This window comes from Castellaniella sp., assembly GCF_049650445.1.
Lineage (GTDB): Bacteria > Pseudomonadota > Gammaproteobacteria > Burkholderiales > Burkholderiaceae_B > Castellaniella.
In genome coordinates this window covers 1-57671 of record NZ_JBASAD010000021.1, presented here as the reverse complement: position 1 = coordinate 57671, position 57671 = coordinate 1, and the positions used below count along the sequence as shown (strand labels likewise).

Below are 57671 nucleotides of genomic sequence, written 5' to 3'. Positions count from 1 at the left end.
TGCTGCGCAAAGTCCCCACCTGATACCGGGGGCGGGCGATGGCGTTCTCAGGCTTGCGCGGCGCGTCCTCCGGACTGCTCGCTGTCCTGCGTAAAGGCCCCCGCCTGCGGCGGCGCAAGCCGCACACTGCGCCTGCCCCGCAATCCGAACCCGCACCCAGCCCGATCGCCTCGCTGGCCGGGCTCAACCAGATCGTCTCCGGGTATCTGGGTCCGCGCGACATCGAACGCATCCGCGAAGCCTACCGCTTCGCCGACAACGCTCACCTGGGGCAGTTCCGCGCCAGCGGCGAACCGTATATTTCCCACCCCATCGCGGTCACCGAGATCTGTGCCGGCTGGAAGCTCGACGCCGACTCTCTGATGGCCGCCCTGCTGCACGACGTGATCGAGGATCAGGACGTCAGCAAACAGGAACTGGCCGAGAAATTCGGCGTCGAAGTCGCCGAGATCGTCGACGGCCTGACGAAACTCGAGCGCCTGGAATACGCCACCAAGGCCGAGCAGCAGGCTGAATCCTTCCGCAAGATGCTGCTGGCCATGGCGCGCGACGTGCGCGTGATCCTGATCAAGCTTGCCGACCGGCTGCACAATATGCGCACGCTGGATGCGGTCAGCCCGGACAAGCGGCGCCGCGTGGCGCGCGAAACTCTGGACATCTACACGCCGATCGCGCACCGGCTGGGACTGAACGCGCTGTTCCGCGAACTGCAGGACCGCTGCTTCAAGGCCATCCACCCGAACCGCTACGATGTCCTGTACAAGGCCATGATGGCGGCGCGCGGCAACCGCCGCGAAGTCATCTCCAAGATCGCCGAGGCCGTGCGCGCCGCGCTGCCCGCCGCCGGCCTGGATGCCGAGGTCAACGGCCGGGAAAAATCCCTCTACGGCATCTACAACAAGATGGTCGAGCAGAAGAAGTCGTTTTCCGACGTGCTCGACATCTACGGTTTCCGCATCATCGTCCACACGCTGCCGGAATGCTATCTGGCCCTGGGCACGCTGCACCAGCTTTACCGGCCGGTGCCCGGCAAGTTCAAGGACTACATCGCCATTCCGAAGATCAATGGCTACCAGTCCCTGCACACGACGCTGATCGGCCCCTACGGCACGCCGGTGGAATTCCAGTTCCGCACCCGCGACATGGACCACGTCGCCGAAGAAGGCGTGGCATCCCACTGGCTGTACAAGGAACAGGGCACCTCGCTCAACGACCTGCAGAAGCGCACCCACCAGTGGCTGCAATCGCTGCTGGACATCCAGAGCCAGACCGGTGATTCAGGCGAATTCCTGGAACACGTCAAGGTCGATCTGTTTCCCGACGCGGTCTACGTGTTCACCCCCCAGGGAAAGATCCTGTCGCTGCCGCGCGGCGCCACGCCGGTGGATTTCGCCTACGCAATCCATACGGACGTGGGCAACCACGCCGTGGCCTGCAAGATCAACGGCGAATTCTCGCCTCTGCGCACGGAACTGCATAGCGGCGACGCCGTGGAAATCGTCACCTCGGCCGCTTCGCGGCCCAGCGCCCAGTGGCTGAACTACGTGCGCACGGGCCGCGCCCGCTCGGAAATCCGCCACTACCTGCGCACCGAACGCTACGAGGAATCCGTAGCCTTCGGCCGCCGGTTGCTGAACCAGGCCTTTGACCAGCTTTCCATCCCCTACCCCAAGGACGACGACCCGCAGTGGGAACGGCTGGCCCGAGGCTCCGGCGGAGCCTCGCGCACCGAAATCCTGGCCGACATCGGCCTGGGCAAGCGCCTGGCTGCCGTGGTGGCGCGCCGATTCGCCCCGGAAAACGCCATGCTGGAAACCACCGCGATGGCGGTGGACGAATTCACGTCCGTCACCAGCGCGCCCATCGTGATCCACGGCAACGAGGGCCAGGCGGTCCAGTTGGCCCCCTGCTGCGGCCCGCTGCCGGGCGACGCGATCATCGGCGGCATCCGCCTGGGCCACGGACTGGTGGTGCACATGAGCGACTGTCCGGTGGCGATGCGCCAGCAGGCACGCGAACCGGAGCGCTGGATTCCGGTGATCTGGGATACCACCACCGCCCGGCACCTGACCACGCGCCTGGAACTGACGGTACTGAACGAACGCGGCGTGCTGGGCCGTCTGGCGGCGGAAATCACCGAGGCCGACTCCAACATCATCCAGCTCTCCATGCCCGACGAGGCCGCCGCGACGGCCCTGCTCAGCATCATGGTCCAGGTCGACAGCCGCAAACACCTGGCGCAGGTGATTCGGGCGATCCGGCACGTGCCGCAGGTCCAGAAGATCGTCAGAGCGAAAGGATGAGGCAGGACACGGAACAGTCCCTGCGGACTGTTCCGTGCCTGCCGAATCGGAGCGCCCTGCAAGGCGCGACGTGGAGGGATGCCACAATTCTAAGTTCTGTCCTGTGCCTGCCGAAAACAAAGGCCCCGGATCACCGGGGCCTCGGGTACTGCATGCTGCGTCAGCGTATCAGCAATCAATTCGACCCGCCGTCTCCGTGCTCGACCAGCTTGCGGCCATCGTCCGTGACCTTGACGCCCAGTTGCTGACGCAGTTCGGTCAGCACGGCCTGCTGCTCGACCCCCCCCCAGACGCGGGCCATCTGCTGGCCCAGGCCCGCGAGCGCGGGAGTATCCGTCGTGCCGGGCTGGACCTTGTCGATCTGGACGATCGCATAGGCACGTGCCAGCGCCACGCCACCGAAAGCCGGCAAGGCCTTGTCCGCCTCGACCGAGAACGCCGTATCCAGCACGTCCTTGGACAGGCCGGCGGTATCCAGACGGCTGATGGTGACCACTTCGTCGAAGCCGTCTGCAGAAGGCCGGGTCCGCAATTCGGCCAAGGCCTTCTCGCCTTCGGCCACAGCGGCGGCCAGCGCGCGTTCGTTCGTCAGTTGGGCGTGTATCTGCTTGCGGACCTGATCCAGCGGCGGCACGTGCGCCGGGGTGACTTCCCCAACGCGCACCACAGCCATGGTATCGGGCGAGATTTCGATCACACCGGAATTCTGCTTGTCGGTCATGACCTGGGAGCTGAACAGGGCCTGGCGCACACGCACGTCGCCCAGGATGGCGGAATCGTCGGAAGCAGAGGCCGCGTTCGCGCCGGCTTCGTCGGCGCTCAGCAGACGATCACGCGCGATTCCACCGGCATGGCGGACCTGCAGACCGAGATCCTTGGCGGCGGGGTCCAGGCTGGACGGATTGTCATAGACCAGACTGGTCAGCTTGGTCGCCATGTCGGCAAAACGGTCAGCAGCCAGTTGGCGGCGCACCTCGTCCTCGACCTTGGCACGGGCCTGCTCGAAAGATTCGCCCTGCTCGGGCTGAACCTGATCGGCCATGAAGACGTGATAGCCGTCCGGCCCCTTCACGGGATCGGATATTTCACCCTGCTTGAGCGCGAACACGGCCTGCTCCATGGGCAGAGGCAGCGTGCCACGCTGGATCCAGCCCAGGCGGCCACCGTCGCGCGCCGTGCCGGCGTCCTGGGATTCCTTGCGAGCCAGGTCGGCGAATCCGGACGGCTCCGCGCGAGCGCGGGTGACGATGCCTTCGGCCTTGGTCAGCGCGGTCTTGGCGACCTCGTCGGAGGCGCCGGCCGGCAGCTTGATCAGGATGTGGCTGACGTTGACACGCGCCGGCACCACGTAGCGCGTCTTGTTCTGTTCGTAATAATCCTTCAGTTGGGCTTCCTCGATCGTCGGCACGCTGGCCAGGGCGGCAGCCTCATCCAGCACCAGATAGTCGACGGACACCTGCTCGGGCAGGCGCAGCGCGTCCTGGTGACCTTCGTACCAGGTCTGGATGTCCTGATCGGACACCTGGACGTCCTTGGCGTGGTCCTCGGCCTTGAAGACCCGCAGGCGGATGGTGCGCTCTTCAGTCAAGGCGCGCTTCAGGCCATCGAGCACCGGGGCCGGCAAGCCGGCCGTGTCGCGCACCGGGCCCAGCACACGGTCCAGCGCCAGTTCGGAACGCTGACCGGCCTCGAAGTCGCGCGGTGTCAGACCATAGGACGTCAGCACCTCGTTGTAACGGTCGGGAGAGAACTGACCGTCGACCTGCAATTGCGGCATGGCGGCAATGGCGCGGCGCAAGGCCCCGTCAGACACGCTGAAATGGTCCTGCGTCGCCACGGCGATCTGCAGCTTGCGGTCGACGAGCTGGTCCAGCAAGGCCTGGCGCGCCTGGGGATTGTCCAGCAGGACGGGGTCAAAACGGCCCTGGCTGCTTTCCTGCATCTGCTGCAGCTGGTTGCGCTGAGCCTGGATGAACTCGTCACGGGTCACCGAAGCCCGGCCGATTTCAACGAGGGCCGGATCGGCCGTGACGACGGAATAGCCGCTGACCCCGAGGAACACGAAGGACGGGACCACGAGGACCAGGAGAAGAAACTGCATCAGACGCTGATGCGTACGGATGAAATCGAACATGAACGGCCCACCTGCTGGAGACTGACGGCCCCAGGGCCGCGCGCACGAAATGTTCCGCAGTTTACCACCGCAGAACACCCCTTCGCCAAGATACCGAGCGCCCCGGCCGATCAAAGGCTGGCTAAAATGCGGGCTGTACCCTTTCAGCAGCCCCCTCATGCCCACACTTCATTCCGCCTGGCCCTGGCCGGCCTTCATCGCCCACCGCGGCGGCGGCCGCCTGGCCCCCGAAAACACCCTGGCGGCGATGCGCACAGGCGCCGCCGCCGGATTCGGGATGGTGGAATTCGACGTCAAGCTCAGCGGCGACGGCATGCCCTTCCTGCTGCATGACGACACGGTGGACCGGACCTCGGATGGTCACGGCCTGGCCAGCGAACTGGACTGGCGCGCCCTGAGCGGCCTGGATTTCGGCCGCTGGCATGGACCGGATTTCGCCGGGGAACCCGCCCCGTCCCTACTGTCCGTGGCCCGCTATACCCGTGCCCAGGGTATCCACAGCAATGTCGAGATCAAGCCGACCACGGGACACGAGGCCGAGACCGGTACCGACGTGGCCCGCGCGGTCGCGCGCCTGTGGGCGGGCACCGATCTGCCGCCGTTGCTGTCCTCGTTTTCCGAAACCGCCCTGGAAGCCGCCCGCACGGCCGCCCCCGAACTGCCTCGCGCGCTGCTCATCGAAGGCCCGGTCCCGGCCGACTGGCGTGCCCGCCAGCAAGGCCTGGGCTGCATCGGCCTGAATATCGACACCCTGCACGCCGACGAAGCCACGGTGCGCGACATTCTGGACCAGGGCGCCACCCTGGCTGTCTGGACGGTCAACGACCCCGCCCGTGCCCACACACTGTTCGACTGGGGCTGCCACGCGGTCTTTACAGACGAACTGCACCTGGTCCGAGCAAACGCGCCGGGCCTGTCCCGATAGGCCGCCCCCATGTTCAGCTATCGCCACGCCTTTCACGCCGGCAACCACGCCGACGTCCTCAAACACGCCATCCTGGTCCAGATCCTGGACTACTTCAATCGCAAGGACGCGCCCTATTGGGTGATCGATACCCATGCCGGCGCAGGCCTGTACGCCCTGGACGGCGAATGGGCCGGCCAGAGCGGCGAGGTCGTCGACGGGCTGGACCGGCTGCTGGGCACGCCCCAACCGCCCGAACTGATCATGCGCTATCTGCGCGCGATCCAGGACTTCAATCCCGACGGCGTCGCCAACCGCTACCCCGGGTCGCCCGCGCTGACCCTGCACGCCCTGCGCGCGCAGGACAAGCTGCGCCTGTTCGAACTGCACCCCACCGAAATCGAGGTGCTGGAGAGCACCCTGCGGCACCTGGGCACCTCACGCCGTCAGGTCGCCATCGCCCGCGAGGACGGCTTTACCGGCATGAAGCGTCTGCTGCCGCCGCCGACCCGGCGCGGCCTGGTCCTGATCGATCCTTCCTACGAGAACAAGCAGGACTACCGCCACACCCTGCAGGCGGTGCGCGACGGCCTGGAGCGCTTCGCGTCAGGCTGTTTCGCGGTCTGGTATCCCCTGGTGCAGCGCGTCCAGGCGCATGAAATGGCCCGTGCGCTGGAACGGCTGCCGGTGGACTGGGTGCACGCCACCCTGACGGTGCGCAAGCCGTCCGCCGACGGACTGGGTCTGCACGGCAGCGGCATGTTCATCGTCAATCCGCCCTGGACGCTGCACGAGGAATTGCGCGCCGCCCTGCCCTGGCTGACGAAGACGCTGGCCCAGGACGAGCATGCCCGGCATACGCTGGAGACCAGCGCGAGGGCTGCATCACCGGCTCAGAAACGCTCGCCGTCCCGCAAATAACGCCATTGGCCCACGGGCAGGTCGCCCAGCACGATGCGTCCCATACGCACGCGCTTCAGGCCCACGACCTTCAGCCCGACCTGCTCGCACATGCGGCGGATCTGGCGCTTGCGGCCTTCACGCAGGATGAAGTGCAACTGATCTTCGTTCTGCCACTGCACCTGCGCCGGCCGCAGGGCCTGACCGTCCAGCGTCAAGCCGTGGTTCAGCAGGGCCAGACCGCCGGCCGACAGACGGCCCTCGACGCGCACCAGGTATTCCTTTTCGATCGAGGAATCGTCGCCGATCAGTTGGCGGGCGACGCGTCCGTCCTGGGTCAGCACCAGCAGGCCCTGGGAATCGATGTCCAGCCGCCCGGCGGGCGCCAGCCCGCGCAGGTGCGCCGGATCGAAGGCCGGACCGCCGCCGTGGGCCGCCCGGTGCTGGGTGCGCGCCTGGATCAGGGACACGGCCAGGCGGTAACCCTGGTCGGACTGATGCGACACATAGCCGACCGGCTTGTTCAGAATGATCGTGACCTTGTCGGTCTGGCGGCGGGCGGCCTGACGTTCAAGCGTGATGCGGGCATTGGGCAGCGCCTTGCTGCCCAGCTCGTTCACGATCTTGCCGTCCACGCGCACCCAGCCGCGTTCGATGTAGGCGTCGGCTTCGCGCCGCGAGCACAGGCCGCGCTGGGCCATGAGTTTTGAGATTCGGACCGGTTCCATGATGCTGCGCATTGTATCGCGCCGGCCGGGCCGGCAATGCGGGATCGGTCGTGCTATCGTGGCCCCCCCACGAAAAAGGCCTCTCGGCCATCCGTCTCCCATGCCCCCGGACACCGCCCTTCCCCGCCCCTGGCGCAGTCTGCCCGCCCCGGCGCTGAGCCCCTTGCGGCAGGCCTGGCTGCGCCGGCCCGGCGCCCTGACGGCCGGTTTGCGCCGCCTGGGCGATGTCCGGCTGACGGTACGTCGCGAGGCCGTCGAAGCCCTGACGCCCGGTTGGGCCGCCGAGGCCGGGCTGCCGGCCGGCACGCCGGTCTGGTGGCGCGAGATCCTGATGACGGTCGATGGCGTGCCCGCCGTCCAGGCCTGCAGCTTCACGCCCTTGCGCGCCAGCCTGGGCGTCTGGAAAGCCATGCGCGGCCTGGGCCAGCGTCCGCTGGCCGACATTCTGTACCGGGACCCGCGAATCGCGCGCGGCGGCTTTCGCTTCGGCCGGCTGCGGGCGCGCTGCGCTGACGGAACCTGGGCGGATGCCGCTGCAGGCGAGCCCATCCTGGCCCGGCATTCGGTGTTCACGCGCCTGGGTCAGCCCCTGCTGGTGGCGGAATACTTCCTGCCGTCCTTCTGGAGGATCGCGGCGCAGCGCTGGAACGGTGTGGATTGAGGAGGCTACAGGGCCTCGATGCCGCTTTCCCCGGTGCGGATACGCACGGCCTGCTCGACCGGGGTGACGAAGATCTTGCCGTCGCCGATCTTGCCGGTACGCGCGGCGCGGATGATGGCCTCGATCACGCCTTCGGCCCGATCGGCCGCCACCACCACGTCGATGCGGATCTTGGGCAGGAAATCCACCACATATTCCGCCCCGCGATAGAGTTCGGTGTGGCCCTTCTGGCGGCCAAAGCCCTTGACCTCGGTCACGGTCAGGCCGTTGACGCCCAGTTCGGACAGGGCCTCGCGCACCTCGTCGAGCTTGAAGGGTTTGACGATCGCCGTGATCTGCTTCATGTCGGACTGCGCCATGATATCGGGATTCCGCTGAAAAGCTTTTAATATAGCGCAGACGATGCCCGCCCGGTCCCGCGCCTGCGACACGGCGGCGGCCGCGAGTCCGGCGGCCCCTCCTTTATAATGCGCCCACTATGTCCAATACCCCGTCCGCACACAATCAATTCGACAACAAGTCGCAGGCCTGGTCGGCCCGTTTCTCCGAACCCGTCTCCGACCTGGTCAAACGCTATACCGCCTCGGTCAATTTCGACCAGCGCATGGCGGCCTTCGACATCCAGGGCTCGCTGGCCCACGCCGACATGCTGGCCGCCGTGGGCGTGATCAGCGCCGCCGACCTGGCCGACATCCAGCGCGGCATGGCGCAGATCCTGGAAGAAATCCGCGCCGGCGGCTTTACCTGGTCGCTGGACCTGGAAGACGTCCACCTCAACATCGAAAAGCGCCTGGTCGAACTGATCGGCGATGCGGGCAAGCGTCTGCACACGGGCCGGTCACGCAACGACCAGGTCGCCACCGACATCCGCCTGTGGCTGCGCCACGAAATCGATCTGGCGATCGAACTGCTGCAACAACTGCGCCAGCGCCTGGCCACCCTGGCCCTGGAACACGCCGACACCATCCTGCCGGGCTTCACCCACCTGCAGGTCGCCCAGCCGGTCACCTTCGGCCACCACCTGCTGGCCTATGCGGAAATGTTCGGCCGCGACGCCGAGCGCCTGGCCGACTGCCGCCGCCGCACCAACCGCCTGCCCCTGGGCGCCGCCGCGCTTGCCGGCACGTCCTACCCCATCGACCGTGAACGCGTCGCCAGAACCCTGGGGTTCGACGAGGTCTGCCGCAATTCCCTGGACGCGGTATCCGACCGTGACTTCGCCATCGAGTTCTGCGCGGCTGCGTCGCTCATCATGACGCACATCTCGCGCCTGTCCGAAGAACTGGTGCTGTGGATGAGCCCGCGCGTGGGCTTCATCGATCTGGCCGACCGTTTCTGCACCGGCAGCTCGATCATGCCGCAAAAGAAAAATCCCGACGTGCCCGAACTGGCGCGCGGCAAGACCGGCCGCGTGCACGGCCACCTGGTCGCCCTGCTGACCCTGATGAAGGGCCAGCCCCTGGCCTACAACAAGGACAACCAGGAAGACAAGGAAGGCCTGTTCGACACCGCCGACACCATCCGCGACACCCTGACGATCTTCGCCGACATGATCGGCGGCATCCGGGTCAAGGCCGACGCCATGCGCGCCGCCGCCCTGCAGGGCTACGCCACCGCCACCGACCTGGCCGACTACCTGGTCAAGCGCGGCCTGCCCTTCCGCGATGCCCACGAAACCGTGGCGCTGGCGGTGCGTTCCTGCGAAGAGCGCGGCTGCGATCTGGCCGATCTGTCGCTGGACGAACTGCGCAGCTTCCACGCCGACATCCAGGACGACGTGTTCCAGGTGCTGACCCTGGAAGGTTCGGTCGCCGCCCGCAAGCACATCGGCGGCACCGCGCCGGAACGCGTGCGCATCGAGGCGCAACGGGTGCTCGACGCTTAACTCGCCGGTGCGGCCAGGTCCGCCCCCAGTGTTTCGCGCTCGTCAAACACGAAACAGCGGCCCTCGAACCCAGGGCCGCCGGTTTCCTCGAAGTATTTGAGGATGCCGCCTTCGAGCTGGTAGACGTGGTCGATGCCTTCTTCGGCCATGAAAATGGCGGCTTTCTCGCAGCGGATGCCGCCGGTGCAGAAACTGACCACCGTCTTGCCCGCCAGCTCGGCACGATGTGCCTGCACCGCTGCGGGGAATTCTGAAAATTTCGTCAGCCGCCAGTCGATGGCCTGGGTGAACGTGCCTGCATCCACCTCGAAGCCATTGCGCGTGTCCAGCATCACGACCTCGCGCCCTTCGTCATCCCGACCCTGTGCCAGCCAGCGCGCCAGGCGCGACGCATCCACCGCCGGTGCCCGTCCGGCTTCGGGCCGGATCGCCGGATGATTCATGCGGATGATCTCGCGCTTGAGTTTGACCCGCACACGCTTGAACGGCACGGTCTCGGAATAGCTGTATTTGGCCTGCAAGGACGCGAAACGGGCATCCGCGCGCAGCCAGTCCAGAAACGCCTCGATGCCGCCTCGTCCGCCCGCCAGGAACAGATTGATGCCTTCGGGCGCGAGCAGCACCGTGCCTTTCAGATCCAGCGCCAGAATCCGGGCCAGGATGCGCTCGCGCAGATCCGGCAGGTCGTCCAGAGAAACGAACAGGTAGGCGGCAATGTTGGTGATGGGAGACATGACGGCAGGCGAACAATAGACCAGGCCGCATTTTAGAGGAAGGCACGGATGCGGCCCACCGGAGAGCCCTTCAGCGTCCGAAAACCGCGATCGCATCCACCCGCCCGATCCAGTCGTTCTCCCGACGGGCAAAACGGATCACGCGCCGGCCCGGCATGATCAGCAACAAGCGCTACACCGCCCGCCCCCGCCCCGCCGGCATCCCCAGCGCCAGCAGCGCGATCACCGCAAAAACCGCGCCTGCCAGGAAGGTCGCGGACGGTCCCCAGGATTGCCACAGCCAGCCGGCCAGGACGCTGGCCAGCAGCATGCACACGCCGCTCGCCAGATTGAAGATGCCGAAGGCCGTGCCTTTCATATCCTTGGGTGTCGTATCCGCCACCATGGCGGCCAGGATGCCCTGGCTGAATCCCATGTGCAGCCCCCACAGCGCGGCACCTGCCAGCAGCAGCCAGATGCCGCCGCTCGTGACCGCCAGCGCCAGATCCGCGCACACCAGCAGGACCAGACCGGCTGCCAGGACGGCAGTACGCGGCATGCGGTCCGACAGCCAGCCGGCCGGATAAGCCGACAGGGTAAAGAACAGCGACATCACGATCAGCACGACAGGTGCCCAGGCGGCGCTCAGGCCCATATCCTGCCCACGCAGGATCAGGAAGGCCTCGCTGAAACGCGCCAGCGTGAACACCGTGCCGATCGCCACCACCCGCCAGTAAGCGGCGCCGAAGTCGCGCGCCGTGCTCCAGCGGATGAGGCGGGACGGAGGACAGTCCACTGCGGGCTGCCCTCTGCCAGACGAATCGAAGCGGCGCGCGAGCCGCGACGTGGACGAGACCGGCCGGGCTTCGCGCACGCCCCAGAACAGCAGCCCCATGGCGACGACACCCGGCACTACCGCGAACCACAGCACATGGCGGATGTCCGTGAAGACCAGCATCAGGACGACCGCCAGCCCCGGCCCCAGGATCGCGCCCACGGTGTCCATGGACTGGCGCAGCCCGAAGGCGGCGCCGCGAATTTCCGCCGGAGTGACGTCGGCCACCAGGGCGTCGCGCGGCGCGCCCCGGATGCCCTTGCCGATCCGGTCGATGAAGCGGGCAGCAAACACCATGCCCGCCGAGTGCGCCAGGGGAAACAGGGGTTTGCTCAAGGCCGCCAGGCCATAGCCCGCCAGCAGCAGGCCTTTGCGCCGGCCCAGAGCATCGCTGATGGCGCCGGAAAAAACCTTGACGATCAGGGCGGTGGCCTCGGCCACGCCTTCGATGACGCCGACGGCCAGTACGCTGGCCCCCAGGCCCGACACCAGGAAGATCGGCAGCAGGCTGTGGATCAGTTCCGATGACAGGTCCATGAACAGGCTGACCAGGCCCAGCATCCAGACCGTGCGCGGAATGGCGTGCTTTCCGCTCGACTTGTTCAAAGATTCCCCTAGGGTTCGAAAACCGCGATCGACTCCACGTGTCCCGTGTGGGGGAACATATTGACCGCACCCGCAGCCTTCAGCGTCCATCCACCCACATGGCACAGCATCCCGGCATCGCGCGCCAGGGTTGCGGGATTACAGGACACGTACACGATACGGCGCGGGCGCTCGTCCGGCGCCAGCGCGGCCAGGGCCTGCGCCACAGCCAGCGCACCTTCGCGCGGGGGGTCGATCAGCATGCGGTCGAAATGGCCCAGACCACGCAGCCAGTCGGTATCGACCTCGAACAGATTGAGTTCAGCGAATTCGGCCTTGTCCGCCAGGCCCTGCCGGGCGGCGTCTTCGCGGGCGCGGGCCACCAGTGTGGCGCTGCCCTCGATGCCCACGACCGCGCGGCCTTGCGTGGCCAGCGGCAGACTGAAATTGCCCAGTCCGCAGAACAGGTCGGCGACGCGGTCGCCGGGCTGAACGTCCAGCAGGGTCAACGAGCGCGCGATCAGGGCCTGGTTGATGTACGGGTTGACCTGGGTGAAGTCGGCCGGCCGGTAATGCATCCGCAAACCGTAGGCCGGCAGCGCATAGGCCAGGACGTCGGCTCGCGCCGGATCCAGGGGATGGGCGGTCTCCGGCCCCTTGGGCTGCAGCCACCAGTCGATGCGGTGCCGGACGCCAAAAGCACGCAGGCGATCCAGGTCGTCCGGTGTCAGGGGTTCCAGGTGCCGCAGGCAGAAGACGGTGGACTCGTCGCCCACGGCGACTTCGATCTGCGGCATGCGGTCGGGGCGCGACAGGCCGCCGATCAGTTCGCGCAGCGGCATCAGCAAGGCCGAGACGTGCGGCGGCAGCACCAGGCAGGTCTGCATATCGGCCACATAGCTGCTGCCGCGCTCACGAAAACCCACCAGCATGCCGCCTTTTTTCTGCACCAGACGCACGGACAGGCGGGCGCGATGGCGGTAGCCGAAGGTCGGCCCTTGCAGCGCCGGCAGGATCTGCCGGGGCTTGACCTTGCCGATGTGTTCCAGCGCGTCCTCCAGGGAACGCTGTTTGACGGCCATCTGCGCGGCCGGCTCCAGGTGCTGCATGGCGCAACCGCCGCAGACGCCGAAATGCGGGCACGGCGGTTGGGTGCGCTGTGAAGACGGCCGCAGGACGCGTTCAACCTTGGCCTTGTCAAAGGACGGTTTGCGCCGCTTCACGCGGGCCAGCACCCGTTCGCCGGGCAGCGCGCCCTCGGTGAAGACGACTTTGCCCTCGTGATGGGCAATGCCCTGTCCTTCGAGATCCAGCGATTCGATGTCCAGGGTCAACAGAATGGGTTCAACCATGATGCCAGGCAGAGAGGAATTCTTTCCAGTGCGGCGCGTCGATCGCCGTCAGGGTGTCGCGCACCAGCGCGAGTTCGGCCGCATAGGCGGCGGCGTCCAGTTCGCCTTTGATGAGGCGATAGCGGCAATACACCAGCCAGGTGTTGACCACGTCGGTTTCGCAGTAGTTGCGTACGTGATCCCGGTCCCCGGCGTGCCAGGCCTGCCAGACCTGCCCGCCATCCATGTCGAGTTTGCCGGGAAAGCCGCACAGCTTGGCCAGTTGGTCCAGCGGCGCGTTGGCGCGGCCGTTGAATTTGGCCAGCACGTCCATCAGATCGACGTGGCGGGTGTGATAACGGTTCAGATAGTTGTTGAAGCGGAAATCGCGGTCATCTTCCCCGGTGTCCCAATATCGCGGCGCGGCCACGCCGTGGATCAGGCTGCGGTAGTGCAGGACCGGCAGATCGAAGCCCGAGCCGTTCCAGCTGACCAGGGTCGGCGTGTAATGACCGATGGTCTTGAAAAACCCCGAAATCAGGGTCTCTTCGGAATCGTCGGCCTGGCCCAGGGTCCGCACGCGAAAGCCCTGGTCGTCGCGGAACACGCAGCCTATGACGGCGATTTTCTGCAGATGCAGGGGCAGAAAATCGTTGCCATGGGTCTCGCGGCGCTGTGCCAGCGCGGCTTCGATCAGATCGGCGTCCGGCAGATCGGCCCACTGCGGATTCAGGCGCCGCAGGCCGTCGGCATCCGGAATCGTTTCCAGGTCGAAGACCAACGTCGGGATCATCGCGCCGGCAGGTAGGACAAGGGATTCACGGGCGTGCCGCGGCGACGGATCTCGAAGTGCAGCCGCGGCGAACTGGTGTCGCTCTGGCCCAGGGTGGCGATCTTGGCGCCCTTCTTCACGGATTCGCCGGTCTTGACCAGCAGGGACTGATTGTGGGCATAGGCCGTGATGAAGCCGTTGCTGTGACCCAGCAGGATCAGATTGCCCAGGCCGCGCACGCCGTTGCCGGCGTACATGACCTTGCCTTCGGCGGCGGCCGTCACGGGCGCGCCCACCGAGCCTTCGATGTCGATGCCCTTGGTGGTGGCGTTGAAGCCCTGGATGATCTTGCCGTTGCTGGGCCAGCCCCAGGCGATCACGCCGGCATCACTGGCGCGCGCCGCCGAGGTATCGACGGGCGCAGCCGCGCTGCCCGCCGTGGCGCCGGAATCCTCGCCGCCGCTCGTGGACGGGGAGGTCTTGACCGGCGCAGTCGTGGCGCCCGACGCAGGCATCGAGGTGTTGCCGTCCAGGCGCAGGACCTGGCCGATGGCCAGTTGAGAAGGATTGGTGATGTTGTTCAACTGCGACAGGCGCGAGACCTCCATGCCATGGGCCTGAGCGATCTTGTACAGCGTATCGCCCGCGCGCACGACGTAGGTGCCTGAAGCCCGAGCCCCCTCCACCGCAGCCGTGCCGCCGGAATGATCGGCAACGGGGGCGCGCGCGGAACGCGAGGCGCAGCCCGACAGGACCGCAACCGACAACAGAACGCTCAGCATCAGAGCGGCCTTGGGACGGCCATACGGCGAAAAGCGCCCGGGGCGGGGCGGTTGGGTGGACGGTGTATCTGTCACCAGCGTCCCATCGAGCATGTGGTTCTCCTACTGACTTAAGTCTGCGTGCCGGGACGCAGCGGTACGAATCGGACATCATCGAGTTCGAGCCGGTGCCAGGACGACGGACCGGTCCGCTCGATCAGAATCAGCCTTTGGTGCGCCGTGCCCTCGGGGGCGATCAGACGCGCACCCACGGCCAGTTGATGCAGCAAAGCTTCCGGGATTTTAACCCCCGCAGCGGCCACGACAATGCCATCGAAGGGTGCACGGTGTTCCAGACCCTGCATGCCATCGCCGAAACTCAGTCGAACCCGACCCCGGGCACGCCCTTGCGCCAGGTTCAGACGGGCCTGGTCGTACAGGCCGCGCACCCGTTCGATGGCGTAGACCTCGGGTACGAACTGGGCCAGCACGGCGGCCTGATAACCGCAGCCCGCGCCGATCTCCAGGACCCGTGCAAGCGTACGGCCATCGCTCATGACGGCCAGCATGTGCGCCACCACCCAGGGCTGAGAAATCGTCTGGCCATAGCCGATCGGCAGGGCGGCATCCTCGTAGGCCCGGCTGGCCAGGCCCTGATCCACGAACAAGTGGCGCGGCACCGCCTGCATGGCCGACAGCACCCGCTCGTCCGTGATGCCCTGCTCGCGCAGGCGGTGCACCATCTGCAGGCGCAAGCGGTCCGAATTCAGGCCCAGATTGACGGCCGGCGCGTCGGGCGTCCGGATCGGAGATTGCGGCAACGTGAAGGGGCGCGGTCCGTGGATGCGCGTATTGCTGTTGGCCGCCGAATAGCCGGGCCCCAGCGCAGAGCCCGTCGGGGCGGTGCGCGTGCTGCGGGCCGGCTTGTCCAGCGGATGACGCCGTTTGTTCATCGGTTTTCCATCCAGCGCGCGACCACGTCGGTCCGCGCGTGATCGGTGAGGTCGACGCGCAAAGGCGTCATCGAGACGGCATGCGCCTCGAGGGCACCGAAATCCGTCTCGGGGCCGCCGTCCAGCGCCCGTCCCACCGGGCCGATCCAGTATACGGTTTCGCCGTAGGGCGTGGTGCTGCGGATGACAGGTTCGGCCGGATGGCGGCGTCCCAGCCGGGTGGTGCGAAAACCCGCCAGATCGCGGTAAGGCACCGCCGGGATATTGACGTTGAGCAGCATCGGTTCGGTCCAGGGCTGGTCGCGGAACCGCGCCACCAGTTCGTGCGCCACCCGGGCAGCGCAGTCCAGATTGCGCCATTCCCGGTCCACCAGTGAAAAGGCCATGGATGGCACACCGAACAGGTAGCCCTCCATCGCGGCGGCCACCGTGCCCGAATACAGGGTATCGTCACCCATATTGGCGCCGTTGTTGATGCCCGAAACAAGCAGATCGGGCCTGAAGCCCAGCAGGCCCGTCAGCGCCACGTGGACGCAGTCCGAGGGCGTGCCGTTGATGAAATGAAAGCCGTTGGCCGCCTGACGTACCGACAGGGGCCGACGCAACGTCAGCGAGTTGGACGCTGCGCTGCAATTGGTCTCAGGCGCCACCACCGTGACCTCGCCCAGCGGCCGCAGCGCTGCGGCCAGGGCTTCGATCCCCGCCGCGTTATAGCCATCGTCGTTGGACACCAGAATGCGCATTTTCTTCGTTCCTGCCTGAAACCGGATGGTGCGAATTGTACCCGCGCCCCGCCCGGCTTTAGAATGCGCCCATCATCATTTCCCGCCGGCGGCTCCGCCGCCCCTCTGACATGACTCCTTTCGTTTCCGTCCTCGGCGTGGCCGTCGCCCTGTTCATCGGCTACCTGATCGGCTCCGTGCCCTTTGCCGTCGTGGTCAGCCGCGCCATGGGCCTGAAGGATCCGCGCAGCTTTGGTTCGGGCAACCCCGGTGCGACCAACGTGCTGCGCGGCGGCAACAAGCTGGCGGCCATTCTGACCCTGCTGGGCGACGCCGCCAAGGGCTGGCTGGCCGTGGCGCTGGCCTTCTGGGCCACGCAGCGCGGCCTGCTGCCAGAGGCCGCGATCCCCCTGGCCGGCCTGGGTGCCTTTCTGGGGCACTTGTACCCGCTGTTTCTGAGCTTTCGCGGCGGCAAGGGCGTGGCCACGGCTCTGGGCGTGCTGCTGGCGCTGCAACCCTGGCTGGCCCTGGCGACCGTCGCCACCTGGCTGATCGTGGCGCTGGTGACGCGCTATTCATCCCTGGCCGCGATCCTGGCGGCCATCTTTGCGCCCTTTTATTACATCCTGGGGGACAAGGTGGCCTGGCGCGCGGACGCGCTGACCATTTCCGTCATCGTGATCATCAGCGTCCTGCTGCTGGCGCGCCACAAAGAAAACATCGCCCGCCTGCTGGCGGGCAAGGAAAGCCGGATCGGCTCGAAGAAGAAATAGCCCGGGTCGGGCGGCCCGTACGGCCCCCATCCCCGAAATGCCTCAGGCGACGCAGACGTCCCGCAAGTCCCAGCGGGGCCGCACCTCGAAAGCCGCGTCGCCGCGCAGCGACGGCAGATCGACCAGACCGGCACGCAGCCGCAGTACGGCCGCCCAGGCGATCATCGCGCCATTGTCGGTACACAGATGCAACGGCGGGAAATACACCTGCCCACCCAGAGCGTCCAGAGCCTCTCGCAGACGCACGCGCAGGTGCCGGTTGGCCCCCACGCCCCCCGCCACCACCAGCGTCTTGAGTCCCGTACGGCGCAACGCCTGCAAGGATTTGGCCGCCAGCACGTCGACGATGGCGGCTTCGGTCGAGGCCGCCAGGTCGGCGCGGGCCGCGTGGTCGGTGGCACGGCCCTCGTCCTGCAAAGCCCGCATGCGGGTCAGCACCGCCGTCTTCAGGCCGCTGAAACTGAAATCCAGATCACCGCTGTGCAACATGGGACGCGGCAGGGCGTGCGCGCGCGGGTCGCCGGCCTCGGCCAGGCGCGACAGTTCCGGACCGCCCGGATAGCCCAGGCCCAGCAGCTTGGCACTCTTGTCGAAAGCCTCGCCTGCCGCGTCGTCCAAAGTTTCGCCCAGCAGTTCGTAGCGCCCCACCCCATCGACCCGCATCAATTGCGTATGCCCGCCCGACACCAGCAACGCCACGAAGGGAAACTCGGGCACTTCGTCAGCCAGCAGGGGCGAGAGCAGATGGCCCTCGAGGTGATGAATGGGGATGGCGGGCAAGTCCCGCGCCCAGGCGAAGGCCCGGGCGAAGCCCGCCCCCACCAGCAGGGCGCCGGCCAGCCCGGGACCGGCCGTGTAGGCCACCGCGTCGAGTTCATCCGGCCGCACACCGGCCTCATTCAGCACCTGCCGCGTCAGCGGCACGATGCGGCGGATATGGTCGCGTGAAGCGAGTTCCGGCACGACGCCACCGTAATCCCGGTGCATGGCGATCTGGCTGTGCAGGGCATGCGCCAGCAGACCACGCTCGGTGCAGGCCACGGCCACGCCGGTCTCGTCGCAGGAACTCTCGAATCCAATGATCAGCATAGGGCGCCAGTTTACCGCTGATTTTTCTTACAACCGACCCTGAAAGGGTCTTAGAATGTCGAGGTCGAAAAATAAGCCCCACACCGCGTCTTCGGCTTGCTCCTGACGCGGTCTGGCGGCAAAAATCACATGCGGTGGATACCGACATTCACCCGAGAGGAGACGCCATGCTGGAACAGTTCTTCAAGCTCAAGGAACACGACACCTCGGTCCGCACGGAAGTGCTGGCGGGCCTGACCACCTTCCTGACGATGTCCTACATCATCTTCGTCAATCCGGACATCCTGTCGAGCACCGGCATGGACAAGGGTTCGGTCTTCGTCGCCACCTGCCTGGCCGCCGCCCTGGGCTCGCTCATCATGGCCCTCCTGGCCAACTGGCCCATCGGCATGGCCCCGGGCATGGGCCTGAACGCCTTCTTCGCCTTCACGGTGGTGGCACAGATGGGCTACACCTGGCAGCAAGCGCTGGGCGCGGTCTTCATCTCCGGCGTGGTGTTCGTGATCCTGACGGTGACCGGCGCCCGCGAGTGGCTGGTGGCAGGCATTCCACCCTCGCTGCGATCCGCCATCGCGGCGGGTATCGGGCTGTTCCTGGGCATCATCGCCCTGGGTTCGGCAGGCATCGTGGTCGCCAACCCGGCCACCAAGGTCGGCCTGGGTGATCTGACCCACGCCCCCACCCTGTTCGCCATCCTGGGCTTTTTCATCATCGCCGCCCTGGGCGCGCTCAAAGTCCGAGGCGCCATCCTGATCGGCATCCTGGCCATCACCATCCTGTCGATCGTGACCGGCCACACCCAGTTCCAGGGCATCTTCTCGGCACCGCCCAGCCTGGACCCCACCTTCTTCAAGCTGGACATCATGGGGGCGCTGAACACCGGCTTCTTCCATGTGATCCTGGTGTTCGTGCTGGTCGAAGTGTTCGACGCCACCGGCACCATGATCGGCGTGGCCACCCGCGCCGGCCTGATCCGCCCGGGCAACCCTGGCCGTCTGGGCCGCGCCCTGCTGTCCGATAGCTCCGCCATCGTGGCCGGCTCGATGCTGGGCACCAGCAGCACCACCGCCTACGTCGAAAGCGCCTCGGGCGTGCAAGCGGGCGGCCGCACCGGCCTGACGGCCCTGGTCATTGCCGTACTGTTTCTGCTGGCCCTGTTCCTGTCGCCGCTGGCCGCCATCGTGCCTGCCTACGCCACGGCACCGGCCCTGCTGTACGTGGCCTGCCTGATGCTGCGCGAACTGGTGGACGTGGACTGGGACGACATCACGGAATCGGTGCCTGCCGCCATCGCCGCCATCTCCATGCCGCTGACCTACTCCATCGCCAACGGCCTGGCCTTCGGTTTCATCAGCTACGTGGCGATCAAGACCCTGTCCGGACGCTTCCGCGACATCCACCCGGCCACCCTGCTGGTCGCCGCGCTGTTCGTGATCAAGTACGCGCTGTTCCCAGCGTAATCCTTGCAATCACGCTCATCGTCCCAATCTACAGAGCATCCCGGGCGGCATCCTGCCGCCCCGTCCCGCCCCCCGGAGACCCCATGAGCGTCATCGAACTCACTCAAGACACCTTTCAGGCCGCCACGCAGGCCGATCAACCCCTGATCATCGATTTCTGGGCGCCCTGGTGTGGTCCCTGCCGTCAGTTCGGCCCGACCTTTGAGGCCGCTGCTGAAAAGCACCCGGACGTCACCTTCGCCAAGATCAACACCGAAGAGCAACAGGAACTCGCGGCCGCGCTGCGCATCCGCTCCATTCCGACCCTGATGGTCTTCCGCGAGAACGTGCTGCTGTTCCAACAGGCCGGTGCGCTGTCCGCCTCGCAGCTCGAAGAGCTTCTGACCCAGGTGAAGGCCGTGGACATGGCCCAGGTCCATGCGGAAATCGCCGCGCAGGAAAAAGCCTCGTCCACGACGCATTGACTTCGCTTTCCTCGCATCCCGTCTCACAATCCCATCGGCCGGACCCCGGCCGATGGCGCATTCTGGCCGTCCTGCTGACCACGATCTTCATGTCCCTGATCGGGGTCAGCATCGTCAACGTCGCCCTGCCCTCCATCCACACCGCGCTCGACGCCACGCAATCCGACATGCAGTGGGTGCTGTCCGGCTATGCGCTGACCTTCGGAGTCGTACTGGTGGCGGCCGGCCGCGCGGGCGACCTGATGGGGCGCGGCGGCCTGTTCCTGATCGGCGTGGCCCTGTTCACGCTCGCCTCTGTGGCGGCGGGGCTGGCGCCGGACGCGGCCTGGCTCAACGGCGCGCGTTTCGCGCAAGGTGTGGGATCGGGCCTGCTCAATCCGCAGGGCCTGGGCATGATCCAGCATTATTTCCGAGGCGCGGAGCGCGGCCGCGCCTTCGGCTACTTCGGCACCATGGTGGGGTTTTCCGTGGCCATCGGCCCGGTGCTCGGCGGACTGCTGATCGAACTGGGCGGCCTGGAGATCGGCTGGCGGCTGACTTTTCTGGTCAATGTCCCGATCGGAATCGCCGTCATCATCCTGGGTCTGCGGTGGTTCCCCCGACCGCTGATCCGGCGGCCCGGCTCACATGCCCCGGCCGGCAAGAGCGGCGCGGTGGATCAGGCCGACGCCGAGGCGGCTGACCGCCTGGGCTGGCGCTCCCTGGACCCCTTCGGCTCCCTGCTGCTGGGCCTGGCAGTCCTGTCCTTCCTGTATCCGTTCGTCGAATCCCGTACGGCGCCCCTGACCTGGCTGCTGTTGCCGCTCAGCCTGGGCCTGACGGCGGCCTGGATCGGCTGGGAGCGCCGCACGATGCGCCGTGGGCTCAGCCCCATGGTCGATCTGCGGATCTTTTCCACCACCAGCTTCAGCAACGGCGTGCTGATCATGGCGCTGTATTTTCTGGGGATGACCAGCATCTGGGTACTGGTCGCCTTGTACGCCCAGGAAGGCCTGGGCATGTCGGCCCTGCTGTCCAGCCTGTTCGGCATTCCCGCCGCCCTGCTGTCGTCCTGGGCCTCCGACTGGGCCGGCCGCCGGGTGATGACGTACGGCCGCCGGATCGTCATCGTCGGACTGCTGCTGGCCCTGGCCGGACTGCTCACGAGCGGCATGGTGATCCTGCTGCAGGCGCACGGCCTGGCCAGCGCCTGGTGGCTGTTGCTGACGCTTTCGTTCATCGGCCTGGCCCAGGGCCTGGTCATCAGCCCCAATCAGGCGCTGACGCTGATGGACGTGCCGCTGGATTATGCGGGCAGTTCGGGGGCCATCATGCAGACGGGTCAGCGCATCGGCACAGCCGTCGGGATCGCCATGATCACGGCCGTCATCTTCTGGGTCCTGAACATGTCCTCATGGCCGACCGCGATGCTGGCCGGCCTCGGCGTCATCGAGCTCGTCGTCCTGATCGCCCTGCGGGTCGCAATCAAGGATCAGCGGGATCGTCAGCGCCCCGGCGCGATCTGAGGACTGCTCAAGAAACCGCGTCCGGCGCTGCCGGACCGTCGCCGGACTCCAGGACGCACCAATCGCCCTGTCCCCGGGTCTGATCCGTGTAAAGGGCCTCCAGCGCCACCACGTCGGCACGCGCCACGACCAGGCGCCAGAGGACGCCCTGTCCGCCGAATTCCGCGTGCTCGATGCGCGCGCCGGCCGCCAGCAGACGCGCCTGCACGCGTTCCATGTCCGCATAGGGACAGGCACACGACACCCGGCATTCCTCGCGCAATTCCACCCGATCCGCCAGCCGCAGGCACTCGGCGGCCGTGCCGCCATAGGCCCGCGCCAGGCCGCCCGTGCCCAGCTTGATGCCACCGAACCAGCGGATCACCAGCACCGCCACGCGGTCGTAGCCCTGGGATTCGATAGCCTGCAAAATCGGCCGGCCCGCCGTGCCGCCGGGCTCGCCGTCATCGCTGAAACGATACTGCGCCCCGAAGCGCCAGGCCCAGCAGTTGTGGGTTGCCTGGAGATCGCGGGACGCATCCAGAAAGGCCTGCGCGGCCTCGGGTGATTCGATGGGCGCCGCCAGAGCCAGAAATCGGCTCTTGCGGACGTCGGCCTCGTGCCGAACGGCGGCGGTCAGGGTGTGCGGCATGCCCGCCCCGCCATAGTTCAGGCCTCGATGCCCTGGGACGCCAGGTATTCCTCGTAGGTGCCCGGATAGTCGTTCAGGCCGCCGTCGGGCAGGATCTCGATCACCCGCGTCGCCACGCCCGACACGAACTGGCGGTCGTGCGACACGAACACCAGGGTGCCCTGGTACTGTTCCAGTGCGTACTGCAGGGACTCGATGGATTCCATGTCCAGGTGGTTGGTGGGCTCGTCCATCAGCATGACGTTGTGGCGCCCCAGCATCAGGCGGCCGAAGCTCATGCGGTTCTTTTCGCCCCCGGACAACACCCGCACGGCCTTGGTGATCTCGTCGCCCGAGAACAGCAGCCGGCCCAACACGGAGCGGATCGACTGGTCCTCGTCGCCCGGCTGGCGGAAGTCCGTCATCCAGTCGAACAGATCGCGGTCGGAATCGAACTGGTCGGACACGTCCTGGGCCATATAGCCCACGTCGGCGTTTTCCGACCAGCGCACCTGGCCTTCATCGGGCGCCAGATTGCCCGCCAGCAGGCGCAGCAGCGTGGTCTTGCCCACCCCGTTGGCACCGATGATGGCGACCTTCTGGCCGGCCTCGATCATGGTGGTCAGGCCTTTGATGATGGGCCGGTCATAGGCCTTGGACAGTTCTTCGATATGCGCGGCCTGGCGGTGCAGGACCTTGTTGACCTCGAAGCGGATGTAGGGATTCTGGCGCGAGGACGGCTTGACCTGGACGGTCTCGGACTTGATGCGGTCGATCTGCTTCAGGCGCGACGTGGCCTGACGCGACTTGGACTTGTTGGCGGCGAAACGGCGCACGAAGTCCTGCAATTCGATGACACGATCCTTGGCCCGCGCATTGGCCGCCACCTGACGCTCGCGCGCCTGGGTGGAAGCCAGCATGTATTCGTCGTAGTTGCCCGGATAGACGCGCAGTTCGCCGTAGTCCAGGTCGGCCATGTGGGTGCAGACCTGGTTCAGGAAGTGGCGGTCGTGGCTGATGATGATCATCGTGCTGTCGTAGCCGTTCAGCACGTTTTCCAACCAGCGGATGGTGTTGATGTCCAGGTTGTTGGTGGGCTCGTCCAGCAGCAGCACGTCGGGGTTGGAGAACAGCGCCTGCGCCAGCAGCACGCGCAGTTTCCAGCCCGGGGCAATCTCGCGCATCGGCAGTTGGTGCTGCTCGACGGGGATTTCCAGGCCCAGCAGCAGCTCGCCGGCACGGGCCTCGGCCGTGTAGCCGTCGTATTCCGCGAACTTGCCTTCCAGTTCGGCGGCGCGCATGTAGTCGTCTTCGGTCGCCTCGGGGTCGGCGTAGATGGCATCCCGGTCGGCCATGGCCTGCCACATTTCCACGTGCCCCATCATGACCACGTCCAGCACGCGCACGTCCTCGAAGGCGAACTGGTCCTGGCGCAGCTTGCCCAGGCGCACACCGGGGTCCAGCGCCACATTGCCGGCGGACGGCTCCAGGTCGCCACCGATGATCTTCATCAACGTGGATTTGCCCGAGCCGTTGGCGCCGATCAGGCCATAGCGGTTGCCGTCGCCGAACTTGGCGCTGACGTTCTCGAACAGGGGTTTGGCGCCGAACTGGATGGTGAGGTTATTGGTGGAGATCACGGTGGTGGCGAAAAAAAGGGAGTCAAAACAACCCATTAGTTTAACAGGTGGGCCAAAGTCACATCGCTTCCGTGCCGCGCCATCGGCCTGAAAGGCCGGACCTCGATCAGTGTGTGTGCTCCTGCAGCACCAGATGCGCCATGCCGTCCTCGGTGGCGATGCCCACGCGGGCACCCACCGGCAGGGTGGCTTTGACCTTGACGTGACCATAGGGCAGGCCCGTGACCACGGGCACGTGCACGGTCTGGCGCAGCCAGCGCACCACGGAATCCATGTCGTAGCCCTGGTCGTGCGGCGCGAGACGATAGTCGGTGAACTGACCCAGCACGATGGCGTGCTGCTTTTCCAGCACGCCGGCATGCCACAACTGAGTCAGCATGCGCTCGATGCGATAGGGGTGTTCGGCGATGTCTTCCAGGAACAGGATGCCGCCCTGGATGTCCGGCAGGTAGGGCGTGCCGACCAGCGAAGCCACCATGGCCAGATTGCCGCCCCACAGGATGCCGCGCGCATCCACCGGATCGGCGCCCGGGGATTCGAAGCTGAGGATTTCCAGCTCGCCGGACAGGGTCTCCTGGAACAGGGCCTGGGTCAGGTCGTCCACCTTCTTGCCGCCGAAGTCGAAGGTCGCCGTCGGACCGGCCAGGCTGACCGCGCCGGTGCGCGCCAGCAAGGCAAGGCTGAAGGCGGTGAAATCGCTCTGGCCGATGAAGGTCTTGCCGCTGTCGGCCACCGCCTGCCAGTCGATGTGTGGCAGCAGGCGGCTCAGGCCGTAGCCGCCCCGGGTCGCCATGACGACCGGATGTTTCTGCTTCAGGGCGCGCTGGATGGACGCCAGACGCTGCTTGTCGGTGCCGGCGAAGCGTTCGTGCACGGCCAGGGCCGTGCGGTCGGCGGCGACGCGAAAACCCATGGCGCGCAGCCGCTCCATGGCCAGATCCAGTTTGGCGGGATCGGCCACGGCACCGGAGGGCGAGATCAGGTAGATGCCCGAAGGCTGCTCGTGCACGTGATGCTCGCCGCAATCGGGATCGCCGCAGACCAGGTGCGTGTGTTCGCCGACGGTGGCCGGGCGGGACGAAGTCTGAGCGGGCGCGGGTTTCTGTTTAGGCATGTCAGGATTGTCCAGGGAAGGAGAAGAAGGAGTCGCGCGGGCGGCTTTGCGCCGGGCGCGGAAGAATTCACGCAGCAGATCGCCGCAGTCCTGCGCCCGGACCCCGCCCCGTACCTGGGCGTGATGGTTCAGGCGCGGCTGATCGGACAAGTCGATCACACCGCCACACGCACCCGTCTTGGGATCGGGGGCGCCGTAGACGATCTCTGCCAGGCGGGCGTGGAACATGGCGCCCAGGCACATGGTGCAAGGCTCCAGCGTGACATACAGGCGCGCGCCGCTCAGGCGGTAGTTGTCCAGGCTGCGGGCGGCGGCGCGCAGGGCCACGACCTCGGCGTGCGCCGTGGGGTCGCGGTCCAGAATGGTGCGGTTGTGGCCAGTCGCCAGCAGGCGGCCTTCGGCGTCCAGCACCACGGCGCCCACGGGGACTTCGCCCAGTGTCGCCGCCTGGCGGGCCAGATCGAGCGCCAGCGCCATGGCGCCGTCGTCGTTCAGCGGCTCAGCCACGATACATCCGCGTACGCAGCACGATCTTCGAGGCCAGGCTTTCGACGGCGGCCTCCAGCAGTTGATACAGCTCGGCATCCTCGCCGAAGCGGGCATGGTTCAGGTTGGACACTCGGCCGTCCTCGATGAAACCCCAGGCCCGGCTGCGTTTTTCTTTGTGGCGCGGGTCCCAGACGCCGAAGGCCACGCCGCCCGAGCGGCGGATCAGGGAAAAGCAGGGAATGTCGGTATAGCCGTCGCCGACGAAGACCATCTGTTCAAAGGGCACGCGCAGCTTGTCGGCATCGACCTTGCGGTTGACCTCGAACGGCTTGTTGCGCGATCCCGGGCCGATGATGCCCTTCTGGATGTGGAACAGGTAGCGGGTCTTGTCGGTAAAGCTGACCACGCGACGCGGAAACTCGATGGCACCGTCGGCGCCGTAATGGAATTCGGACGCCCAGATATCGGAAAAGGCATCCGCGATGGGCGTGGCGCGCAGCACATCGCCGATGCCGCTGGAAATCAGGTAGAACTCCAGTTGCACCGTCGGATGGGCTTGATGCAAGCGTGTACGCAAACGATCGAACAGCGTCGTCACGCCGTCGTGCAGGGGCAGCCGGCGCCCCCAGTCGCACAGACGGTCACGGGTGATGGGGCCGTGGCGTCCCGCACGGGACAAGGCCAGCATCTGGTACAGATACGCCGGGACCGGATCCCAGTCTTCGCGCTCCAGCAGCGGACCGACCTGCTCGTGCCAGAAGGCCGGCACGTCCACGCCGATATCCTGAAGAAAGCCCGAGGTGCTGTCCGGCGCCAGGGTGTCGTCGAAATCGAAGACCAGTGCAATCACATCGGCCATAGATGCATCCCGTCGAGTGTCCTATATCCATCCGCCAAAACGGCCAGCGCCCCGGGCAAGGCGCCCGGCAGGTCCTCGGCCAGCAAGCCCCAGCCCAGCCGATCGGCGGCCAGACCATGCAGCCAGACAGCGGCGCAGGCCGCCTCGAAGACCGGCATGCCGGCCGCCAGCAGACCGGCGACACAGCCCGCCAGTACGTCCCCCGTCCCGGCCGTGGCCAGGGTCGGCGGCGCATTGTCGTTGATGACGCAGCGGCCATCGGGCGCGGCGATCACGGTGTCGGCCCCCTTGCGCACCACGACCGCGCCACAACGCCGGGCCGCAGCCCGCGTACTTTGCAGTTTATCGCCTCCGGCTTCCGGCGCGGCGCCGCCCCCTGCCCTTGACGCCGCCTCATCTCCCGCGCCCGGCACGGGATCGAACAGGCGCGCGAATTCACCTTCATGCGGCGTCAGCACACAGAGCCCGTGCAAGGCGTCGAACAAGGCCTGCGGCTGGCCGGCAAAGACGCTGAGCGCGTCGGCGTCCAACACGCAGGGGCGCCCGGTCGCCAGCAAGTCCAGGACCTGGCGCCGCCCCTGAGGCGCACGCCCCAGTCCCGGGCCAATCAACAGCGCATTGCGGCGCGGGTCCGCCAGCACCTGATCCAGCGCACCGTCCGGCGGCAGGGCCTCGACCATGACCGAGGTCAGGGCTCCTGCCTGAATCGCCCAGGCGGCGGGCGGCACCGCCAGCGTCACCAGGCCGGCACCGATGCGCGCCGTCGCCTGGCAGGCCAGCCGGCTGGCACCCAGCATCCGTTCACCCCCCACGACCAGCGCATGGCCCCGACGGTATTTGTGGCCGTCGGTGCGCGGCCAGGGAAAAGCACCCGACCAGAGATCGGGATGGTTGGCCTGGGCCTCGGGGACGAGGGATGCCAGCGCCGCCTCGGGCATGCCGATGTCGGCACAGATCAACGCGCCACACAGCGCACGCCCCGGCAGCAGCAGGTGCCCGGGCTTGCGGCGGCAGAAGGTGACCGTCAGCACGGCCTGGACGGCGGCCCCTGGACAGCGGCCGCTGGCACCGTCCAGGCCCGTCGGCACGTCGATCGAGCAGACCGGTGCGGCAGCCGTATTGACGGCCTGGATCAGCGTTTCCAACACGCCGGCCGGCGCCCGGCCCAGACCCGCGCCCAGCAAGGCATCGACGATCAGGCCGGCACCGTCCAGACACGCAGGCACGGCAGGTTCGACCGGGCCGCCCCAGGTGTCGGCTGCCCAGGCGGCGTCCCCACGCAGAGCGGCGCGCTCACCCCACAGCGCCACCCTCACCGGCCAGCCGGCATCCTGCAGCAGCCGCGCCACAATGAAACCGTCGCCGCCGTTATTGCCCGGTCCGCACAGGACGCACACGGGTGTGGGCGACCAGCGCGTACGGATCGCCCGAGCCACGGCGGCTCCCGCCGCACCCATGAGTCGTGTGCCGGACACCCCCGCCGCTGGAGCAGCGCGATCGGCAGCGCTCATCTGGGCCGGCGTCAGCAGCGCATGAGGCGACAGACGCGTCAGGGCACCGGGCGACCTGGCCGGCCCCGCGACACCGCCGCCCTGGCCTGCCGAGGCTTGCGCAGAGGACATAGGGCCGGCTCAGTCCGCGCGCGTCGCCCGCTGACGCAGTTCGAACTTCTGGATCTTGCCGGTGGAAGTCTTGGGCAGTTCACCGAACACGATGTGTCGCGGCACCTTGTAGCCGGCCAGATGCGCCTTGCAGTGCGCCACGATGTCCTCGGCATCGACCTGGGCGTCGGGCTTGAGTTCGACGAAGGCGCAGGGGGTCTCGCCCCAGCGCTCGTCGGGCTGCGCAACCACGGCGGCCGCCAGCACGGCGGGATGGCGGTAGAGCACGTCCTCGACCTCGATCGAAGAGATGTTTTCCCCGCCGGAGATGATGATGTCCTTGCTGCGGTCCTTGATCTTGATGTAGCCGTCCGGGTAGATCACCGCCAGGTCGCCGCTGTGGAACCAGCCGCCCGCGAAGGCCGCCTGCGTGGCCTGCGGATTCTTCAGGTAGCCCTTCATGCAGATATTGCCCTGGAACATGATCTCGCCCATGGTTTCGCCATCGGTCGGCACCGGTTGCAACGTCACCGGGTCCAGCACCGTCGCCGCCTTTTGCAGGTGGTAGCGCACTCCCTGGCGGGCGTTGAGTTCGGCCCGCTTGCCGATGTCCAGATCATCCCAGGCGGAATCCTTGGCACACACGGTCGCCGGCCCGTAGACCTCGGTCAGGCCGTAGACGTGCGTCAGATCGATGCCCAGGGCCTCCATGCCCTCGATCATCGAGGCCGGGGGCGCAGCCCCCGCCACCATGGCCCGGATACCGGACGGGATGGTGTCGCGCAGGGCCTGCGGCGCATTGACCAGCATGCTCTGGACAATGGGCGCGCCACAATAATGGGTGACGCCGTGCTCGCGCATCAGCGCGACCATGGTCGCCGCATCGACCCGCCGCAGGCAGACATTGACCCCGGCCCGCGCCGCCACGGTCCAGGGGAAGCACCAGCCGTTGCAGTGGAACATGGGCAAGGTCCACAGGTAGACCGCGTGCTTGGGCATGTCCCATTCAAGGATATTGGACACGGCGTTGATGGCCGCGCCCCGGTGGTGGTAGACCACGCCCTTGGGGTTGCCGGTGGTACCGCTGGTGTAGTTCAGGGCAATCGCATCCCATTCGTCATCCGGCATGCGCCAGGCGAACGCCGGGTCCCCCGAAGCCAGCATCGCTTCGTAGTCCAGCGTGCCGACGGCCTCGCCCGGGCCGTCGTACAGGGGATCATCGACGTCCACCACCAGAATGGGTTCGGTGCGCGTGCGCAGCGCCAGCGCCTGAGCCACGACGCGGGAGAATTCCCGATCGACCAGGAGGACGCGCGCCTCGCCGTGATCCAGCATGAAGGCGATGGTGGCGGGGTCCAGCCGGGTGTTCAGGGTATTGAGGACGGCCCCGCTCATGGGGATGCCGAAATGCGCCTCGACCATGGCGGGCACGTTGGGCAGCATCACCGCCACCGTGTCCCCCCGGCCGATGCCGTGCATGACCAGAGCACTGGCCAGGCGGCGGCAGCGCCGGTCCAGTTCGGCCCAGGTATGACGGATGACGGCGTCACCCTGTCCGTGCACGACCGCGGTCCGATCGGGATAGACCTCGGCGGCCCGCTCCAGGTGCAACAGAGGCGTCAGCGGTGCGGAATTGGCCGGGTTCCGCGGCAGGTCCTGATCATATATCGAAGTCACGCGAGTCTCCATCCGTCTATCGGGGGCATTTCTGCGCGATCATGGCACCGTCCCCCGTCACGCCTCATTTTAGCGAGGTGTCACGGCGGCATGCCCGCTTTCGGCGCAAGGGTCCTGTTCGAGGTCAATAAGTCCGGGCAAGGCATCGGCTCAGGGATTCCAGATGCCCCCCGCGCGTCGGGTCCGATGCCGCACGGCCTCTTCCAGCAAAGCGTCCTCTCCCGGCAGCACCAGGGCCAGGGCTGCACGCGCACGGGTCGCGCCGGTGTAGAGCAGCTCCCGCGTCAGCAGGGGCGATGGCCGGTCGGGCAGCACCAGCGCCACACGATCGAATTCCGAACCCTGGGACTTATGCACGGTCAGGGCGTAGACGGTCTCGACTTCCGGCAGGCGTGCGGGCGACACCCAGCGCACGGCGTTCCGGGTGGCGCCGGCAAAGGCCACCCGGCTCATCCAGCCGCCCTCCCGTTCCGGATCAGGCACGGGCAGGGCCACACCGATGTCGCCGTTGGCCAGCCCCAGGGCGGCGTGATTGCGCAGCACCAGCACCGGCCGGCCGGGATACCAGGCGGTCTCCGCCAGTTCGGTCCAGGCCTCGGCCCGCATCCAGCCCTCGGCCCGCAGATGGGTCTCGATGCGCTGATTCAGTCCGCGCGCGCCCCAGGGGCCGTCCCGCAGCGCGCACAGCACCTGGAAGCGGGTCTGCTGTGCCAGGACGGCGCGCGCCCAACGGTCCCAATGGGACGGCGGCGCCTGCGGATCGGGCCGATCGTCCCGCACGGCACGCAACAGCGCGGGATAGCCTGCCTCGGCATCCAGGACACCGCTGTCCCGCAGCCAGGCATCCCCAGGAGCGGCAGGCGACCCGGCCCGCACCAGGCTCAGGCCGTCCGGTGGATTGCGCAGCAGCCCGGCCACGGCCCGGACATCCCCCTGATTCACGGCGACGGCAAATCGGCCGATGCCGCTATCGGCCTGGAAACGGTGGCTATGGCGCAGCATGACCACGGCCTGATCCAGCGCGGTACCCGCCGTGTCCTGCCACGGGTCAGGGACCGTCTCGCCACAACAGGCCAGCAGGCGCTGGCACTGCGCCGGGGTGTAATGGCCGTCCTCGGCCCGTTCGCAGAGTTCGCCCAGCACCGCACCGGCCTCGACCGAAGCCAACTGATCCTTGTCTCCCAGCAGCACCAGACGCGCATGCGCGGGCAGCGCGGCCAGCACGGCATCCATCATCTCGATGTCCATCATCGAGGCCTCGTCCACCACCAGCACGTCCAGGTCCAGCGGATTGCCGGCGTGGAATTTCAGGCGCCGGGTATCGGGCCGGCTGCCGAGCAGTCGGTGCAGGGTCAGGACTTCGGCCGGCACGCGTGCCAGCGCGGCAGCCAGATCGGCATCAGCCGAGGTCGCCAGACGCTCCAAGGCGCCGGCAATGGATTCATTCAGGCGCGCCGCCGCTTTGCCCGTCGGCGCCGCCAGGCGGATACGCAGGCCGCGCGCCAGGCCGCGCGCCTGAGCCAGCCCCTGCAGGACCGCCAGCAAGCGCACGACCGTGGTGGTCTTGCCCGTCCCCGGCCCTCCCGTGACGATGGAAAAACCATGCAGCAGGGCCGTGGCGCAGGCGATTTTCTGCCAGTCCGGCGCTTCGACGGCGGGCGCGGTGAAGACCGCATCCAGCCAGGCGCGAACCCGGGCCGGGTCGTGTCCCCCCAACGGCTCCAGTGCAAGGCGTCGGCCGAGGTCTTCGCGGATGCGCCTCCCGGCGCGCCAATAGCGGGCCAGATACAGGCGATGCCCGTGCAGGACCAGCGGCTGCGGGCCGTCGCCGTCGCCCACGAAGTCGGCCTCGGCCAGCGCCGCCAGGCACGCCTCCAGCCCGCCTGCGGCCCAGTCCGGTGCTCCGGCCCGGCCTGCGTCGCCCGCATCCAGACCGCCTCCAGACACTGTACGATCCGATTCGCACAGGGCATGCAGGTCCAGGCAGGGGTGGCCGTGCGCCAGCCGGGCGCTGCACAGGACGGCCAGACGCAGCGCCAGCCCAGGTGCCTGCGGTGCCTGGCGGGCCAGCAGACGGCCAAAAGCCACGTCCAGATCGCGCACGTCCTCCCCGGATGACTCGAACGCCAGCCAGTCGGGAAACTCAGTCATGGTTTGCCTCCGCGCCTTCGCCGTCGAACAACGCGTCCAGCGCCTGGATGAGGGCCGGCTCGGGCCGCAGCGCCACCAGCCCCTGACCAGGCGCCGCCTGGCCACGCAGGAACAGGTACAGCGCGCCGCCCATGTGACGCGCATAGTCATAATCCACCAGCCGGGCGCGCAACTGCCGGTGCAGCGCCAGCACGTACATCAGCATCTGCGCATCGTAGCGGGACGCGCGCATGGCCGCCGCCAGGGCCTCGGGCGCGTAATCGGCCTCGCGAGGCCCCAGATCATTGGACTTGTAATCCATCAGGTAATAGCGACCGTCGGCCTGCAGCACCAGGTCGATGAAGCCCTTGAACATGCCGTTCAAGCGTCCCGCCGCCAAAGCCGGACGAGCGACACCGCCAAAGGTGCCCCGGCGCAGCAGTCCGTCCAGGTGCCCGATGTCCACCCGCTGCGCCGGCAGCCAGAACTCCATTTCCGGCAGGCTGGCCTGCAGGCTGTCCAGACGCAGCACCGGATCGCCCGGCAGATCCGGCCGCCATGGAGTGCACACCAGGCGCAGCAGCCAGTCGTGCAGTGCATCGATGTGCGCTTCCCAGCCGCGCACGGCACAGCGCCGGGCGATCAGGTCGCGCGCATCCTCCAGATCGCGGAAGCCGCGCCGCGCCGCCCATTCCAGCAGGCCGTGCAGGAAAGTCCCGGCCTCGCTGCCGCGCGGAAAATCCCTGAGCCCCGAGTCGGCCAGGATGGGCGAGGCCTGCGCCATCCGGCGCAGGGGCGCGGGATCGGCCTGACGGCCTTCGCGCAGCACGTCCTCGGCGGCCGTCTCCGGCGCGGCGGCGTCGGCCAGGCACAAAGCCGAATAGCTGGAAATCCACCAGGGCTGAGCGACGGCCGCTGTGGCCAGGCAACGGGCGTCACCCAGTGCATCCGGTATCTCGTCGGCCAGCGGCGTGAAGTCCGCACTGTCCGGCGCTTCCTCGTCCCAGGCCATCAGGTCGGGATGGGCGTGCGTCAAGGCCTCCCAGCCCGCCTGTACGTCTGCGCCCAGCAAGTGGCCAATGCCGCTGCCCGCGCCTGCCTTCAGCGGCCCCAATGCCATCCAGACCGCATGGCGTGCGCGCGTCAGCGCCACGTACAGCTTGCGCACGTCCTCGCCCAGCCGTTCGCCGTCCAGCCGCTGCAGTTGATCGCCCTCGGCCTCCATGATCCAGGCCCGATCCGTCTCGCCAGGCAGCAGATACGGACCCCGCCCCGCTTCGACCGGCCGCGCCTTGCAGACGAAGGGCAGGAAGACCAGGGGATATTCCAGGCCCTTGGATTTATGCACGGTCACGACCCGCACCAGGCCCTCGTCGCTTTCCAGACGCAAACGGCGTCCGTCCTCGCCCTGCGGGCCCTGGGACTGCCGGTGCAGATAGCGCAGCACGGCCTGTTCGCCGTCCAGATGGGCGGCGGCCTGCTGCAGCAATTCGGCCAGATGCAGGAAATCGGTCAGGCGCCGCTCACCCTCGTAGCCATCGGACAGCAGGCGGGCCGGCACCTCGAAATCATGCAGCAACAGGCGCAGCATGGGCAGCACGCCGCGCTGCCGCCAGATCTGGCGGTAGCGCTGGAAACGTTCGACCCGGGCGTCCCAGGCACGCTCGTCTTCCACCAACTGGTCCAGCGTCTGCCAGTCCAGGCCCAGCGCCGGGGTGGCCAGCGCCGCGCGCACGGCGCGCTCGTCCTCGGGATGCGCGCAGGCATCCAGCCACAGGGCGATTTCCGCCGCCTGCGGTGATTCGTAGACGGAGTCCCGTTCGGACAGATACACGCTGCGCACCTTGACCCGGGCCAGCGCCTGACGCACGCTGCGCGCCTCGGCGTGGGTATTGACCAGGATGGCGATGTCGGCGGGCCGCACCGGCGTCCAGCGGTCTCCCTCGCGCAGGCCCGCCTCGCCGCGACGGCCCTGCATCAGGATTTCGGCCACGCGCCGGGCGCAAAGCCCCGCCGCCTCTTGTTCGTACAGGGTCGAGGACAGGGGCTTGCCCTCGACCGCCGGTTCGATCCAGCAGGCGCTCAGTGCCGGCGCCGGCTGACCCAGGACCTCCCAATGTTCCGGGCGGCCCTGGGCGTCAACGGGATGGAAGGGAATATTGACGGCCTGCGCGCCGGTGGGGAAGGCCCGAGGCCCACCCAGTTCAAAGCACCGGTTGACCGCCGCAACCATGGCCGCAGACGAACGGTAGTTGCGGCCCAGGGTCTGGACCCGCCCCGCGCAGGCCTGATTGGCGCGCAGGTAGGTATGCACGTCGGCACCCCGGAAACCGTAGATGGACTGCTTGGGATCGCCAATGAAGACCAGCGCGGTGTCGGGGTCGTTGTCGGCCACCCGGTAGACGCGGTCGAAGATCCGGTACTGCACCGGATCGGTGTCCTGGAATTCGTCAATCAGCACCACCGGAAACTGCCGCCGCAGGGTCTGCGCCAGCCGGGCGCCGGCCTGCTCTGCCAGGGCGGCATCCAGATTGCCGAGCAGGCCGTCGAAGCCCAGCAGCGCGGCGCTGGACAGGGCCTGCTGCAGGCGCCGGGCCATCCAGGCCAGGGCATGGCGCAGCAGGGGCGCGCGCGCAGCGGGCAGCGTCCCCAGTTCGTCGCGCAGGCGGTCCAATGCCGCACTGGCGGGATGCTCGGGCGCAGGCCCCTCGCCCTGCCACTTTTCCTGGATGCCGGGCGGCGTCAAACGGTCCCAACCGGCTTTCAGATCCAGGATCTCCTGGTCGGGGTCCTGCGCCCAGGTCCGCAAGGCCTGCGTCCAGCGGCGGAAATCGGCCGGACGGACTTTCAGGTCCTTGCCCAGCGTGACCAACCAGTCTTCCAACGCGTCCGCCCCCTCGACCCAGGGTGCCTTGAGGACTGCCAGGCGGTCCCGACGCAGGGCTTGATGACGCCCCAGCACGGCCGCCAGACTTTCATCGGCGGCCTCGGGCAGAGATTCACGGGTCAACAGGCCGGACAGGCTCAGCAAGGCGTCCGGCCCGGGCCAGACGGCCAGCACGTCGGCCAGCGGTTCCAACGCCAGCGGCGCCACGTGCGCGCGCCAGTAATCCCAGGCGGCCTGCCGGATCTCGGCACCCAGGTCCGGCTCCAGCCGCTGCTCGAACAGGCTGCCGCTGTCGAAGGCGTGCTCCTGCAAGACCCGGGCACACCAGGCGTGAATGGTGGAAATGGCGGCTTCGTCCATGGACTGTGCGGCCAGATCCAGCGTGCGGGCACAGCCCGCCCGTTCAGCCTGCGGATAGCTCTGCCGCAACGCCATGAGAAAAGGATCGGCCGCGCGGTCTTCCTGCTCGTCCTCTGCGGCGAACCAGACGGCGGCCTCGGCCAGGCGGCCGCGAATCCGGTCGCGCAATTCCTGAGCGGCGGCCTCGGTAAAAGTCAGGACGAGAATCTCGGTGGGCAGACAAGGCCGTTGCCCGCCATGCCCCAGCACCAGACGGACGTACAGCGCGGCAATCGTCCAGGTCTTGCCCGTCCCGGCGCTGGCTTCGATCAGGTGGCTGCCGCGCAAGGGAAAGCGCAGCGGATCGATCTGGGGGATCGAGGGGGGCGACACGTTCATTCCGTCCCTCCATCCGCCACGGGATACGGCAGGATCGCCTGTGCGGCGGCGCCGTACAGGGTCTCGGCCCAATGGAAGAAACCCCCGTCCTGGCACAAGCGGCCGAAATCGGGATAGCAGCGCCGCAGATACAGGTCGTCGTCCACCTTCCGGGCGTAGCTGGCCTCGGCCTCGCGCCACGCGACGCTGTCGGGCGCCGGGTCGGCACCGGCCCGCAGCCAGGTGCCCGCCGCGTCGATGTCCACGGGCAGCGCGGCACGCAGGCCGTCCTGCCAGGCGGCCCATAAAGTCCGCCACTGTTCCGTCGCCTGGACCGGGTCCAGCGGCTCGAAGCGCACGCAGCCTTGCGGGCTGACGAGCACGGTCGTCAGGGGCCGGCCATGCGCGTGCGCGGCCAGGTGATCCAGCCAGGCCGGCATCATGGGCGCGATGCGGTAGCGCTTGTTGCGCACCAGATGACTGGCGAGCAGCACGATCCGTCCCCACTGGCCCCGTCCGTTCCGGCGCCAGCCGGCCAGCGTATCCTCGAACGTCCCGTCGCTGTCCGGCAGCGTGCTTTCCATCCGCAGGGTCTCGTCGGATGCCTGCGGCCAATCGCGGCAGGCCCGCCGATAGGGATCGACGGCTTCCTGCACGCTGTCGTGCAGGACCTGGGCCGCCGCCTCGCCCAGGCCGCCCGCGACCAGGGTGCCGCGCCGGCGCATGCGGTCCAGGCCTTCCTGGAACACGGCTTCGGCCTCGGCCGCATCCGGCGCCCGCCGCAGGGCTTCGAGCAGCTCGGCGCGCAGTTGCCATTGTCCCAGGCCGTCCCGGACGTAGGGTTCCCCTTCGTCCAGATCCGGGGCGGGTGCCTCGAAAAACACCTGCAGGCGCTGCTGAAAGAAGGCACGCACAGGATGCTTCAGAAACTGGCGCAGGACATCCAGCCGCAACGCGGCATCCCGCTGCAGCGGCGCCAGCACGGCCGGCGCCGGCTGCGGCTCGTCGACCGCTGCCTGGCGCGCGCCGCGCCATTCGGCTGCGTAGGTATACAGCGCGCCGGGACCCGTGTGCGCCGGCACCGGAAAATAGCGGCGACTGAAAGGCTGCAGCGGATGATGCAGACTCAGGGCAGCGGACAGGGACTTGGCCCCATCCGCAGATTGCCAGCCCCGGTCCAGGTGATCCATCAACTGGGACACCAGCACCGATGGCGGCTGCGGTGTGTTGTCGTGGATGCTGTGCCCGACCCAGGACAGGTAAAGCTGATCGCGCGCGGACAGCAGCGCCTCCATGAACAGGTAGCGGTCGTCCTCGCGCCGGGAACGGTCGCCGGGGCGCGGGTGCAGCGCCATCAGGTCGAAATCGACCGGCACGCGCTGGCGGGGGAACGCGCCGTCCTGCATGCCCAGCAGGCACACGCGCCGGAACGGAATCGCCCGCATGGGCATGAGCGTGGCGAAGGTCACCGCACCCGCAAAGAAACGCTGCGACAAACCGGCTTGATCCAGCTGACCCAGGCAGTGCTCGGCGACGATGGACACCGGCAGGCCCTCGTCCACCCCGGCGGTTTCGCACAGCAGCGCCCAGTCCTGCAGGATTTCCCGGAAACGCGCCAGCGTGTGTTCGTCGGCATCCGTCACCGGCAAAAAGCATGCATCGAGCAGCGCCTGCAAAGAGATGACCCACTGCGCGGGCGTCGCATCCTGGCCCAGCAGCTGCCAGTGGTGATCCAGCGTGTCCAGCAGGCGGGCCAGCGCGCCCAGCACCTGGGCCTGCAGGCCACCGGTTTCGCCATAGGGCTCGATCCCGCTCCAGGCCGGCGCGTCAGGGCCGGACGCATAGCCCAACAGCATACGGTCCAGGCCAAAGCGCCAGGTGTGCCCGTGGGCTGCCGCCGGCGACTGTTCCAGGCCAAAGGCGCTGCGATGTTCGGCATGCAGCCCCCAGCGCACTTCGGCGTCCCGCGCCCAGGTCTGCAGCAGCGGCAGGTCGGCGGCCTCGATGCCGAAGCGCGCCCGCAGCGCCGGCACGTCCAGCCATTCCAGGACTTCCTGGATGCCCAGGCGCAGACGCGGCAGGGACAACAGTTGTTCCAGGACGATGACCAGCGGATCGGCCCGACGCTGCCCGCGATCCGCCAGGGCGTAGGGCACGTGGCGCCGGTCCCTGGGACCATACTGGCCGAAGACCGCCTGCACGTGGGGCGCATAGGCCTCGATGTCGGGCACCATCACGATCACGTCGCGCGGCTGCAGGCCGGGGTCGGCGGCAAAGGCCGACAGCAACTGGTCATGCAGGATCTCGACCTCGCGCTGGGCGCTGTGGGCCACGTGAAAGCGCAGCGAGTCATCCTGCGCCGGATCCACCGCCGGCCAGCGCGCGCGCGTCTCGGCCAGCGGCCGCAGATCGCGGATGTCGTCCTGCAACTGCTCCAGCAGCGTGTTCCCGGGCAGATCCTCGAAGGCGTCGATGCGCTGATGCAGGGCCTCGAACGCCAGGCCGCAACGCGCCCGGTGCGCCGGATCGTCGATGTCGTCGAGCAGGCCGATGAAGTCGCGTCCCTGGCGCCCCCAGGACGCCAGCAAAGGATGCGTCTGCTGATGCAGGGCCTGCTCGTCCAGGATTTCCGGCATGCCCGGGCGGCGCGCCTGGCGCCGGAAACGCGCCCGCAGCAGATCACGGTCGCCCAGGATGTCGGCCCAATAATGAGCGCAGGGATTGTTCACGCACACCAGGATCTGAATCCAGCGCGACAGGCCGGACAAAGCCTCCAGGGTCTGGCGCGGCATGGCGGAAATACCGAAGACCAGCAGGCGGCGCGGCAGTCCGGCCGGACGCGGGATATTGCCCGGTGCCCGGACCCGCGCCATGAAGGCCGCATGCACGGCCGCGCGTCCGACCGGTTCACCCTCGACTGCGCCCAGGTCGTCCAGCAGGGCGCGCCACAGGCGGGCCTGCCAGGCCTGGGATTCGGACAGGGCTTCGGGCTCGCGGCCCAAAGCATCAGGCAGGACGAGCTGTCCCCGCCCCCAGGCGTCCAGCCAGTCGGCCCGGTAGACCTGGTACTGGTCGAACAGGTCGGCCAGCCGGTGCGCCAGTTGATGGCGTTTGCGCACGCCGGCGTCGTCAGCCAGAAAGCGCGCCACCGGCTCGAAACCCGGCTGATCGGCCAGCGTCGGCAGCAAGCGCATCAGACGCCAGGCCAGCGGATCCTTGTCCAGCGGGGATTGTTCGGGAACGGCGCCCGCGCCCAACACGGCGCGGTACGCCTGCCACATGAAGCGCGACGGCAGCAAAAAATCCAGCGCAGCCGCGATGCCGCAGCCCGAGTCGCGCTCGGCCAGGGCCAGCCGCAGCCACTGCGCGATGCCATTGCTGTGCACCAGCAGGTACTCGTTTTCCAGGGGATCCAGCGGCGAATGGCGCAGCCACGCGACCAGCACCTCGCGCAGTTGTTCCGCCCGATTGCCGTGAACCAGCATCAGTCCCGGAGTGAGTTCCGCCACGCCCTATCCCTCTTGCACGTCGTTCCAGGCTAGATCATAAAGGCTTTCAAGCCCGCACCGGACGGCGCACAGCCCCGCCGCATTGGGATTACCCCGCATTGGGGTTATCCTAGGGCCTACCCCCTGATCCCTCATTCTTCATGCCCGAGACCGCCGCAATGAACGCTGTGCCATCGCCCGTCCGGCCCGCCTACCAGACGGCCGAAACCCCGGAGGAAATCCAGGCCAATCTGGCCGACATCCGCGCCCGCATCGACGCGGCCTGCCTGCGCGCCGGGCGTGACCCCGCCGAAGTCCGCCTGCTGCCCGTCAGCAAGACCGTGGACGAATCCCGCATTCGCATGGCCTACGCGGCGGGCTGCCGCCTGCTGGGCGAGAACAAGGTCCAGGAGGCCTATGGCAAATGGGAGGCCATGACCGACCTGGCCGATCTGGACTGGGCCGTGATCGGCCACCTGCAAACCAACAAGGCCAAGTTCGTGGCCCGCTTTGCCCGGGAATTCCAGGCCCTGGACAATCTGCGCGTGGCCGAGGCCCTGGATCGGCGCCTGCAGGAAGAAGGCCGCAGCCTGGACGTCTTCGTCCAGGTGAATACCTCGGGTGAGACCAGCAAATTCGGCCTGGCACCCGATCAGGTGCTGGACTTCGCCCGCGCCCTGCCCGCCTGCAGTGCGTTGCGCGTGCGCGGCCTGATGACGCTGGCCCTGTTTTCGCCCGACGAGACCCGGGTGCGCCCCTGCTTTCATCTGCTGCGCGATCTGCGCGACCGGCTGCGCCAGGACGCTCCCCAGGGCGCGGATTTTGCCGAGCTGTCCATGGGCATGTCCGGGGACTTCGAATGGGCCATCGAGGAAGGCGCCACCACCGTGCGCGTCGGCCAGGCGATCTTCGGCGCCCGCAAGCTGCCGGATAGCTACTACTGGCCGGAAGGCAAGAAAGGCTGAGCATGCGCGCCCTCGCAGCCTGCCTGTTGTGCCTGTGGCTGGCGGCCTGCGTCGGCCCGGGCGCCCGGGGACCCGCGGTGGCCTATCCCGACATCGATCCGGCACATCGCACCGAGGTCGTCATGACGGCCCTGAGCCTGCTGGACACCCGCTACCGCTACGGCGGCGCGCATGCCCAGCGCGGCTTCGACTGCAGCGGCCTGGTGATGTACGTGTTCGATACGGCCACCGGCGCCGCCCTGCCCCACAACACCGAGCAGATCGCTCGCATGAGCCGCCCCGTGCCTCGCCGCGATCTGCAGGCCGGCGATCTGGTGTTCTTCAATACACTGGGTCGGCCGAATTCGCACATGGGCATCTACCTGGGCGACGGCCGTTTCATCAATGCCCCGTCCACCGGCGGCCAGGTCCGCATCGACCGGCTGGACAACCCTTATTACCAGCGCCATTTCCAATCGGTGGGGACGCTGTTCGCGCAATGAGGCACGGCATTGCGGAGCCGAAGCCGAGGCACGGCATCAGGGTGTTTCGCCCTCGTAGGGCGCTTCGCCATAAATGGTTTTGCAGATCAGACTGTCGTGAGATTGAAGACCGGGGATGGCCGCTTGCAGAATTCCGGCCAGCGACTCGCGCGCCGCGGCCGCGCCGGCTTCGCAGAGCGCCTCCACGACCAGCAGGTAGTCAAAAGCGCCTTCCCTGCCGCTGCGCATCTTCTTTTCGGCGCTCTGAATGCCCGTGGTGCCACGGTCGGTTTCCAGCAGGCGCACGCCCACCGTCTCGGGCAGACGGATGAATGCGCGCAGCGCATCGCGCGCCTGGACGGGATCGACGCGGGAGTCGCCCGAGCAGATGCGGCTGACCAGCACATGCGAGCCAAAGCCGCGACCGATCTTGACGACGCGCGCACCCGCCGCACGATCGAAAGGACCGAACTTCACCATGAGGCGCTGTGTCCAGGGCGAAGGCGTATTGAGGATCTGCAGATAAGGCGGCGCCTGCATCACGTCCGGGCTTTCGGTGGCATACAGAATGAAGTGCGAACACTCGTTCTCGACCGAGGCGAACAGCCGCACCCCCAGAAAACCCGGCGAGTAGATGCGGTCTGCAATATGCTCCTGCGTCAGCCAGTTGCGGTAATCGACGAGGTCATCCGCGTCCATTTCGCACCAGATGGCCAGGAATCCTTGTTGCGTCATGAGAGTCACTCTTTTTTCAAAAACAGGGGGAGCTTCAGGTGCGCAGCAGGCTGCGCGCGAGATCGACAGGCATGTCCCGGTCCGTCCACAGACGGAAGGCTTCCACGCCCTGAAACAGTTGCATGCCCAAACCGCTGACGGTCGTGCAGCCGGCAGCCCGGGCCATCTCCAGCAACGCCGTCTGTTCAGGGACATAGATGAGATCCGTCACGATCAGACCGGGATGGAAATAACTGGCGTCAGGCACCACGGATTGCCCCAACGTCGCCTCCATGCCCACGGGCGTGCCATTGACGAAGATGTGGCTGCGCGCCATGGACGCCCGCAACTGCGCGACATCCGACAGATCACACAGCCGCGCCGTGCAGCCCAGCCGGCTCTGCAGCATGTCCACGAGGGCGTAGCCGGTGTCAAAGAACGCGTCGCGCTGGTTGAACAGGGTGATGTCCGTCACCCCCTGCATGGCGGCCTGAATGGCGACGGCAGTCGAAGCGCCCCCGATGCCGGCAATCGTCATCACCTTGCCGGCGATGTCGATGCCTGCATCCTCGAGCGACAAGGTATAGCCGATGCCATCGGTGATATGGCCGGTGAGCACGCCATTGTCGTTGACGATGGTATTGACCGCACCCGCCATTTCGGCGGCTGGAGAGAGCCTGTCCAGAAAGGCGCAGATGGCCCGTTTCAGCGGCATGGTGACATTGGCCCCACGCACGTTCAGCACCCGCAGGGCTTCGACGGCCGACGCTGTTTTTTCCAGCGGCACGTCAAAGGCCAGGTAGGCAAGATCCAGGCCCAAGGCCTCAAAGCACCCGTTTTGCATCCCCGGCGATTTGCTATGCGAGACGGGCGAGCCGAGCAGCGCAATCAGCCGGGTTTTGCCACTGATTCTGTGCTTTGTGGGTGAAGCGGGGAGATGCATGACCGATGGCTCCAAGTTCTTTGGGCAATCAGTCTACCCGACTCGCCCGAGAGAGGCGCTGCACGCCCGGCGAGGGACTGCTCGTGCATCCGAGCATTTGCAACCGAACGCCGGACCCTGGGGGCCCGGCGTCGTCATGCCAGGTTCCCGGATAAGCCGGGAACTGCCGCGCATCAGGACCTGGCGGGCTTTTCGGCCTTCTTCGGCGCGTGCATGTCGGCCAGTTTCTGGCGTTGTTCGGGCGTCAGCACGGCGCGGATCTGCGACTGGGTCTGGACACGCAGCAGGGCCATCTGCGACTGGGCCTGGCCCAGGGCATCGGCGGCCTGCCTGGCCTTGGCTTCGTCGAAGGTGTCGGCGCGGCTGACGTCGCGCAGGGACTGGCGCGCGGCACGCACGGCCTTTTGTCCGTCGTAGAAAGCCTGTTCCTGGTCGTGGCGGATCTTGAAGATCTGATCCTTCTGGTCCTGGCTGAGATCCAGGGCGCGCATGCCACGGTCCCCACCATGACGGGCGAAATCGCCGCCGTGGCGGCCGGAGTCGTGCCCACCCTTCTGGTGGAAGCGGGGACCGCCGTCGGCCTGCATGCCGGGCGCGGCCGAAGCGGCCAGCGGCGCGGCGGCCAGAGCGGCGACCATGGCCAGGGCGGAGAGGGAACGGGCGCGGGTGACTTGGGTCAGGTTCATGTCGGTCTTCCTTGTTTCCTACGGCCCCCCGATGGAGCCGCGATGGAGACAGATTACGGGCCGACTGCGGCGCAAAAATGGGCAAATCGTGGAGACTTCATGGAGAAGCGTGAGCAGATCCCCCCAGGTCCAGCCGATAGCCCACGCCATAGACGGAGCGGATCAGTTCTTCGTCCGGGCGCACGGCGGCCAGCTTGCGGCGCAGGTTCTTGACGTGACTGTCCACGGCCCGGTCGGTGACGACGCGACGATCGTCGTACAGGCCGTCCAGCACCTGATCGCGAGAAAAGATGCGGCCCGGCTGGCTGGCCAGCAGGACCAGCAGGCGGAACTCCACCGGCGTCAGATCCAGCGCCACACCGTCCAGACGGGCGCTCCAGGCGCCTTCGTCGATGTCCAGACCGCCGACTTCGCGCGCCTGGGCAGGTGCCGGGTCCGCCGCGCTGCGGCGCAGGACCGCCTTGACGCGGGCGACGACCTCGCGCGGACTGTAGGGCTTGCAGATGTAGTCGTCGGCACCCAGCTCAAGCCCCAGCAAGCGGTCGATCTCCTCGGTCCGAGCCGTCACCATGATGACCGGAATGGAGGTCCGCGCACGGATGTCGCGGCAGAGCTCCAGACCGTCGCGGCCGGGCAGCATCAGGTCCAGCAGCACCAGATCGGGCGGCCAGTCTTCGATCAGCGGCATGACGGCCAGGCCGTCGCCCGTGCAGCGCGCCTCGTAACCGGCCGCCTCCAGGTAAGTCTGCAGCAGGCCCGCCAGCTTGGGCTCGTCCTCGACCACCAGAATCCGCATGCTCACTCCTCACCCGTCACGAACGAAGTACCCGCCGCATCCACCGCCCCGCCGTCCGTCAGCGGCCACTCGACCCGGATGAGCAGCCCGCCCAGATCGGACGGCGCCGCCGATATCCCGCCACCATGCGCCTGAACGATGGAGCGACAGATCGCCAGGCCCAGCCCCGAGCCGCCGTGCTGGCGGCTGCGCGAGGACTCCACCCGGTACAGGCGATCAAACAGGCGGGGCAACTGCTCGGCCGCCACCGAAGGCGCGGTGTCGGCGATCTCCAGCATGATGCAGCCATCGCGCCGGCCGGCCCGCACGCGCACCCGGCCCGGACTGTCGGTGTAGCGCAGACTGTTTTCCAGCAGGTTTGCCAGCAGTTGTTCCAGTCGGCGCTCGTCGCCGGACAGACGCAATCCGGGCTCGATCGCCTGATCCAGTACCAGGCCGGCCCGGGCATACCGATCCCGCGACGCATCGAGCACCCGCGCAACCAGCGCCGACAGATCCAGGGAGCGCATGCGGTAATCCAGGGCGCCGGCATCGGCCAGCGACAATTCACGCAAATCGTCCACCAGCCGGCTCAAGCGCTCGATCTCATGCGCCAGCGAGGCCAGCGAGGCCTCGTCCGGCGCGCGCAGGCCGTCTTGCAGCGCCTCGATCTCGCCGCGCAGCACGGTCAGGGGGGTCCGCAGTTCGTGGGACATGTCCGCCATCAGCTCCCGGCGCAAGCGGGCATTGCGCGCCAGACTGTGCGCCAGACGATTGAAGTCGCGCGCCAGGCGCCCGAGCTCGTCGGATGCTCCAACCCGCACCCGGATGTCGAAATCGCCGTCGGCCAGCCGGCGGGTGGCCTGGGCGAGGCGCCGCACCGGCACCAGCAGCAGGCGCGCCAGCAGCAGGCTGACCAGGGCCGCCAGCAGCACGGACAGGCCGACGATCACCCAGGTCGCCCGCAACTGCCGGGACTGGAAGCGGCGGTCGACCTCGTCGTTGAGCACCATGGGCATGGGCGGCGGACTGAGCAACCAGCCGACGGACCGGCCTTCGACGGTCACGGGATGGCGGGTCCAGTCGGTCCCGGGACGCAGATGCGGCCCCGCCAGCCAGCCGCCGTCGGCATCCTGCAGGATGACGCGGGGCGGCGGTCCAGGCGGCCTGCCGTTGCGATCACGGCCGGAATCGCCTGGCCGTGCAGTGCGTGACAGGCGCAGGCTGCGCCCCCAGCGGTCGCCGCCCTCGGCCAGAAAGCGCCAGCCGCCGGCCTCGGTGTACTCGGCGGCCAGCGCCTGCGCCAGGCTGTCCAGGCGCTGACTCTCGCGTTCCCGGATGTAGTCGTCGAAACCGCTGTCGAAGCTGTAACGCACGGCCATGCCCATGGCGAGCGCCACCACGATGCAGGTCGCCAGGATGGCCAGGAACAGTTTGAGGGTGATACTGGATCGCATGAGGTCTTTTCCGCAGGCGGGGACGCGGCCCCCGCCGTCCACGCTATCGTACCGTAGCCGACGGGCGGCCGGCCGATGCCGCCCGTCGAATCTCACGAGCCGCACGTGCGGGCTACACTCGGGCCCGCAATCCCCCCCACTTCAGGAGACCTCGCATGACCGCGTCCCCCGCCCCGACCTCTTTCGCCACGCTGCTGACCCGCTGTGCCCCCGAATGGGCGGCCTATTGCCAGCACGAATTCGTGCGCGGGCTGGCCGCCGGCACGCTGCCGGCCGAGGCCTTCCGCCATTACCTGCGCCAGGACTATCTGTTCCTGGTGCATTTCGCCCGCGCCTGGGGACTGGCGGTCTACAAGAGCCGCTCGATCGTCGAACTGCGGCAGGGCCTGGACAGTCTGAAAGCCATCGTGGACCTGGAGATGGGCCTGCATGTGGACTATTGCGCCCAGTGGGGCATCACCGAAGCCGAGCTGGACGCGCTGCCCGAGGCCCGCGAGACCATGGCCTACACCCGCTACGTGCTGGATGCCGGCCACCGCGGCGATCTGCTGGACCTGCACGTGGCGCTGGCACCCTGCCTGGTCGGCTACGCGGACATCGCCCGCTGGATCGAGGCCCAGCCATTCACCGTGCGGGGTCCGGCCAACCCCTACGAAGCCTGGATCGCCATGTACATCAGCGAGGAATTCCAGGCGGCGGCGCAAGCCGAACGCAACTGGCTGGACGCGCGGCTGGCTGGCCAGACCGCTGATCGCCTGGACGGGCTGGCCGCAACCTTCCGCGACGCCACCCGTCTGGAGATCGACTTCTGGCAGATGGGGCTGGACGCGTCGCCGGCCGCCTGAGGCGGCAGCACAACCGGGCATTCCACGGCACGCGTCGTGGAATGCGAAACGCCTACGCCTGGATCTTGTCCAGCGCCCGCGCCAGCGTGGCCACGGTGCGTTCGACGTTGTGCAGCTTGTCCAGGCCGAACAGGCCGAGGCGGAAGGTCTTGAAGCCTTCGGGTTCGTCGCAGGCCAGGGGCACACCGGCAGCGGCCTGCAGCCCGGCTTCGGCAAACTTGCGCGTCGTGTGGATGCCATCGTCGGTGGTGTAGCTGACCACGACGCCGGGGGCCTCGAAGCCGGGTGCGGCGACACTCTTGAAACCGCGTTCGCGCAGCAACGCGCGCACGGCCTCGCCCAGTTCGCGCTGCTCGGCCTTGACCCGGTCGTAGCCGTAGGCATCGGTTTCGGCCATGACGTTGCGCAGCACGATCAGGGAATCCGTCGGCAGCGTCGTGTAGTAGGCATGACCGCCCTTTTCGTAGGCTTCCATGATGCCCAGCCACTTGCGCAGGTCACAGGCGAAACTGCTGCTCTGCGTGGTCTCGATGTGCCGGCGGGCGGCCTCGCCCAGCATCACCAGTCCGCAGCAAGCCGACGAGGTCCAGCCTTTTTGCGGCGCCGAGATCAGCACGTCCACATGCACGTCCTGCATGTTCACCCACATCGTGCCCGAGGCGATGCAGTCCAACACGAACAGACCGCCCTCGGCATGCACCGCAGCGGCCACCTGGCGGATGTAATCGTCCGGCAGCATGATGCCCGAGGCCGTCTCCACATGCGCGGCAAAGACCAGATCAGGCTTGAATTCGCGGATCGCCGCGACGACCTCGGCAACGGGCGGCGGCTCGAAGAAAGGCTGGTTGCCGGTTTCTATCGGACGGGCCTTGAGCACGCGCTCTTCGGCCGGGATGCGGCCGGTCTCGAAAATCTGGCTCCAGCGATAACTGAACCAGCCGTTGCGGATCACCAGACAGCGCTTGCCGGTGGCGAATTGCCGCGCGACGGCTTCCATGCCGAACGTGCCGCTGCCCGGAATGACGATGGCCGAATGTGCACCGTACACCGACTTCAGGGTGCGCGAGATATCCCGCATCACACCCTGAAAGGACTGAGACATGTGATTCAGGGCGCGGTCGGTGTAGACCACCGAATATTCCAGCAGCCCCTCGGGGTCGACATCAGGCAGCAATCCAGGCATGGAACTCTCCGGTCAAACGGTTGAAGGTCTCCCCGATTGTACGGCTCCCGCCGACAGGATCGCCGGCGTTCGGCGCAGACGGTTTCCGGACAGTCTGCCCGCGTGTCCTCCAGACGATACACATTTGTGCGCATCGCGACATTCTGTGACAGTACAATGTGAAAATTTGACAAAGCCCCACCCACGAAAAAGGGCACATCTACCCCGAGGAGCCTCATGGAGACCACTCTGATGGCCGAATCCAACATCCCAGATCCGCAAGCCGACGCATCCACCGCCCCGCCGCCCCGCCTGATACGGCGTGAACCGATCCTGGATCAGAATCGAGGGCTGGTCGGCTACCGCTTGCGCGTCCTGTGGGCTGAACCGCAGGAACCGGACACGGACACCGGAGCCGCTCTGATCGAAACCGCGCGCCAGCATGGTGCCTCAACCTTCTTCGCCTACGCGCCCCACTGGATCGACGCGACCCCGGGTCTGCTGCAAAACGCCTACACGGCCATGCTGCCGCGCCACCGCACCTATCTCGAACTCCCGGAAACGCTCGACGTCACGCCGGAACTGATCCAGTCGTTGCAGAGTCTGGCCCACGGCGGCACGAAATTCTCCATCCGCGGCGACCTTGCGGCCCAGCCCGAACGCGAAGCGCTGCTGCCCTTTTGCAAGATCGTGCGCTTCGACCCCAAGCTGAGCACCAAGGCCGAGATCTTCCGCCAAAGCTTCCAGCACAAGCAGGCCGGCCGCCAACTGATGGCCGTGGACACGCCTGACAAAGCCACGCACGACAACTTCATGCTGCTGGGCTTCACGCTGTTCCAGGGCCACTGGCCCACGGACCTGGCCTCCGCATCGTCGCTCACGACGCGCCAGAAGACGCTGCTGAAGCTGGTCACGCTCATCATGGGCGAAGGCGAAGCCCCGGAAATCCAGGCCTGCCTGCAGCAGGACCCCGAACTGGTCAAGACGCTGCTGGACATGGTCAACACCCCGGCCTTCGGCCTGAGCCAGGAAGTCGAATCCCTGAACCAGGCCATCATGCTGCTGGGCCGCCGTCAGTTGCAGCGCTGGATTCAGGTCCTGATGTATTCCGAGGCCGGCCGGCCAGCCGGCTATCTGTCGCCGATCCTGCTGCAGGCCAGCGCACGGGCGCACCTGATGGAAGCCCTGTCCACCCTGATGCACCCCGAGCAGACTGTCCGCGCCGAAGCCGCCTTCACGACCGGCATCCTGTCCATCATGGATCAGTTGTTCAACAGCACCATGCAGGATCTGCTGTCGCAGGTCCAGGTTGACGTCCCGGTGCGCGAGGCGCTGCTGCGGCACGAAGGTGCCCTGGGCCTCGACCTGCGCCTGGCTACCCTGATCTTCCCCTCGGACCGCGATACGGAAGAAGATCCCGCTCCTTTGCTGCGTGCGCTGGGCGTCACCGCCGAACGACTCGACCCGTTGATCCAGCAGGCCTTCACCTGGGCGCACAGCATCACCCAGGCGGCGCCGTAGCCCACCTCGCGGCCTGCATGCCGCTCAGATTCGCCAGGCACGGGACAGTCCACTGGGACTGCCCCATGTCCGGGCTCATCCCCCACGCTGCGTAGCCTGACGGCTGCTTGCATCCACTCTCTGCCTTACAATAAGCAACCACGCGCCTGCATCAGGCGCGTGGTTCGCTTCGCACCCAAAATCCAAGGACCCAAATGAGCACGGACACGACAGCCGGAGGCCTCGCGGGCTGGCTGCGGATCTCCCACATCTCGGCCGGTTTCATCGCCGTCCTGGTGGGCTACACCAGTTCCGTCGCCATCGTCTTCCAGGCGGCCGGTGCCGCGGGGGCGCACGGCGCCCAACTGGCCTCGTGGATGTGGGCCCTGGGCATCGGCATGGGCATCACTTGCATCGGCCTGGCGCTGGCCTGGCGGGCCCCCGTGCTGACAGCCTGGTCCACCCCGGGGGCCGCCCTGCTGGCGACCAGCCTGGGCGACATCGGATTGGCGCAGTCCATCGGTGCCTTTCTGGCCTGTTCGGCCCTGATCACGCTGTGCGGCGTCACGGGCTGGTTCCAGAAAATCATGGACTGGGTGCCCCGGCACCTGGCCTCGGCGATGCTGGCCGGGATCCTGCTGCGTTTCGGCATGGACCTGTTCGTCTCCATGCAGGGCCGCCCGCTGCTGGTGGGCGTGATGCTGATCGCCTTCCTGCTGGCCCGGCGCACCCTGCCCCGCTACGCCATCCCTCTGGCGCTGGCTGCCGGGATCGTCTGCGTCGCCCTGCAAGGCGGCCTGTCCCTGGCCGGGCTCGACTGGACGCCCGCCCGGCCGGTCTGGATGGCGCCGGAATTCTCGCTCTCGACTTTCGTGGGCGTGGCCCTGCCGCTGTTCATCGTCACCATGACCTCGCAGAACGTCCCGGGCCTGGCCGTGCTGCGCGCCAACGGCTACGCGCGGGTGCCCGCCTCGCCGCTGATCTCCTGGACGGGGGCGACGGGCCTGCTGCTCGCCCCCTTTGGCGGCTATGCCTTCAACCTGGCCGCCATCACGGCCGCCATCTGCATGAGCCCGGACGCCGATCCGGACGCCACGCAACGCTACAAGGCCTCGGTCTGGGCGGGGATCTTCTATCTGTTCACGGGCATCTTCGGTGCCACGGTCGTGGCCTTGTTCGCCGCCTTTCCGCACGAACTGGTGGCCGCCATCGCCGGCCTGGCCCTGCTGGGCACGCTCAGCGGCAGCATCCACGATGCGCTGCAGGCACCCGAGCACCGCGACGCCGCGCTGGTGACCTTTCTGGTGACGGCCTCGGGCATGAGCCTGCTGGGCATCGGCAGCGCTTTCTGGGGCCTGGTGCTGGGCGGCGTCTGCCACCTGGTCCTGCACCGGCCCCAATGACACGAGCTCAATGACGCGTCGAGAACTCCTTGACCAGATTCCGCGCCGCCGTGTACAGATCGGCGCCCTGGCCGCCCTTCTTGTCGACCGCCTGGACCCATAGATCGCGCACGCCCTGGGTCGCATCCACCCAGCGCTGGTATTCGGCATCGTCCATGTAGTGGAATTCGCTGCCGTTTTCCTTGGACGTCTTCATGAACTCGGCTTCCCGCTCGTCAAAGACCGTGCGGCCGGCCCAGGCGGACATCTCGATGCCGCTGTTGTCGTCGATGATTTTCTTCAGGTCGGCCGGCAGGCCGTCGTAGCGCGCCTGGTTCATGCCGAACAGAAAGATCGAGTTGCCCATGCGCGGCTTGCCCTGCGGCACGTCCAGGTGATAGCGCGAGATCTCGTCGAGCTTGATGGCCGGCACACCTTCCCAGGGGACCGCAGCGCCGTCCACCACGCCCTTGGCCAGTGAATCCGGCACGGCGGGCAGCGGCATCTGTACCGGCACCGCCCCGATGGCCTCCAACATCTGGGAGTTGACGCGATTGGCCGAACGGATCTTCAGGCCCTTCATGTCCGCCAGGGTCTTGGGCTGTTTGCTGACGAAGTGGATCAGGGTGCCGCCGTGCATATGCATGAAGATCGGATGCACCCCCTTGTATTCGTCCAGCGCATATTTCTGCGTGAAGGCCCACAGCGCCCGACTGCCGGCCTCGGCATTCGGGACCAGCCAGGGCAGCTCGTAGACGGCGCTCTTGGTGAAGCGGCCCGCCGAATACGTCTGCAGGGTCCAGACGATGTCGGCCACACCGTCCTTGGCCTGGTCGAACAACTGGGCCGGCGTGCCGCCCAACTGCATGGCCGGATAGATCTGGCAGACCATGCGCTGGTTCGATGCCTGCGCGATCTTGTCGCACCAGGGCTGGATCATGTTGATCTGGGCGTTGGAGGTGGCGGGGAGAAAATGGGCGACCTTCAGGACGACCTGCTCTCCATGCGCCGCCGCCGACAGCGCCAGGCCGGCCACAGCGCCCGCCAGCAGGCGCAGTGCGGATGTACGTGTTTTCATCGTATGTCTCCTTTGGGTGGTGAATGCACGGTGGTCCGAATCAGGAAAGGTCCGGATCATTGACGAGCCCCGAGCCGGGCACGTCGTCAAGGTTCTCTAGCCCCAGCAGGGCCATGCTGCGTTGCATCTCGGCCTCGAACTGACTCAGGACGGCCTCTACGCCGGTCGCGCCGGCGCTGGCCAGGCCGTACAGCAGGGGACGCCCCAGGAACACGGCCCGCGCACCCAGGGCCAGCGCGCGGATCACGTCGTTGCCGCGCCGGATTCCGCCATCCATGAAGACCGGCGCACGCCCGCCCACCGCCCGGACGACGCCCGGCAACGCGGCGATCGCGGACGGCGACGCGTCACTCTGGCGCCCGCCATGGTTGGACACGATCAGGCCGTCCGCGCCGCAGTCCAGCGCGCGGCGCGCATCGTCCGGATGCAGCACGCCCTTGAGCAGCAAGGGCCCTTTCCAGAGCCGCCGCAGCCAGGACAGGCTCTCCCAGGTCAGGCTGCGATCCATGGCCCGGGTCAGCAGGGCCGCCTGCAGGCTCGCGGAATCGGCGCCGGGGGCGTCCTCGACCCGCAGGTTGGCAAAATCCAGCCGGCCCGCCCGCGCCATGCGCCACGCCCAGCGCGGATGCCTCGCCACGTCGAACAGAAATCGGGCAGTGGGCTTGAACGGCACCCGGAAACCGTTGCGGACGTCCCGTTCGCGATTCCCGCTGACCGGCACGTCGACCGTCAGCACCAGGGCCTCGTAACCCGCCCGGGCAGCGCGTTCGACCAGGCCTTCGGCCAGGCCTCGATGCATGACGTACAACTGCATCCAGTGGATGCCCGACGCGGCCTGCGCCCGCAGATCCTCCAGCCGGGCGTTGGAGGCCGTGGACAGGGCGAACGGCACCCCGTGGGCCGCCGCCGCCCGCGCCAGCACTTCGTCGCCCCGGGGCCACGACAGGCCATTGAGCCCCATGGGCGCAATGCCGAACGGCTGCGCCCAGCGGCGGCCGAAGACCTCGATACCGGTCTCCAGCCGTGACACGTCGCGCAGCACACGCGGCGTCAGGATGACGCGATCCAGGTCGTCGCGATTGCGCTGCAGGCACAGGCCCTCGTCGGCCGCTGCGTCCACATAGTCGAAGACGAAACGGGGCAAGGCCGCACGGGCCGCAGCGCGCCAGTCCTCATTGTTCAGGCGCGGCATCACGCGGTTCCGGCCGTCATGCCACGGCCACCGCGAGGCGGCCGCACCGGCCCGTGCGGCACGGGCCTGGATGCCCGATCAAGGCTTGGCCGCATGGCTCTTGACCATGTTGCGGGCTACGGCCAGCAGTTCGGCACCCTTGCCGCCCTTGGCGTCGACCGACTTGATCCATTCCTGGCTGACCCCGCGCGTGGCCTCGACGAAGCGCTGGTATTCCGTGTCGGGCATGTCGTAGAACTGATTCCCGGCAGCCTTGGCCTGCGCCTTGAACTTGGGAATGACCTCGTCAAAACCAACCCGGCCAGCCCAGGCCGAGGCCTTCAGGCCGCTGTTGTCGTCGATGATTTTCTTCAGATCAGCCGGCAGGCTGTCGTAGCGCGCCTGATTCATGCCGAACAGGAAGATCGTGTTCGACAGTCGCGGCGCGCCCGCGGGCACGTCGAAGTGGTAATTGGCGATTTCCGACAGCTTGATGGCCGGGGCGCTTTCCCAGGGCACGGTCACGCCGTCCACCACGCCCTTGCTCAGGGCCTCGGGCACGGCAGGCAGCGGCATCTGCACCGGCACCGCCCCCAGCGCCTCGATGGTGCGGGCATTGGAACGGGTTGCGGCGCGGATCTTCAGGCCCTTCAGGTCTTCCAGCGTCTTGGGCTGCTTATTGGAAAAATGGAACAGCGCGCCGTCATGCAGGTGCATGAAGATCGGGTGCACGCCCTTGAATTCGTCCAGAGCGAATTTTTGCACGTATTCCCACAGCGCCTGGCTGCCGGCCTCGGCCTTGACCGCGATCCAGGGCAGCTCGAACACCTCGCTTTTGACAAAGCGGCCCGCCGCGTAGGTCGGCACGGTCCAGATAATGTCGGCCACGCCGTCCTTGGCCTGATCGAACAACTGGGCCGGCGTGCCGCCCAACTGCATGGCCGGATAGATCTGACAGACCATGCGCTGGTTCGATTCCTGCGCAATCTTGTCGCACCAGGGCTGGATCAGATTGATCTGGGCGCTGGAGGTCGCAGGCAGGAAATGTGCGACCTTCAGGATGACCTTGTCGTCCGCCCGGGCCACCGTGGCCGTCGCCAGTCCCAGGGCCAGTGCGGCCAGGACCTTGCCCGCGCGAAACAACGTCTTGGAATGCTGCGTCATGCTTGTCTCCTCATGGATGGCGTGGATCGCCTTTTTGACTGATGGTTGGTGGTGCATCACACTGCGGTTACAACGCCCCGAACGTCCTGACCAGGACCAGCGCCAGACTGGGGAACAGCACCAGCGCCGCGATCCGGATGAAATCCGACGCCAGGAAAGGCAACACGCCCTTGAAGGTTTCCGTCAGGGGAACGTCCTTCGCCAGGCGGTTGATGATGTAGACGTTCATGCCGACCGGTGGGTGGACCAGGCCGATTTCCACCACCATCAGCGCCAGGATGCCGAACCAGATCGACTTGTCATCGTGGCTCATGCCGTAGAAATCCAGCCCCATCACCATCGGATAGAAGATGGGGATGGTCAGCAGAATCATGGCCAGGGAATCCATGACGCAACCCAGGAAGATGTAGACCAGCAGAATGGCGACGATCACCAGGAACGGCGACAGGCCGCTGTGCTGCACCCAGGACGCCAGCTCGGCCGGCAGTTGCGACAGGGCCAGGGACACGTTCAACATGTCGGCGCCCAGCAGCACCAGATAGATCATGGCCGTCGCCTGGGCGGTGCCCAGGGCGCTTTCCAGCAGGCCCTTCCAGCGCAGACCGCCCGAGGCGACGGCGATCACGCCGCAGGCGGCCGCGCCGATGGCGGCTGCCTCGGTGGGCGTGGCCCAGCCCGCGTAGATGCCGACGATGACCACGACGAACACCGCCAGCACCGGTCCGACCTGGATCAGCGCCCGGATGCGCTCCGGCCACGCGGTCCGCTCGCCCGCAGGCCCCATTTCCGGACGGCGGCGCACGATGATCTGGATGACGATCATGTAGCCGATCATGGCCAGCAGGCCGGGAATGACCGCCGCCATGAACAGTTTGCCGATGGATTCCTGAGTCAGGATGGCGTAGATGATGAGCGGCACGGACGGCGGGATCATGATGCCCAGCGTCCCGCCTGCGGCCAGGGTGCCGGTGGCCAGGCTGCCGGCGTAGCCGTAACGGCGCAGTTCCGGCAGGACTACTTGCCCCATGGTGGCCGCAGTCGCCAGAGACGATCCGCAGATGGCGCCAAAGCCGGCGCAGGCGCCCACGGCGGCCATCGCCACCCCGCCCTTCCGGTGGCCGATGAAGGCGCTGACGAAGCGGAACAGGCTGCGGCTCAGGCCGCCATGCGTCGCGAACTGCCCCATCAGCAGGAACAGGGGAATCACCACCAGATCGTAGTTGGACAGGCGGGCATACGCCAGGTTCTTGAGGGACGCCATCAGCGGCACTTCGCTGCCCGTCAGATAGACATAGCCTCCGGCACCGGCGATGAACATCGAAATGCCGATCGGGATGCGGATCACCATCAGGGCGAGCAGCACCGCAAACATGATGAAACCGACGGTCATGCCGCTCATGGCCGATTCTCCCGGGAAGCCAGGGCGGCCTGCAGGTGCAGACCGCACATATAGAAACCGGCCACCGCCAACAGGATGAAGCCGGGCACCATGGCCGTCTGGGCGATCCACACCGGCCAGGCCAGGATGGCCGAGGTTTCACCCGCCTCGTACAGGGCGGCCGCGCCGACGCCGGTGCGCCAGGCGATCAGCGCGCCGAACAGCCCCACCGTCAGAGAGCCAAGGGCGTCCAGTCCATGAACGATGGCCGGCCGGGCATGGGCGGTGAAGAAATCCACCTTGACGTCTCCGCCCTCGAGGTGGCAAAAGGCAAAGAAAGCGGCCGAAGCGGCAGCCGCCACCATCATCAGCACCTCCATGTCGCCCGGCACCGGCATGGCGACGAGCTTGCGCCCGACGATGGAAATCAGCGACATGGCCACCAAAGCGACAAAGGCCAGACCGCCCAGCGCAGCCAGCGCCTTGGACGCGGCATGCAGGACCCGGCCGAAGGGTCCGAACCGATGTTCGTGGGGGCCCGGCGGCGCCGCCTCGGGTCGTATGTGCGTATCCATGTTGTCTCCTGATCTGTCTTGTTCTGTGATCGATTCCGTCTCAGTGTCCCGGACGGAAAGCGTCAGGTTTCCGGTTCCGGCAGCACCTTGCCCGGGTTGAGCAGGCCCAGGGGATCCAGGGCCGTCTTCAGCGCCCGCATCGTGACAAGTTCGGCCTGGCTGCGGCTGAAGCCCAGATAGGGCCGCTTGAGCACGCCAATGCCGTGCTCGGCCGATACGGAGCCGCCCCAATCGCGCACCAGCCCGTAGACGATCCGGTCGATGTCGGGCTCGGGGAACGGGTCCTGGTCGACCTTGACGCCGATATGGATGTTGGAGTCGCCCACGTGACCGAAGAACACGGTCTGCGCCTCGGGCCAGCGCTTTTTCACGGCGCGGGTGCAGGCCTGGATGAACGCGCCCAGTTCGCCCGTCGGAATGCTGACGTCGTAGCCCGCATGCGGCCAGAAGATCCGCTGCAGTTCGCCGGACGCATCGCGGATCGACCACAAGGACGCCATGTGCGCCTCGGACTGGGCGATGATGGCGTTCTGGACGATGTCGGACATCAGGGCCTCGCCCAGCACCGCCTCGAAACGGGCCTGGTCCGCCTGCTGATCGGTGCCCATCGACTCCAGCAACACGTACGCACCATGGCCATGCGGCATCGGGGTGGGCAAGGCGGGCAGCTTCGAGGTCACCAACTGGTAGAAATCAGGCCACATCAGTTCAAAGGCCGACAGGCTGGGGCCCAGGCCGGAACGGGCGTGATTCAGCAGCCGCACGACCGCGTCGTAGTCCTCCAGCGCGCACAGCGCGGTGCAACGGCTGCGTGGCTGGGGAAATAGGCGCAGCACGACCCGCGTGATGACGCCCAGCGTCCCCTCGCTGCCGATGAACAACTGCTTGAGGTCGTAGCCGGTATTGTTCTTCAGCATCTTGTTCATCCCGGTCAGCACAGTGCCATCCATCAGCACGGCTTCCAGGCCCAGCACCAGGTCCCGCGCCATGCCATAGCGCAGCACCCGGTTGCCCCCGGCGTTGGTCGACAGATTGCCGCCGATGCGGCACGAGCCCCGGGCGCCCAGATCCAGAGGAAACAGAAAACCGGCGCCCTGCGCCGCGTGCTGGATGGTTTCCAGGGGCGTGCCGGCGCCCACGGTCATGGTCGCGGCCGCCGGGTCGATCTCCTCGATGGCCTCCAGCCGTTCCAGGCACAGCACGACGCAATCCGGCACGGGCACGGCGCCGCCGGCCAGACCGGTGCGCCCGCCCTGGGGCACGACCGGCACACGGGCGGCATGGCAGGCACGCAACACGGCAGACACCTGAGCCGTGTCTGCGGGCCGCACCACGGCCAGCGGCCGGCCCTGTGGCGTCTTGACCATCCAGTCGTGCAGAAAGCGGTCCTCGATCGCCTCCCCCGTCAGGCAGTGAGTCGCGCCGACGGCTGCGCGCAGGACTTCGATGAGCTCATTCGTCATGATGCATGACCTCAGAAAGGATAGGCGCGGGGCGAGGTCTGGACCGTCACCCAGCGAATCTCGGTGAAGGCCTCGATGCCGGCCTTGCCGCCGAAGCGGCCATAACCGCTGTCCTTGACGCCGCCAAAAGGCATCTGCGGTTCGTCGTCGACGGTGGCGCTGTTGATGTGGCAGATGCCGGCCTGAAGGCGACCGGCCACGCGCAGCGCGCGGGCGACGTCCGCGCCGATGACGGCAGAGGACAGGCCGTAGGCGCTGTCGTTGGCACAGGCCACGGCCGCGTCCTCGCCCGCCACGCGCACGATGGCCTTGACCGGGCCGAAAGTTTCTTCGGCATAGATCCGCATGTCCGGCGTCACGTGATCCAGCAGGGTCGCCGGCATCAGGGTGTCGTCGGACTTGCCGCCGCACAGCAGCTTCGCGCCCTTGGCAAGGGCGTCGTCGATCATGTCGTTGCAACGCCGCACGGCCGACATGTCCACCAGTGAACCCAGGACCACCGGTCCCTGGCGCGGATCGCCCACCGGCAGCGCGCGGGCCTTGTCCGCCAGGCGCTGGACGAACGCGTCGGCGATGCGCTCGTCGACGATGATGCGTTCGGTGGACATGCAGATCTGGCCCGAATTGGCGAAGGCGCCGAAGGCAGCCGCATTGACCGCGCAATCCAGGTCGGCGTCATCGAGCACCACCAGCGGCGCCTTGCCGCCCAGTTCCAGCACCGCCGGCTTGAGATGCCGGGCACACAGCTCGGCGATGATCCGTCCGACACGGGTCGAGCCGGTGAAGTTCACGCGCCGGGTCGCCGGATGGGCCACCAGCGCCTCGACGACGGCAGCGGCGTCCTCAGGCGCGTTGGTCACGAAATTGACCACCCCGGCCGGCAGACCGGCTTCTTGCAAGGCCTCGATGATCAGGCCGTGCGTGGCCGGGCACAATTCCGAGCCCTTCAGCACCACGGTATTGCCGCAGGCCAGCGGCGTGGCGACGGCGCGCACGCCCAGGATGATGGGCGCGTTCCACGGCGCCATGCCGACCACCACGCCGGCCGGCGCACGCAGTCCCATGGCCAGGTTCCCCGGCACGTCGGACGGGATCACCTCGCCGCCGATCTGCGTGGTCAGCGCAGCCGCTTCGCGCAGCATGCCGGCCGCCAGATGGACGTTGAACCCGGCCCACAGGGCAGAGGCGCCCGTTTCGGCCGCCATGGCCGCGACGAAATCGTCGGCGCGGGCCTCCAGGGCATCGGCAGCGCGGTTCAACAG

At 67.4% G+C, this 57671-nt stretch carries 48 protein-coding genes and 1 pseudogene (1 of these 49 running past the window's edge); 15 read left to right on the top strand and 34 right to left on the bottom strand.

The genetic code is table 11. The annotated features are described in order from the left end of the window. Positions 1-23, top strand: the 3' portion of a protein-coding gene (gene rpoZ, locus WA983_RS07380) for a DNA-directed RNA polymerase subunit omega (RefSeq protein WP_424249620.1). Its footprint begins 181 nt before the window's first position; the window shows 23 of its 204 coding nt (coding positions 182-204); the start codon falls outside the window, past its left edge; its stop codon occupies positions 21-23. A 15-nt stretch (positions 24-38) separates the two neighbouring features. Beyond that, positions 39-2303: a RelA/SpoT family protein gene (locus WA983_RS07375; protein WP_424249622.1), complete on the top strand. Its 2265-nt coding sequence runs from the start codon at positions 39-41 to the stop codon at positions 2301-2303. A 175-nt stretch (positions 2304-2478) separates the two neighbouring features. On the opposite strand, the gene WA983_RS07370 is transcribed toward WA983_RS07375, so the two are convergent. Then, on the bottom strand, positions 2479-4437 hold the full coding sequence (locus WA983_RS07370; protein WP_424311811.1) for a SurA N-terminal domain-containing protein: 1959 nt from the start codon (positions 4435-4437) through the stop codon (positions 2479-2481). A gap of 157 nt (positions 4438-4594) precedes the next feature. Here WA983_RS07370 and ugpQ point away from each other — a divergent pair, with 157 nt between their 5' ends. Together ugpQ and WA983_RS07360 are read left to right on the top strand one after the other, a co-directional pair. Continuing rightward, on the top strand, positions 4595-5362 hold the full coding sequence (ugpQ, locus tag WA983_RS07365; RefSeq protein ID WP_424249626.1) for a glycerophosphodiester phosphodiesterase: 768 nt from the start codon (positions 4595-4597) through the stop codon (positions 5360-5362). A gap of 9 nt (positions 5363-5371) precedes the next feature. Further along, positions 5372-6262 carry a 23S rRNA (adenine(2030)-N(6))-methyltransferase RlmJ gene (locus tag WA983_RS07360; RefSeq protein WP_424249628.1) on the top strand — a complete coding sequence of 297 codons (891 nt, stop codon included), beginning with the start codon at positions 5372-5374 and terminating at the stop codon, positions 6260-6262. Here WA983_RS07360 and WA983_RS07355 read toward each other — a convergent pair. After that, positions 6235-6969, bottom strand: coding sequence for a pseudouridine synthase (locus WA983_RS07355; protein WP_424249630.1), 735 nt, complete (start codon positions 6967-6969; stop codon positions 6235-6237). The two genes, WA983_RS07360 and WA983_RS07355, sit on opposite strands and share 28 nt — an antisense overlap. A 100-nt stretch (positions 6970-7069) precedes the next feature. Between WA983_RS07355 and WA983_RS07350 the strand changes: the two genes are divergently transcribed. Further along, the gene (locus tag WA983_RS07350; RefSeq protein ID WP_424311810.1) at positions 7070-7630 is read left to right on the top strand and encodes a chorismate--pyruvate lyase family protein; all 561 of its coding nucleotides are present in this window, start codon (positions 7070-7072) and stop codon (positions 7628-7630) included. A gap of 5 nt (positions 7631-7635) precedes the next feature. On the opposite strand, the gene WA983_RS07345 is transcribed toward WA983_RS07350, so the two are convergent. After that, the gene (locus tag WA983_RS07345) at positions 7636-7974 is read right to left on the bottom strand and encodes a P-II family nitrogen regulator (protein ID WP_376814178.1); all 339 of its coding nucleotides are present in this window, start codon (positions 7972-7974) and stop codon (positions 7636-7638) included. A 134-nt stretch (positions 7975-8108) separates the two neighbouring features. Here WA983_RS07345 and argH point away from each other — a divergent pair, with 134 nt between their 5' ends. Beyond that, positions 8109-9515: an argininosuccinate lyase gene (gene argH, locus WA983_RS07340; RefSeq protein WP_424250239.1), complete on the top strand. Its 1407-nt coding sequence runs from the start codon at positions 8109-8111 to the stop codon at positions 9513-9515. Here argH and WA983_RS07335 read toward each other — a convergent pair. From WA983_RS07335 to surE, 7 genes are all read right to left on the bottom strand, one after another. After that, complete coding sequence (locus tag WA983_RS07335) at positions 9512-10249, bottom strand: sulfurtransferase (protein ID WP_424250238.1); 738 nt, start codon at positions 10247-10249, stop codon at positions 9512-9514. The genes argH and WA983_RS07335 overlap by 4 nt on opposite strands. 172 nt (positions 10250-10421) lie before the next feature. After that, positions 10422-11624, bottom strand: a complete 1203-nt coding sequence (locus WA983_RS07330; protein WP_424311813.1) for an MFS transporter — start codon at positions 11622-11624, stop codon at positions 10422-10424. A gap of 53 nt (positions 11625-11677) precedes the next feature. Then, a complete protein-coding gene (gene rlmD, locus WA983_RS07325) occupies positions 11678-13000 on the bottom strand; it encodes a 23S rRNA (uracil(1939)-C(5))-methyltransferase RlmD (protein WP_424250236.1) in 1323 nt (440 codons plus the stop codon). Next, positions 12993-13772 (bottom strand): 3'-5' exonuclease, encoded by a 780-nt coding sequence (locus tag WA983_RS07320; RefSeq protein WP_424250234.1) that lies wholly within the window; start codon positions 13770-13772, stop codon positions 12993-12995. Before WA983_RS07320 ends, rlmD begins: the two co-directional genes overlap by 8 nt. Further along, complete coding sequence (locus WA983_RS07315) at positions 13769-14626, bottom strand: peptidoglycan DD-metalloendopeptidase family protein (RefSeq protein WP_424250232.1); 858 nt, start codon at positions 14624-14626, stop codon at positions 13769-13771. Before WA983_RS07315 ends, WA983_RS07320 begins: the two co-directional genes overlap by 4 nt. A gap of 17 nt (positions 14627-14643) precedes the next feature. Further along, on the bottom strand, positions 14644-15465 hold the full coding sequence (locus WA983_RS07310; RefSeq protein WP_424250230.1) for a protein-L-isoaspartate(D-aspartate) O-methyltransferase: 822 nt from the start codon (positions 15463-15465) through the stop codon (positions 14644-14646). Next, positions 15462-16208, bottom strand: coding sequence for a 5'/3'-nucleotidase SurE (gene surE, locus WA983_RS07305; protein ID WP_424311809.1), 747 nt, complete (start codon positions 16206-16208; stop codon positions 15462-15464). The genes WA983_RS07310 and surE overlap by 4 nt, the downstream gene beginning before the upstream one ends. A gap of 110 nt (positions 16209-16318) precedes the next feature. Here surE and plsY point away from each other — a divergent pair, with 110 nt between their 5' ends. Continuing rightward, complete coding sequence (plsY, locus tag WA983_RS07300; RefSeq protein ID WP_424248181.1) at positions 16319-16960, top strand: glycerol-3-phosphate 1-O-acyltransferase PlsY; 642 nt, start codon at positions 16319-16321, stop codon at positions 16958-16960. Between the two features lie 42 nt (positions 16961-17002). Here the strand turns inward: plsY and tsaD are convergent, their stop codons facing one another. After that, the gene (gene tsaD / locus WA983_RS07295; RefSeq protein WP_424248183.1) at positions 17003-18049 is read right to left on the bottom strand and encodes a tRNA (adenosine(37)-N6)-threonylcarbamoyltransferase complex transferase subunit TsaD; all 1047 of its coding nucleotides are present in this window, start codon (positions 18047-18049) and stop codon (positions 17003-17005) included. A 167-nt stretch (positions 18050-18216) separates the two neighbouring features. Here tsaD and WA983_RS07290 point away from each other — a divergent pair, with 167 nt between their 5' ends. The 3 genes from WA983_RS07290 to WA983_RS07280 all read left to right on the top strand — a co-directional run bounded on the left by WA983_RS07290 (position 18217) and on the right by WA983_RS07280 (position 21478). Then, a complete protein-coding gene (locus WA983_RS07290) occupies positions 18217-19509 on the top strand; it encodes an NCS2 family permease (protein ID WP_424248184.1) in 1293 nt (430 codons plus the stop codon). Between the two features lie 83 nt (positions 19510-19592). After that, a complete protein-coding gene (trxA, locus tag WA983_RS07285; RefSeq protein ID WP_424248186.1) occupies positions 19593-19973 on the top strand; it encodes a thioredoxin in 381 nt (126 codons plus the stop codon). Continuing rightward, positions 19970-21478 carry an MFS transporter gene (locus WA983_RS07280; RefSeq protein WP_424311808.1) on the top strand — a complete coding sequence of 503 codons (1509 nt, stop codon included), beginning with the start codon at positions 19970-19972 and terminating at the stop codon, positions 21476-21478. Before trxA ends, WA983_RS07280 begins: the two co-directional genes overlap by 4 nt. 7 nt (positions 21479-21485) lie before the next feature. Here the strand turns inward: WA983_RS07280 and WA983_RS07275 are convergent, their stop codons facing one another. From WA983_RS07275 to recC, 10 genes and pseudogenes are all read right to left on the bottom strand, one after another. After that, on the bottom strand, positions 21486-22109 hold the full coding sequence (locus tag WA983_RS07275) for an IMPACT family protein (protein ID WP_424248190.1): 624 nt from the start codon (positions 22107-22109) through the stop codon (positions 21486-21488). A gap of 17 nt (positions 22110-22126) precedes the next feature. Further along, a complete protein-coding gene (locus tag WA983_RS07270; RefSeq protein WP_424248192.1) occupies positions 22127-23728 on the bottom strand; it encodes an ABC-F family ATPase in 1602 nt (533 codons plus the stop codon). 106 nt (positions 23729-23834) lie between these two features. Beyond that, positions 23835-24842 carry an LD-carboxypeptidase gene (locus WA983_RS07265; RefSeq protein ID WP_424248203.1) on the bottom strand — a complete coding sequence of 336 codons (1008 nt, stop codon included), beginning with the start codon at positions 24840-24842 and terminating at the stop codon, positions 23835-23837. A gap of 45 nt (positions 24843-24887) precedes the next feature. Continuing rightward, positions 24888-25427, bottom strand: a pseudogene (tadA, locus tag WA983_RS07260) (tRNA adenosine(34) deaminase TadA); the annotation flags it as partial. After that, the gene (locus tag WA983_RS07255; RefSeq protein ID WP_424248193.1) at positions 25342-26190 is read right to left on the bottom strand and encodes an HAD family hydrolase; all 849 of its coding nucleotides are present in this window, start codon (positions 26188-26190) and stop codon (positions 25342-25344) included. The pseudogene tadA and the gene WA983_RS07255, both read right to left, overlap by 86 nt. Further along, the gene (locus tag WA983_RS07250; RefSeq protein ID WP_424248195.1) at positions 26178-27812 is read right to left on the bottom strand and encodes an NAD(P)H-hydrate dehydratase; all 1635 of its coding nucleotides are present in this window, start codon (positions 27810-27812) and stop codon (positions 26178-26180) included. The genes WA983_RS07255 and WA983_RS07250 overlap by 13 nt, the downstream gene beginning before the upstream one ends. 9 nt (positions 27813-27821) lie before the next feature. Then, positions 27822-29468, bottom strand: a complete 1647-nt coding sequence (locus tag WA983_RS07245) for an acyl-CoA synthetase (protein WP_424248197.1) — start codon at positions 29466-29468, stop codon at positions 27822-27824. 150 nt (positions 29469-29618) lie between these two features. Continuing rightward, complete coding sequence (gene recD, locus WA983_RS07240; RefSeq protein ID WP_424248199.1) at positions 29619-31619, bottom strand: exodeoxyribonuclease V subunit alpha; 2001 nt, start codon at positions 31617-31619, stop codon at positions 29619-29621. Further along, positions 31612-35223, bottom strand: coding sequence for an exodeoxyribonuclease V subunit beta (gene recB, locus WA983_RS07235; RefSeq protein ID WP_424248201.1), 3612 nt, complete (start codon positions 35221-35223; stop codon positions 31612-31614). The genes recD and recB overlap by 8 nt, the downstream gene beginning before the upstream one ends. Further along, the gene (gene recC, locus WA983_RS07230; protein WP_424311807.1) at positions 35220-38711 is read right to left on the bottom strand and encodes an exodeoxyribonuclease V subunit gamma; all 3492 of its coding nucleotides are present in this window, start codon (positions 38709-38711) and stop codon (positions 35220-35222) included. Before recC ends, recB begins: the two co-directional genes overlap by 4 nt. 158 nt (positions 38712-38869) lie before the next feature. Between recC and WA983_RS07225 the strand changes: the two genes are divergently transcribed. After that, positions 38870-39655, top strand: a complete 786-nt coding sequence (locus WA983_RS07225; protein WP_424250252.1) for a YggS family pyridoxal phosphate-dependent enzyme — start codon at positions 38870-38872, stop codon at positions 39653-39655. Between the two features lie 2 nt (positions 39656-39657). Continuing rightward, positions 39658-40137, top strand: coding sequence for a C40 family peptidase (locus tag WA983_RS07220; protein WP_424250254.1), 480 nt, complete (start codon positions 39658-39660; stop codon positions 40135-40137). A 36-nt stretch (positions 40138-40173) separates the two neighbouring features. Here the strand turns inward: WA983_RS07220 and WA983_RS07215 are convergent, their stop codons facing one another. From WA983_RS07215 to WA983_RS07195, 5 genes are all read right to left on the bottom strand, one after another. Continuing rightward, positions 40174-40851 (bottom strand): hypothetical protein, encoded by a 678-nt coding sequence (locus tag WA983_RS07215; RefSeq protein ID WP_424250256.1) that lies wholly within the window; start codon positions 40849-40851, stop codon positions 40174-40176. Between the two features lie 34 nt (positions 40852-40885). Next, positions 40886-41773 (bottom strand): quinate/shikimate dehydrogenase, encoded by an 888-nt coding sequence (locus tag WA983_RS07210; RefSeq protein WP_424250258.1) that lies wholly within the window; start codon positions 41771-41773, stop codon positions 40886-40888. Between the two features lie 173 nt (positions 41774-41946). Continuing rightward, positions 41947-42459, bottom strand: a complete 513-nt coding sequence (locus tag WA983_RS07205) for a Spy/CpxP family protein refolding chaperone (protein ID WP_424250260.1) — start codon at positions 42457-42459, stop codon at positions 41947-41949. A gap of 97 nt (positions 42460-42556) precedes the next feature. Continuing rightward, positions 42557-43255, bottom strand: coding sequence for a response regulator (locus WA983_RS07200; RefSeq protein WP_424250262.1), 699 nt, complete (start codon positions 43253-43255; stop codon positions 42557-42559). Between the two features lie 2 nt (positions 43256-43257). Continuing rightward, on the bottom strand, positions 43258-44691 hold the full coding sequence (locus WA983_RS07195) for an ATP-binding protein (protein ID WP_424250264.1): 1434 nt from the start codon (positions 44689-44691) through the stop codon (positions 43258-43260). A 155-nt stretch (positions 44692-44846) separates the two neighbouring features. Here WA983_RS07195 and tenA point away from each other — a divergent pair, with 155 nt between their 5' ends. Further along, entirely contained in the window at positions 44847-45536 is a 690-nt protein-coding gene (gene tenA / locus WA983_RS07190; RefSeq protein WP_424250266.1) for a thiaminase II, read from the top strand. 52 nt (positions 45537-45588) lie between these two features. Here the strand turns inward: tenA and WA983_RS07185 are convergent, their stop codons facing one another. Continuing rightward, a complete protein-coding gene (locus WA983_RS07185; RefSeq protein WP_424250268.1) occupies positions 45589-46719 on the bottom strand; it encodes an aminotransferase class V-fold PLP-dependent enzyme in 1131 nt (376 codons plus the stop codon). 216 nt (positions 46720-46935) lie between these two features. On the opposite strand from WA983_RS07185, the gene WA983_RS07180 reads away from it, so the two are divergent. Next, positions 46936-48219, top strand: a complete 1284-nt coding sequence (locus WA983_RS07180; RefSeq protein ID WP_424250270.1) for an EAL and HDOD domain-containing protein — start codon at positions 46936-46938, stop codon at positions 48217-48219. Positions 48220-48413: 194 nt separating this feature from the next. Then, the gene (locus tag WA983_RS07175; RefSeq protein ID WP_424250272.1) at positions 48414-49601 is read left to right on the top strand and encodes a benzoate/H(+) symporter BenE family transporter; all 1188 of its coding nucleotides are present in this window, start codon (positions 48414-48416) and stop codon (positions 49599-49601) included. A 7-nt stretch (positions 49602-49608) separates the two neighbouring features. Here the strand turns inward: WA983_RS07175 and WA983_RS07170 are convergent, their stop codons facing one another. The 7 genes from WA983_RS07170 to WA983_RS07140 form a co-directional block, all read right to left on the bottom strand. Continuing rightward, positions 49609-50658 carry a TRAP transporter substrate-binding protein gene (locus tag WA983_RS07170; protein ID WP_424250274.1) on the bottom strand — a complete coding sequence of 350 codons (1050 nt, stop codon included), beginning with the start codon at positions 50656-50658 and terminating at the stop codon, positions 49609-49611. Between the two features lie 40 nt (positions 50659-50698). After that, positions 50699-51850: an alpha-hydroxy acid oxidase gene (locus WA983_RS07165; protein WP_424250276.1), complete on the bottom strand. Its 1152-nt coding sequence runs from the start codon at positions 51848-51850 to the stop codon at positions 50699-50701. Between the two features lie 78 nt (positions 51851-51928). Beyond that, positions 51929-52993, bottom strand: coding sequence for a TRAP transporter substrate-binding protein (locus WA983_RS07160; RefSeq protein WP_424250278.1), 1065 nt, complete (start codon positions 52991-52993; stop codon positions 51929-51931). A gap of 67 nt (positions 52994-53060) precedes the next feature. Then, complete coding sequence (locus tag WA983_RS07155; protein WP_424311806.1) at positions 53061-54392, bottom strand: TRAP transporter large permease; 1332 nt, start codon at positions 54390-54392, stop codon at positions 53061-53063. Beyond that, complete coding sequence (locus tag WA983_RS07150) at positions 54389-54946, bottom strand: TRAP transporter small permease (protein WP_424311805.1); 558 nt, start codon at positions 54944-54946, stop codon at positions 54389-54391. Before WA983_RS07150 ends, WA983_RS07155 begins: the two co-directional genes overlap by 4 nt. Positions 54947-55008: 62 nt before the next feature. Then, positions 55009-56409, bottom strand: coding sequence for an FAD-binding oxidoreductase (locus WA983_RS07145; RefSeq protein ID WP_424250284.1), 1401 nt, complete (start codon positions 56407-56409; stop codon positions 55009-55011). Between the two features lie 11 nt (positions 56410-56420). Further along, the coding region (locus tag WA983_RS07140; RefSeq protein WP_424311804.1) for an aldehyde dehydrogenase at positions 56421-57671 on the bottom strand (1251 nt) is incomplete at its 5' end.

Bases quoted from the DNA above. Each gene is read 5' to 3' on its own strand.
- WA983_RS07265 (WP_424248203.1), bottom strand. From the start codon at position 24,842: ATGCCTAAACAGAAACCCGCGCCCGCTCAGACTTCGTCCCGCCCGGCC.
- WA983_RS07215 (WP_424250256.1), bottom strand. From the start codon at position 40,851: ATGACGCAACAAGGATTCCTGGCCATCTGGTGCGAAATGGACGCGGAT.
- WA983_RS07185 (WP_424250268.1), bottom strand. From the start codon at position 46,719: ATGCCTGGATTGCTGCCTGATGTCGACCCCGAGGGGCTGCTGGAATAT.
- WA983_RS07175 (WP_424250272.1), top strand. From the start codon at position 48,414: ATGAGCACGGACACGACAGCCGGAGGCCTCGCGGGCTGGCTGCGGATC.
- WA983_RS07350 (WP_424311810.1), top strand. From the start codon at position 7,070: ATGCCCCCGGACACCGCCCTTCCCCGCCCCTGGCGCAGTCTGCCCGCC.
- WA983_RS07155 (WP_424311806.1), bottom strand. From the start codon at position 54,392: ATGAGCGGCATGACCGTCGGTTTCATCATGTTTGCGGTGCTGCTCGCC.
- WA983_RS07320 (WP_424250234.1), bottom strand. From the start codon at position 13,772: ATGATCCCGACGTTGGTCTTCGACCTGGAAACGATTCCGGATGCCGAC.
- WA983_RS07255 (WP_424248193.1), bottom strand. From the start codon at position 26,190: ATGGCCGATGTGATTGCACTGGTCTTCGATTTCGACGACACCCTGGCG.
- WA983_RS07310 (WP_424250230.1), bottom strand. From the start codon at position 15,465: ATGAACAAACGGCGTCATCCGCTGGACAAGCCGGCCCGCAGCACGCGC.
- recD (WP_424248199.1), bottom strand. From the start codon at position 31,619: ATGACTGAGTTTCCCGACTGGCTGGCGTTCGAGTCATCCGGGGAGGAC.
- argH (WP_424250239.1), top strand. From the start codon at position 8,109: ATGTCCAATACCCCGTCCGCACACAATCAATTCGACAACAAGTCGCAG.
- surE (WP_424311809.1), bottom strand. From the start codon at position 16,208: ATGCGCATTCTGGTGTCCAACGACGATGGCTATAACGCGGCGGGGATC.
- WA983_RS07200 (WP_424250262.1), bottom strand. From the start codon at position 43,255: ATGCGGATTCTGGTGGTCGAGGACGAGCCCAAGCTGGCGGGCCTGCTG.
- recB (WP_424248201.1), bottom strand. From the start codon at position 35,223: ATGAACGTGTCGCCCCCCTCGATCCCCCAGATCGATCCGCTGCGCTTT.
- WA983_RS07145 (WP_424250284.1), bottom strand. From the start codon at position 56,409: ATGACGAATGAGCTCATCGAAGTCCTGCGCGCAGCCGTCGGCGCGACT.
- tenA (WP_424250266.1), top strand. From the start codon at position 44,847: ATGACCGCGTCCCCCGCCCCGACCTCTTTCGCCACGCTGCTGACCCGC.
- WA983_RS07290 (WP_424248184.1), top strand. From the start codon at position 18,217: ATGCTGGAACAGTTCTTCAAGCTCAAGGAACACGACACCTCGGTCCGC.
- WA983_RS07355 (WP_424249630.1), bottom strand. From the start codon at position 6,969: ATGGAACCGGTCCGAATCTCAAAACTCATGGCCCAGCGCGGCCTGTGC.
- WA983_RS07335 (WP_424250238.1), bottom strand. From the start codon at position 10,249: ATGTCTCCCATCACCAACATTGCCGCCTACCTGTTCGTTTCTCTGGAC.
- WA983_RS07370 (WP_424311811.1), bottom strand. From the start codon at position 4,437: ATGTTCGATTTCATCCGTACGCATCAGCGTCTGATGCAGTTTCTTCTC.
- WA983_RS07160 (WP_424250278.1), bottom strand. From the start codon at position 52,993: ATGACGCAGCATTCCAAGACGTTGTTTCGCGCGGGCAAGGTCCTGGCC.
- WA983_RS07205 (WP_424250260.1), bottom strand. From the start codon at position 42,459: ATGAACCTGACCCAAGTCACCCGCGCCCGTTCCCTCTCCGCCCTGGCC.
- WA983_RS07170 (WP_424250274.1), bottom strand. From the start codon at position 50,658: ATGAAAACACGTACATCCGCACTGCGCCTGCTGGCGGGCGCTGTGGCC.
- WA983_RS07180 (WP_424250270.1), top strand. From the start codon at position 46,936: ATGGAGACCACTCTGATGGCCGAATCCAACATCCCAGATCCGCAAGCC.
- WA983_RS07165 (WP_424250276.1), bottom strand. From the start codon at position 51,850: ATGCCGCGCCTGAACAATGAGGACTGGCGCGCTGCGGCCCGTGCGGCC.
- WA983_RS07375 (WP_424249622.1), top strand. From the start codon at position 39: ATGGCGTTCTCAGGCTTGCGCGGCGCGTCCTCCGGACTGCTCGCTGTC.
- WA983_RS07250 (WP_424248195.1), bottom strand. From the start codon at position 27,812: ATGTCCTCTGCGCAAGCCTCGGCAGGCCAGGGCGGCGGTGTCGCGGGG.
- WA983_RS07195 (WP_424250264.1), bottom strand. From the start codon at position 44,691: ATGCGATCCAGTATCACCCTCAAACTGTTCCTGGCCATCCTGGCGACC.
- WA983_RS07225 (WP_424250252.1), top strand. From the start codon at position 38,870: ATGAACGCTGTGCCATCGCCCGTCCGGCCCGCCTACCAGACGGCCGAA.
- rlmD (WP_424250236.1), bottom strand. From the start codon at position 13,000: ATGGTTGAACCCATTCTGTTGACCCTGGACATCGAATCGCTGGATCTC.
- plsY (WP_424248181.1), top strand. From the start codon at position 16,319: ATGACTCCTTTCGTTTCCGTCCTCGGCGTGGCCGTCGCCCTGTTCATC.
- tsaD (WP_424248183.1), bottom strand. From the start codon at position 18,049: ATGCTGATCATTGGATTCGAGAGTTCCTGCGACGAGACCGGCGTGGCC.
- WA983_RS07210 (WP_424250258.1), bottom strand. From the start codon at position 41,773: ATGCATCTCCCCGCTTCACCCACAAAGCACAGAATCAGTGGCAAAACC.
- WA983_RS07275 (WP_424248190.1), bottom strand. From the start codon at position 22,109: ATGCCGCACACCCTGACCGCCGCCGTTCGGCACGAGGCCGACGTCCGC.
- WA983_RS07220 (WP_424250254.1), top strand. From the start codon at position 39,658: ATGCGCGCCCTCGCAGCCTGCCTGTTGTGCCTGTGGCTGGCGGCCTGC.
- WA983_RS07315 (WP_424250232.1), bottom strand. From the start codon at position 14,626: ATGCTCGATGGGACGCTGGTGACAGATACACCGTCCACCCAACCGCCC.
- WA983_RS07345 (WP_376814178.1), bottom strand. From the start codon at position 7,974: ATGAAGCAGATCACGGCGATCGTCAAACCCTTCAAGCTCGACGAGGTG.
- trxA (WP_424248186.1), top strand. From the start codon at position 19,593: ATGAGCGTCATCGAACTCACTCAAGACACCTTTCAGGCCGCCACGCAG.
- ugpQ (WP_424249626.1), top strand. From the start codon at position 4,595: ATGCCCACACTTCATTCCGCCTGGCCCTGGCCGGCCTTCATCGCCCAC.
- WA983_RS07150 (WP_424311805.1), bottom strand. From the start codon at position 54,946: ATGGATACGCACATACGACCCGAGGCGGCGCCGCCGGGCCCCCACGAA.
- WA983_RS07330 (WP_424311813.1), bottom strand. From the start codon at position 11,624: ATGCTGGGCCTGGTCAGCCTGTTCATGGACCTGTCATCGGAACTGATC.
- WA983_RS07360 (WP_424249628.1), top strand. From the start codon at position 5,372: ATGTTCAGCTATCGCCACGCCTTTCACGCCGGCAACCACGCCGACGTC.